The sequence below is a fragment of the Anaerotruncus sp. DFI.9.16 genome, from assembly GCF_024461615.1.
Classification (GTDB): Bacteria; Bacillota; Clostridia; order Oscillospirales; family Ruminococcaceae; genus Anaerotruncus; species Anaerotruncus massiliensis.
The window spans coordinates 1-55,379 of the sequence record NZ_JANFZX010000010.1 but is presented as its reverse complement, the minus strand read 5'-3'; the positions used below and the strand labels follow the sequence as shown (position 1 = coordinate 55,379).

Here is a 55,379-nt window from a genome sequence, read left to right as displayed (position 1 = left end):
TTGCCGCGTCTTCCATCAGGACGTAGATCGTGATCTCGCTGTTCGCATTGCTGACTGCCTCAACGTCCACAATATCCCAGGGTGCCGTCCGCGCCCAGTATTCATATCCCTCCTTGCATCCGCAGGTGGAGATCGCTTCCCAACTCAAACGAATCTGCTCCCGGTAGCTGTCGTCGTCCTGAACGTCGGCTCCTCCGGCACTGGCCGTTACGTTGGTCACGCTGTCGACGTACTCGATCGGATCCACAATGCTGCGGATCTGGTTTGGCAAAAAGCCGTTGTACAACGCTCCCGCCTCCTCGGCGATAGCATCCGCCCGGGCCGCGGTATCCCCGGCCGGGATTACCGCACCGTCCTGGACGATGAAATTCAGCTTGCCGTCCGGTGTCACCCGTGCACCGCGCGGGATCTGGACGTCAAAACTCAATGCGGCCATAAGCCGAAATTCCAGCGTTACCGTCGCATGACTTGCCGGCCGGCGCTCCACGTCGAACTGTTCCCCATAGGCGTCAAGGATTTCGCCCTCGGCATACCGCAGCAGGTTCTGGTTCGCGATTCGGTTGATCTCCTCACGCGCGGCCACCACCAGCTCTACCTGTTGGGCCAGAAAGATGTAGTGCTCGTCGCCCGGCATCAGGGACTCGCCCGAATACCCTTCATATCTGCTCACCGCCTCAGTCAGCAGCTGCTTGGGATCCGTCGTCAAAAAACTGATCAAGCCAGTATCACCTCCACCTGTATCTCTCCATCTTCGCCCGGGGTGCAGACGACGTCCTCTACCCTTGCCCGCGGCTCATAACGCGCGATCAACGCACGGACTTCGACGCCCAATTCCGCCATTGCCTCCGGAGTTGGTGCGTCGATAATCTCCGCCGGCAGCCCCATCGTTCGGTGGTAAGCGACCTCATAGCGGTAGGTATTGATCAGGTTCCGCACGTTCTGCGCGATGCGGTCGCGCCCCTTGACGCTCCAATCGATCCATCCCGCGCTGGAGACAACCACAATTCATCATCCTCCCATTCCCGGATTCACCCGCTTCATGTCGCCCTTCTCCTCTGAGGTCGGCATGTCATAGGCATTATTCACTGCGATGGATGACCCTGTTTTTTTACCGGACGCCGCGGTCTGTGCCCCGGGCGGCAGGTATTCCTCGAACTCCAATGACATTTTCGCGATCGCCATTTTTGCAGCCCCCTTGGATCTGACGATTGTAATGTCACTCGCACTGCACGATTTCAGCAGGAACTTGTTGGCGCTGACCGCCTGTCCGCAGATAATCAGCGGATTTGGCGTTCCAGCCTCAGCCAGCTGCATCCAGCTGTCGATCGCCGTCCGGACCTCGACGCCCAGCGAGGCGTTGAGCTGGAGGGTCAGCTTTACCTTACGCAGGCTCGGACCGCTGACTTTTGTCGCGCCTTTCTTTCCCTGAGCGGCGCTCTCGGTCGACGTTCCCGTGCCGGCGCTGATCGTAATGTCCCCGATCGGCAGGATCGTCGAGGAGCTGACCACAAACTGCTGGCTGCCAAACTTGCCGACTACCATAATCTATCCCTCCAAAATGCCGACGATCCAGCCGTCTACATACGCCTCTCCGGGAAAGATGCACAGAACGCGATCCCCAACCTGCGGGGACTTTTCCTCCCAACTCTTTGCCTCAAAGTCGATATCCAGCCGGTACGCGCTGCGCACGGCAGGAATCTTCGCCGAAAGCCGGCCGCCTACGATCACCTGATAGAGCCCGCCCGCTGCAGTGGATACCGTCCCAATGACTGTCATGTCAATACCTCTCAAAGCACCTGCGTATCTGCAGGGTCGTGACCTGCTCGGCAAAGCTATGCCGGGCGAGCTCCACGAAATACCGGCCGTCGCTGAGTCCCATCCCGGTCACCTCCACGACGCTACCCCCTGCGATCGTTGTATCAAGCAGCACGGAAATCTCCCCTCGCGTCTCTCGTTTGTTGGCGTCCCGCAGGAGGTATCGCGCAAACCGCTGCGCCTCGCCGATCGAGCTGACCGGGATATTGCTGACGATCCTTTCCGGGCCAAGGCAGCCGGGGTCCGTGTGCGTTGCGGAGAAATCTCCCCAGCTCACTGTACAGCTGCTATAGGTCTGCCCGGCCGAATCGTCAAAGTTTGGAGGCCCATAGAACTCGGACGCATCGATCCTGCGGGCCGCTGGCAGAGACTCCATATAGGCGTCCGAGTAGATGACGAGCTTCCCGTCACTGAGTTTCATCGTGCACCCCTCGAGTCTCGCTCGCTCCTGCAGGAATCCGAAGTCCTTGCGGGAAATCTGATCGACTCGTGCGTACGGATAGGACGGCACCCCATAAAACTCGGGCGTCAGCCCGTAGAGCGCCGTCTTCTCCGCGGCCAGCGTGAGAAGCGTTACATTTTCCCACACCTTCGTCCGGGGCGTCCGGCCGGCCGGAGGCAGACTGATCGCCCCCAGCGCCAGCTTGCCATCCTGTTGCCGGATCCGGTCGATCCACTTCTGGCCGGCCCGGTATCCGTCCTGCTCGACGTCCAGCGTCTCGCCTTTCTGCGGCTTCCAGCCGCTCCACTGTCCCCGACTGTCCGCGAACACGGCATCGATTGCATCGATCTGGTCTCCGCAGCTGTCGCTGACGTCGAGCACGCCGATCTCGACGTCAGCGGAAATGTCCTTGCCGTTATAAAGCACCTTTGCCATTTCGGTCACTTCTTCCAGGGCGGCAGTGATTCTGGCGGGGCCGCCTGCAGATAGGGAATGCGGAGGGTTGTGCCGGCGTCGAACACGACCACTCCAGCATACTTCGGGTTTGCCCGGATGAGTTCTACCGCCTGAAACTCATCATTATAGGCATCAAGCGCCAGCATGTCGAAGGTGTCCCCCTGCATCGTGACGTAGTCGAAGCCCTCTACTCCCATGCCAGCCGCCCCCTATCAGAGAAAAAGTCCTCGATCATCCGCCGCATCTCCGCCGCGCCGCGGCGCAGCATCTGCTCGACGGGGCTCGTGTCGCCCTCCGCGTAAATGACCGGCGCATAAGTAAAGTTGATTTCCTGCTTTTGGTCGTCGCCCTCATTGAGGGTCCCTATTCCAAGCAGCTGCGCGGTGCGCTGCAGAAGGCCAATGCTGCGCGGGTTGCCGGGCTTAATCGGGATCGCCGCCTCAAGTCCCGCTTCACCGAAAATCGCTGGCCGGGCAGAGAAGCCGCCAAGCGCATAGTTTTGCATCTCCAGGTCGGATGCAGATACATTCGATAGTTGCTCCTGCGCCTTACCTCCGCCCCCAAAGAAATTGACAATCCCATTGATAAAGTCAGTAATTGGCTTTGCAAAGGCCGCGATCAGGTCGCAGATCGCCTGAAAAATTGCTCCAACCACCTTGAGCACCGGGCCGAGCACGTTGCCCAGCAGATTTGCCAACGCCGTAAGGAGCGGAGAGATTGCCGTGAGCAACGTCTGCAGAGGCGGCAGAAGCACCTGGACAAATTGCATGACCGGAGTAATCAACGGCTCAAGCACCTGCATCAGGGTCTGCACCACCTGCACGATGATTGGAATAATTGCCTGACCGATCTGCAGCAGCGGCGGCATGATCATTCCGATCAGGTTGCCGAAGAGCGGCATCAGATCCATCACGAGCGGCATAAACGCCACAGCCATGTCTGCAAGGCTGCCGACAAACTGTCCGATCGCCGCCGTATCAAGGCTCTTGATAAAGCCATTGGCCTCCTTCATCGCACCGGCGAGCGCCGGCAGCATGTTTTGCATGATCTCGCCTGCCGTCTGCTGGATATTTGCCTTCAGCAGCTTTTGCTGATTGGCGAAGCTGTCGGAGGTATCCGCGAAATCCCCCTGCGCATCCGCTGTCGCAGAAAGAAGGTAGTTGTAGCGTAGCACGGCCTGATCCGCCTGCGACATCTTATTGTACGCCGTCGAAATGCCCTGACTGAGCGCGTAGGCTTCCAGATTGGCCACCGACATATTGATGCCGAGCTGCTTGAGCGGCTCCGTCTCTCCCGAGATCCCGGCGCGGATCTTCTCAAACGCCTCGTCGCCCGAGAGGTTGTAAAAGCTCGCAACATCCCCCGCGAGGGCCGTGAGGTTCTGGGACATGACCAGCGTTTCATCGCTGGTCAGCCCCATGGATTTGAGCATCGCGCCCACCGTCGAGCTGTACTTTTTCGCCTCAAGCGCGTTCAGGCCGTAGGCCTCGAGCGAACGGGCCGCAAAGTCGTCAATGATTGCGCTGTTTTCCGCGAAGGTCTTGTCGACGACGTTCTGGACCTCCTGCAGGTCGCTCGCGTACTCAAGGCCCGACCGGCCCATCTGTACGAACGCCGCCGACGCTGCGACGGTTCCGGCCAGCGCGGCGATTCCCACCCCTTTTAAGAGGGTGCCCATGAGCTTGAAGGGGGCCTTGAAAGCCGCACCCACCCCCCGCAGCAGTGTCCCCTTCATATTTGCCATCGCGTTGGTCAGCCCGGTCTTCAGGACGGTCTGCGTCGTCTTGACAAACATTTGGGGGCCCTGCTTGAGGGATTGCCACATGAGCGCGAAGCTGCCCTTCATGCTGACGGTGAGCTTGCTGGTCTCCTTGCTTGCTTTGAGCATCGCGCTCTGCAGAGAAGGATCGATTTTGCCGGCGAGTGTTATGACCGCTTTCAATTCTTTTTTTGTCACGCCTCCACCTCCCTTCCGGATCGCGGAATGATCCTTCCCCCCGCCTCACGGCGGGGGCTTCTTTTATTCACCCCGAGCCTCCTTGCCCTTCGCGAATTGTTCCAGTTCAAAGGCTACCGCCTCATAAAACTCAAAGAGATCTCCAAGAGGCATTTCGGCAAGCTCCCGGGCGGAATTTGCCGTGGTCATCGTGAGCTGAGCGATTACTCGTCGGATCCAAGCTCCCTCTGCCCGGGATCCAAATCGAGCAAAAAATCCCTCGTAAGACCTGTCGCTTTCATGGCGTCGGCGCTGGAAAGCCGCATGAGGTCATTGAGCGTAACCCGCGGCATCCGCTTTTTGACGGCCTTGCCAAAGACCGTCAACTGGTAATCCATATCGAGCGCAGGCACGCTCACGGGAATGCCCAGCTGCTTGAGATACTTGGAAGCTTCATGCAGATCCTTCGCGGTCAGCGCGTCAAAATCGTACTCAATCTTGTCGATTTCCTCACCGTCGACCTTAAGCGGGTGTTTTAGTTCCAGCACGTTCTCCGTTGCGGTCTCTTCCGTCTCTCCTCCAAGATCACCCATTGTACGGTTTTCGTCCATATAGATCCTCCTTATTTAATAATCCTGCTGATCCCACCCATGAGATCCTTTCCACCGACGACAAAACGGCCGGCGATCTGGTCGACCAGCAGCGTTTCCTCACCGTCCACGACCTCACGGTAGCGCACGACCGAGTAATCGTACGTCTCATCCCGCGTGCTCCCGGGCTCGGCCTTGCCGCTGCCGATCTTTGTCGTGTGTCCGCGCAGAAAAATCTTTGTGCCGGCGACATACAGAGTTCCGTCACTGGCGCGGCAGTCGAAAGCGAACCGGATTTCCAGGTCGACGTTGTTGCCCACCAGATACCGCTTGTCCGCGTTGGCCGCGCGCACCGCGACCGACGCCGTCATCGCGTTGACCTGCCCGGAGATCGGCATAGCAAAGGTCCCCATGATCCCCGCGCCCTTGATCTCCGTCGTCGGGCGCTCGATATCCGACAGCGTGACGCTCGTCGCGTCTCCAATCTCCCGGCCCCCGGCAAGTACGTTCATGGCGCCGACCGCGCCGGTAATCACCTTACTCATTCTCGTCACCTCCAAAGATCAGCAACAGGCCCTCGGAGGTCCAGCGCACCGACGTCGTCAGGTTCTTGCCCGGGACGGGGTTGCTGATCTCCGTGGTAAACACAAAGTTCCCTTCAACCATATCGTCGAGGCTGTTCCTGCTCTCCTCGAATTCGATCGTGCCGAGGAGCAGCGTGCCGTCCGAGATCATCGCATCCAGCTGGGCCTGGAAGTCATTAAGTATCGTGTCCTTTCGGCTGCGTTTCATCGGCTTGTCAACCTCGTCACCATACCGCCGCTGGAAGAGATTGGCGACGTACCGCACCATTCGCACGTTGACGTCGAAGATGTCCCGCCGGTCGTTCATGACTTTATCGTGAGAAAAGGCCGCCGTGTGGGATCCCCACATCCGCCAGGTTCCCTCCCAGTAGGTCATCGTATCGATACCCGCCGCGTTGAGGAGATTGGCATCCTCCTGATCGTACTGGATCGGGGTTCCATCCGCCAGGCACATCGAGTCAATATCGACCCGCTTATTGGAGGGCGTCTCATAGGGCACGTTGCCGTTCCCGTAGTCAACGCGCTGCATCGTAACCGTGTTGAGAACGCTCGCATGAAAAACCCGCGCGCCTTTTTTCCCACGCGGCCACAAAAGCGAGGCCGTCCCTGCCTCTGTCTCATACGCCGCCTTGGCATCGATCGCCGCAGAGATTGTCTTGGCCGTCCTGCAGTCCAGATCGGCGTTGACATAGGCGTACCAATGCCCATTGACCTTCTCTGCCGAGGCGACCAGCGCCTCATACACTACCTTTTTCTCACTCCACCCGGGGGCGCAGAGAATGGTCGGGACCTCACCCAGATCGTAGTAGACCCGCTTGAGGCCCAACACCAGCGCGTCGACGACATCCTCTTCGGTGACGCTCGCCGGATCCACCTCCGAGTAGGTGACCGTGACCGAGGACAGGCCGCCCTTGAGATCCGTCAGCTGCACGCTCATGCCATCGGCAGAGTAAACCGCAGTGTAGTCCACATCGGCGGTCTTGTCGGCGATCGCCAGGGTAGACAGAATCGCCGTGCTTGTCCGAATCGTCGCCCGGCGCTTGCTGAACTGTACTTCGTCGCTCTTGGTCTGCGCGCCCTTCCCGGTTTCCGGATCCATGGCATTGATCACGACGATCGGTCCTACGCTCTGGACGTTGTTCTTGAAGTGGGCGTACACTGCCTCGGAAAGCTCGTAATTCTCCCAGTCGTCGCTGTATCCGATTTGCTGGATCGCATCATTGTAGCTGTTGATCAGCAAGGGGACATCTTTCCTGCCGGCGTAATCCGCCAGCTGATGCACCGGCGCACGGCCAACGTACACCGGGATCGTCCCGATTCCGGGGGGCGATACATAGTCCCGCGAGGCCTCCGGATCGGCATATGCACCATGCCGGTATTCGCTCATGCTATCACTCCTATTCCAAAAATTTAGCGTATCTGGTTTTTGGGTATGCCCCATCGGAAAGCGTAAACTTTAGATACCCATACCAGTAGGGAAATGGTTGTTCATCATACATGCGTGTTTCCACTGACGATGCAAGTGAGTACCTACCCGCCAGCACCTGTTCCCGCAGCGTGGCCGCCTCCAATCTGTCCAGCAAATTGAGCAAAGTCACATAGCCATCCAAATTCGGGGTGTATTGGATCTGGTTATCCTTTCTCTCCTGATGACCGGGATCGTAAACCGCAGCCGTCACCCGCAATTCCAATCTGGTATCATCATCAGACGAAAGCCGGCGATCAAGGCCGACAACAATGCAGGGAACAATTGGGCGGTCGGGGCCAAGCACATCGCCAGGAGGGATCCACCCAATATAGGCCGACGGCTGGACAAGGCTGTATCCATCTATACGCTCCCCATCCGGAGGACACTTCAACTCCATGCCTTTCAACGCATGGGACAAATAAAAATCCCGAATGGATTGCAGGGCCGTAACGACTCTATCCATGACTACCTCCTAACATTTTGCTGCATCCCGACTACAGAGTTAATCAACTCAACTTCAACGCGCTTTGCCATTTGTTCTTCGATATAATTCCGGATTTTTTCTGAAACCACGGGGTTCATCATCATCTGAGGTACCGAAATAGATGCAAGCGGTTCTATCCCTTCTTTTTTAGAGTTTTTTGATGAGGGATATCCTGTACGGCGGGCAAAGAAGAACGGGATCTTATCTCTGGACGACCTTGACGTCGGCATGAGAAAGGCATTTTTCTTTTCCATAGGAGGCGTCGGGTTATCGCCGAATCTTTTACCCCACCTTCCTCCGATCTGCTGAAGGCCTCTTGATCTTGTAATTGAGACTTTTGACATTACGCCCAACCTGGAAGCACCATAAAGAGGCTTACTTGGCGTATGAATAAATCTCACCAAGTTGAGGGGGTTGCCAACTACCGTTATGGAAATCTGTTCATTTTCTTCCTGACCGACCCTCACAAAGCGTCGGCGCTCCCTTGTAATTGCAGACCTCACCATACTGGGACTAATTGCATATATTTTGGGGATCTGTCGAATTATTTCTGCTTTGGCGTTGTCTCTCACTCTAAACAAAATGCGTCCAACGGTTTTTTGTATTTCTGCTGGAGATCCTTCCAAGACCTCTACTACCCTGTTGAGCGAAGAAGCATCCACATAAATATAGCCTACCGTCTCTGACATCATATTCCTCCCTGAGCTGCCGTCAGCGTGATCTGCGTCACCCCGTCCTCATCGATGATTCCCGCGATCACGTATGGCCTGCCGTCGAAGTCCACCGCGCGGCCGGGTGTGAGCTGCAGGCCGGCGAGCTGCCCAGCCTTTGCAAAAATCAGAACATCCCCGTCGTAGAGGCCTCCGGGGGCCTGCAGGGCGTTCTTCTGCAGCTGGTCGTTATCAACGACCAGCTGCAGCACCCGGCCCGCGAAGCGGTGCACGGAGGCCATCTCGTCAAGATTGAAGATCGTCTTCAAATCTTCAAGCACCTGGTCCCGCAAGCTCATCAGATTCCTCCACGGCCGGGACGGCCCAGCCGTATTTCCAAGTCCTCCGATTCTTCCTGCAGCTCCCGTTCTTCCGATGTCTCGCCATCCGGCTCAGGTCCCGGGAGGGCCGCTCCCGCCTCGCTCGGGCCGACCTGCTCCGCGTTGCCGGCAGCGACGATCGCGCGCTCGAACTCTTCATACAGCGTGATCATTTCGCCGGCAGGGAAAACTCTTCCGTCGTGGATCAGCGGGTTTGTCAATCTAATCATCGCCGCACCTCACAGCTTGACGAGCGCCAGCGAGGCCGCGGTTGCTTTCGGCTCGATCGCAACCCCTGCGATGATCGCCCCGGAGGCAGGTTTCGTCGCCGTGAGGCGTTTATTGGTGGTGTCCCAATACACCGTCTGCCCGACCTCAAATGCCGCACTTGCCTCGGCAGGCATCTCATAGACGCCCTCCAGGCTGATGACACCGGTCTCTCCTGCGGAAATATCCACAGAGGCAACTCCGATCCGGTCGGAGATGACCACGACATCACCGTACGCGATCTTCTCCGATCCGTCATTCTTGTAATTGATGTTTTCGCCCTTCTGAACATACGTCGCCATCATTCTAATCCTCCCCTCTTATTCCTTTCCCGGATTTTTGACAAGGCCCCGATAACCAAGCAGCGTAATCCCGCGGTCGCCGTAGATGCGGTAGCGGAATCCGAGCCGGTCAAAGTCGGCCTGCATCTCAACCGCCGGCGTCTCGACGCCGTTGAGGTAATCAACCTCGACCGTATCTGCCATCCGGGGATCTGCCGCGAAGTAAAAGGGCTGCGCGCCCGAATCGACATCGAGTTCCGCGTCTACGACCATCTGCATTTTGTTGCGGAATACGTTGGCCACGCCCGAATTGCTGCCGCTCGGATCTGCCAGCGAAGCGAGCAGTGCCTCGATTGTGGTTTCGTCTGCCGAGCTTGTAAGCACGTACGCCGGCGAAATGTTCATCGTGACCTTGCCGCCGAGATCCTTCTGGCGGCGCATGAGCTTGCGGGCCTCTGCGAATGCGGCCGTGCCAGGCACCGCGCCCGTGCAAAGGTTCTTGTGCGCCGCGCTGAAAAGTGTGTTGCCGTCGTACATCGTCGGATTATCCTTGAGCAGTCCGTAAACCGCCTTATTGATGCCCCGCTGGAATGCCATCGTCAACGCCGTCAACGTGCGGGTGACCATGCCGATGTCGTCATTGATAAACATCTGTCGGGAGAAGGTCACCATTTTGCCGAAGGTAAGCAGTTTTTTCTGCGCGACTTTCTTGTCGGAAAGGCGCGCCTCCTTAAATTCGCCGGTCTGCTTGATCTCATCCAGTTCGCCCGACTCGCTGATCTCGTAGACGTCGGTCGGGCGGAAATCCGTCAGGCTTCCCTTCGTCGTCCAGTACTGAAAGGTGGTCGGGGCCGCCTCGTGCGCTGCCAGCACCACCCGATCAGCGACGCTGGCCGCGATTGCCGAGAACGCGCTGTCCGGAGTTAACGATCGTTTCCAGAGTTCGTCCCGGCTCATACGGTTCGCGCCGCTGACTCCGGAACGCATCAGGCATTCGGCCGCGATCGCCTGCAGGCTCATACCGCGGAACTCTTCCGCGCCCGGGGCCGGCTTCCTTACGGCAAGCCCCTCGCGCATCAGCAGCCCGTCGACAGCCGCCGCCCTGGTCTTATCCACTTCATCGGCGACGATTTCCACGCAACGCGCGCCGGTCGCAACCGGCTGGCCGCCGGGCCGCCTTGCCAGCGCCTCCAGTACGCTGGTCTGCACTCGCTCCAGCGATTCTCCGCTGCGGATATACTCCGTCGAATCGAGGCCGAAACGGCCACAGAGGGCCACGATACCCGCCGCGCGGGTGCGCTCCTCTGCGATCGGATCCGGATTGGGCGCATTGGGTTCTACGGATCTCGCAGCCCCTTCTGGCGCTGCCGGTACTGCGGGGGCAACTGCGGGCTGCTCTGCGGTGGGCTGGTTCGCCGGTGCCGCCGCTCCCCTGATGCCATTGTTCATCTCGTTTTCATCCATTTGATTGTCCTCCTCATGATCAAAATTTTTACCGAGCCCGACCGTAGGATCGGCCGGCACCGGCTCCAGACTGATTTCATGCGGCGTCCATTGCGCCGCCAGGTACATCGGGCCGGTAAACCGGCCGTCTACACTCCTCTGCCCCGGTTCGAGCCGCGTCCATGCCCTGACCGAGTAGCCCACGGACACCCCGTTGAGCATCCCCTGATCGAGTTTGGATTTGAGGCGCTTGCAGGATTCATCCTCCTCGTCAAATTCAATCTCCGCGCGACAGACGCGGTCGGTCTCGTCAAGCCATGCGCGCAAGACCCTGCCGATCGGCACCCGCCCGTAATTGGGGTCGTTCCCATGGGAGAAGAGCAGCGTTCCGACGTCTCCAAATCTGCTCAGGTCAACCGCGCCGGGTTCGTGTAGCAGGACCTCGACATCTCCCCATCTTGCATACGGCTCCTCGCTCGAAAAGGCAAGCTCGTACCGGTTTGTCTGCCCGTCCACGGCGCGGCACATCAGGTTTGCACTGCGGTACATCGAGGTATTGGCGGCGGGCAGGCGCTTTTTATTCGGCATCGCTTTCGTCCTCCTTTTTGGTTGGTATCTGTTTCCCATTATTCAGGACCTTTTTGGCCTGCTCTTCATCAAAGGGAAACGCCGCGGTCAGGATCGCCAGCGCGGACTCATACGGGAACGCTCCAGTGACCACCAGCTGAACGATCGCGATCAGGCTTTCGATCTGCGCTCCGTTGAGCGAGATGCTCTGAATAGAATCGCCCTGCGAGGCCACCTCCGCCGCCGTGGACTCGTCCGAAGCCTTCGTTTCCTTGCTGGACTCTTCCGGCGCGATATCCTCTTCTTCCGAAGTCTCCTCCTGTTTTCCATGCCACTCTAAAAGGGATTGTGTCAGCTCCAGTTCCACGGCCCGCTGGCGCAGGACATCGCGGTAATCCTTACCCTTGCTTGCACAGATCTCTTGCAGCGTCGTCTGGCAGCTGTCGAGAGCCTGCTTATTGGCGTTCGCCTCCTTGAGCGGATCGATCCAGTCCCACCCGCTGGCGATCCAGATGTGCCGCAAGTACCGATCCCGGTCTGAGAAGTAGCCGGGTATCTGCAACTGCCCGCTCAGGATCATCCAGTCAAGCCACTCTCCATAGACCTCGTCGCAAAAGTGATCGATCAGATATCGCTGCAGCATCCTGTATGTTTTCTGGTCCTCGAGCAGCCCTTGGCGTGCCGAGGAGTAGTTGACCTGCGACATGTCCCGGGAGACGGATTCATAGCTGAGCCCAACTCCGCCGCCGACGAGGCGCTGCGTTGTCTTGACCATTGGATCGACGGTGGAGCTCGTGCCGGCCGGCGCGATGGTTGATACCTTCTCCCCGGGTCGCAGGTAGGTGACCGTCCCCTGCTCGAGGATCTCCGGATCGGCTTCCTCGTTCCTCCCGGGCACCGGATCTCCCCCGCCGCGTCCAAGCGCGGAGATGCCGATCCCGCCGCCTCCGTCCGATTCGACGACCACAGAAAGATGCGCCAGCACGCGCTCTTTTTCGACCGCGGCGTCGACCAGCTCGTTCACGTCATCGATGCGTGGCAGCGACGCCGCGGCCGGTGTCATTTCCCGCGTCTGACTGGGCCGTGTGAGATAGGGCAGGTAGATGACGCGATCCGCGGGTACCCGGTCAGTCCGTACGCGCATCCCCCATGCATTAAAAACTCGGATATGATAGGCGACTGGGCGTCGATACTCATCCACTTCAATCCCGCCTATCACACGGTTCCCGTTGCACATCGGCAGAGTGCCGTCCAGATCATCCACTTCCAGCAGCTGCAGCTTAAACGCGCCTTTGTCAAACACTTTGAGTATCAGGATCCCACCGTCGACGAAGCGCCGGCGAACGATCATTGCCTCGATTTCGCCCATGCCAAACCGCCCTGTGATCTCGCAGTTGCCCGGCCGGCTCCACTCCCGCCAAAGCGTCTCGATTTGCGTGTTGAGATCCTCGTCCTCTTTTCCGTTGGATCCGAGTACCTTCGCCTGCAACACGATTCCCGTCCCGACAACGTTGCGCTCAAATGCCAGGATCTCCGCGCCCATAATGTCCGAGTTCCGCTCAAGGTCGCGGCTTCGTGTCCGGACGATGTCCCGCGATGCGCTGTTGGCCTGTTCACCCGTTGCGTTGACCGTGGTCCAGTTCGCACTGCGCGGGCCGCGGTCGGCGGCCGTGTAAAAGCCGCGCCCCAGCTGGCGGTAGACATCGCGGTGGTATGCCCATTTTGGCGCGACTCCATAAGCCATCCGTTTCAGCAGACCCATATCCTTTGCCAAATCATCACCTCCTCCGGCCCAAAACGGCCACTGTCGAGCGCGGGCGCTCCAACCGTGAGATCTCTTTACTCAGGTCGGACTCCTGCTTGTAGAGCGTAGCCAAATCCCCATACCGGACCGTCCTCTGTCCAATCCGATACTCCTGCGCCCCGTTTTCGATCTTATTGATCGCCTGCAGGACAGCCGTGTGGCGCGCCTTGAGTTCCTCCAGTATCATTACCATCCCCTCCATTTCCTGCGCCTGAACGTATTGCCGCTCCCCATCGGCCGGTGCTGCGCCGGTTCGGCGCGCTGATAATGCTGCGATTCCTGCTGCACGGCGGGCTGCCGCTCCTGCCGTGCCTGGTTAGCGCTGAGGGTGCGCAACCCATAGACGTCGGCGGCGCAGGCGGCATATACTTCGCAGTCCAGATAGTGGTTGTCCGCTCCGGTCACCTTTGGCCTCCAGCGGCTCACCAACCGGCCGCGGTCCCGCTCGATAACCTTATGCTCGGCGGTCACCATTTCCGCATACTCCGCGTCGCATTTGTCGTGCAGGTACCAGCCGCCATTCTCCTCATCCCGGAAGAAGCGGGCAAAGATCATATCCTTGTAAAAGTCCGTGTCCACCATAATCAGCGTCATGCCCCGGGAGATCCCGTCCCGGTCGATCGTCGTCGCCCGATATTTGGTCAGCATCCTGTTTGAGGAGCCTTTGATCGGCACCGCCCATTCGCGGTTGATCGCACAGAAATTGTACACGTCGTCCGTCTGGTCTCCTGAGTCCACGCAGCAAAGGTTGACCTGATACCGACCGCCTGCGGGATCACGGTACCATGCGTTCATGACCTGCTCGATCTCCATCCAGGTAAACGCCTGCCCGTGCGCAACGTTGAAGCTCGTCATGTTCGGCATCCAGGCGCGGACCGTCCAGTAAAAGCTCTTTCGCTGCACGTCCACTCCTCCCGTCAACATGGCTGCGCCTGTCGGGACCGTCATCGCGGGATACTGGCTCTGCCGTTGCAGCAGCTTCTCGGCATCCATCTGGCTTTCGACCTCGCGGTAGGGCTCCGCCAGCCAGGAGTTGATGAAGTTCTGCAGGAGCTCCGGATAATCCTTGCTCTTGAGGAACTCCGCCGCGATATCCCCAAATTTTATCCAGGGAGAATAGAAGGTATTGAAATGGAACGCAAGGCGCTTCCGGCTCCCATTGGATCGCGTGACCTCCCAGTGACAACTCCTGATCATGTCTGCCTTTTCGGTCTCGGTGATAACCGCGCCGCAATTCGGGCAGCAGTAGACCGCCTCCTTGCGTGCCCGTTCTTCGTCTGCGCCCTCCGGCCATTTGAGCTGCTTGAACTCAAAGCCCCAGCTCGTTCCGCAGTGAGGACAATCCACAAGGCACTCCATCTGCGTGTCGGCTTTCAGCCAGCTCTGCCAGATCGGCCCCTGCTCAAAGACGGGCGTCGACGCACGCATCGTTTTGCGGTTCGCCGGGTAGGTCTTTTGCCGCTCCATCGCCAGCGCGGCGGGCGAGGCCTCCTTGCCCGCCCGGGCGGGGAATTTATCCTCCTCGTCGAGGAAGACGTTCTTGACCGGGCGGCTCGCGAGGTCGCTCGGCGAATTCGCGCCGACAATCCCCACGTAGACTCCGCCTGTAAAGTTGAGGTCGAGCCGCTTGCTGTTCTCGTCGTAGCGCCGGCGAAGCTCGGGACACGCCCGGATCATCGGCTGGATCCGGTGATCGCTGACCGATTCGGCCAATTCCTTTTGCGGATAGACCACCAGCATCGGCGCGGGATCGTTGCAGATCGCGTATCCCATCATATTGAGCATCGCTTCCGTGCCGCCGACCTGCGTCGGCTTTACCAGGATGATTTCTTCAACGTCCGGCGCGGTAAAGGCGTCCATGATCTCACGCAGATACGGGGTAAAGTCGGTGCGCCAGCGCCCGGGCTTATTGGATTCCCCGCTAGTCAGGACACGGTTGGCGTCGGCCCACTCGCTTACCGTCAGCCGACCCGGAGGGCGCAGCGCCTGCAGCGCCTCCATAATCCAATTCGGGATGACCCTGCCTGGCATCAAATCGCCACCACGGTACTGGTCTTTGCGTCGTACACGCCCTCAACCGCCATCTGCTCGAGCATATCCTTGACGCGCTCGTCAATCGTCCTGTCAATCTGGCGGCCCCGGTCCGCGTCGACGTAGGGAGACGCCATCAGACTCAGTTCGTGCCCCAAGCCGAGCAGTGAGTGTTTGAGCACGATGAAGTACTTTGCAAGCTCATCCACAACCATCGCCCGCTCCAGGTACATGCCGCTGTTAAACCGATTGCGCAGCCGCGCAGCCTCCAGCTGTGCCTCTTTCAGCTGCGCCTCGTAGTGTACCTTCTGCTGAGCAGGCGTCAGCTTTGAGGGATCGCTTGCCGCAGCCGCCGCGAGCTTCTCCCCCTCCTGCTTGCCACGCCAGTCAGTGACCGCACGGATGTCCCAGTATCCATGCTTATAGCGCGGGCACCCGGCACGCATCCAGTTGGAGAGTGTCGCCGACGTCACACCGAAATACTCCGCCGTGAGCCGCGTACAGGCGATGATCGCCCCGCTCTCAAAATACAGCTCATCCTTTTCCGCCATTATTCCACTCCTCCCCTGTCCCCCCGTGACCATGCCTTCCGATTCCTCTTCCATCCCATCCAGCGCCAACCACCACAGGACAATTTTTCGTCACTTTGCCGATCCCAGCCGCCCCGGCCCCGGGCCGGTCCTGCCGCGTGGGCGTTCGGCATTCTTCACAAAATTCGGACGTAATCTGGTGGACAAACCCCGATCAAGATTTCAAACCACTTTTTTGGTTTTCAATGCGGGTGATTGCCGGGCCTCGCAAGACCCGCGTGCGGGGTACCCCCGGGGAAGTACCTTGACGCATACGGCAGGCTGGCAATATCGCGACGGCTCCTGCTCGGAGACGGTGGAAAACGCCCGCCCAGGGGCCTCAGCGTTGATGCCTGGTGGATAACTTTCGAGCGGCAATTTGAATCCATTCCGGAGACTTGAATCCGGCATGATTTGAATTTGGGCATCAAAAAAGAGACACACCCTTTCGAGCGCATCTCTCTAAGCATTATTATACGTCAAGAACGGTATGGATTTCAAGTGGACAAATGCGGACAAACCCGGACATTTCCGGACATTTGCGGACACCTACCCCATGAAATACCCGCTGAATCGATCGAGGTCTCGAATCGCGGTGCCCAGCCGCCGGCGCACGGTACGCTCGCACACACCGTACTCTGCCGAGAGCTGGGCGTTGCTCTTTCCCTCGAGGTACTTCCGTTCGAGCAGCTCCCGCCGCTCATCGTCGGAGACCTGGTCGAGCGCGGTTACCAGCTCCCGCCGCAGGTCGTTGGCCTCCGAGGCGAGCTGCTCGCACTCCTGCCGCACGGCGATCGCCGTCTCCTTGATCACGTCCGGCTCTCCCCGCCGACGCCCAGCCTGCACGATGCCGCCCGTGCCCTCGGCCATGCTATCCCAGCGGTCCGCCTCTCTGCACTTCCGCGCGAGTCTATCAATCGCTATGGCATATTTCCTCAGCTTATTCTTCTTTTCTTCGAGCGTCATAAAAGAGAGTCCTCCTATTGGATAGTATGGAAGGGATATGGAGCGGAGATTCAACACAAAAGCCTATGGATAGTGGATTTGTGGAGACGTTTCTAACGTTGGAGGCTACCAGACGAACTTTTCCTAGCGTTTTTCAATGCTAGGGGAAAGTTCCGGTGACATCCTCCAAGCTGGCATCGTCTCCATCAAGGGCAGGGGGAGTCGGGGGAAAGAAGGCAGAATTGCTGCCCGACCTCCGTAAAGCCGACGTCCATGTACTCGTTGAAGCGGGCGTTTTTTTGCTTGCGGAATCCGTAGTGATCCTGCAACTCCATTGAAAACTTGGTTGTGGAGAGCGGGTACCGTTCTCCATTCTGCTCGCACCAGCGCCGGTAGACCCCGTATAAAACCATCGCCTGCAGCGAGTTGCCCGGGGCGCGTGTCAGGCAGTCCTCAACAAACTGCTGCATCCTGTCCATGTCCTTGCGATACTCCTCGTTGGCGTAGTCCACCGCCGCGCACGGCGGCAGCCCCTCGTTATACCAGCCGATCGCGCCGGCGATCGCCCAGTTGAGGATGCCCGATTTTTCCTCGCGCAGTTTATCCCCCAGCCGCCGATCAATTTTGTTCGCCGGGATCTGCGCCGTGAAAGGAATCATCTTGACGCGCCTCCAGATGCCGTCGTCCGAGCCGGTGATCTTTGGCCGGACGTTGGTTCCCATCATGATCTTGAACTCGGGGCGATATTCGATCTCGGCCTTATAGAGCATCCGGGCCGTAATCTTTTCGCCGCCGGTCATCTGCTTTACGATCCCCTCGTCGAGGCGGCAGCCGTCGTTGGGCTCGCTCGTCGTAACGAGGCGCGCGCCTTTAAGCCGCGCGACATCCGAGCTCGCGCCCCTGCTCCCGCGGTCCTTTTGCATGACCGTTTCAGCTTGGCTGTTCTTGGCGTAGTCCCCCATGATCGAGCTGATCGTGTCAAGGAAGGTGCTTTTGCCGTTTTTGCCGTTGCCGAAGAGGAAAAACACACACTGTTCGATCGTCGAGCCGGTCAGGCAGTAACCGACCGTGCGCTGCAGGTACAGTTGAAGTTCCTGATCTCCCCTCGTGACGTCCTCGAGGAAGTGGATCCAGCGGGGGCACTTGGCGTCCGGATTGAAGTCTACGTCGGCCAGCATCGACAGCATGAGCTTGCGGCTATGCGGGCGCAGGCGGCCTGTCTTGAGATTGATCACACCGTTCTGCACATTGAGGGCATCCTTATAGCGGTCAAACTCGTTGGGCAGCATCGGTATGCCCTCGAGGTGCTGCGCCTCCTTGATCATGGCCTCCTTGCTCTTGGAGCTGCGTGTACGCCGCACGAGCTTGAGCAGCGGCGCGGCCTCGTCGTCTGGTTTGCGCTTTGCCTCCCCCTCCATCTCGTCGAGCAGTTCGTCGGCCCGCCGTTTGACCTCCCCGGTCTGATCCTCCTGCCATCGCTTCCCTGTCCAGCAATACCACACCTTATCAACGTGGTCATAGCGCAGGTCCTTGTAGTTGGCGTCGCGGAACCGATGCGCGTTGCCGGTGTCGTCGTGCGTATACTTCGTGGGATTTTGAGGGATGACCTGGTCTTCCTCCTCCGCAGGCAGGTCGGAGGCCGCCGCGGCCGATTTGCCCGGGGGCGGCGGGGGCGGCTCGTCCGGCATCGGCGGCTGCAGGGAATCACTTGGCCGGTCATAGGGAACAAACACGTCTTTATGCCCCCTGCAGGCGATTTCCACCGTCCTCTGGCCGTAAGTCTTGCCTCCGCCGACCGAACGGTCCCATTTGGGCCGAAAGAGCGCAGATCGACGGAACATACGGTCCACCCGGTCCGGGTCCGCGCCGTACCAAAATGCCAGATGATTGGCCAGCCGCATATCGATTGAGGATTGATCGGGCGTACCGTCCTTGCGCTGTGGCACCTCTGCAGCAGAATAGGTCCCGTCATAAAGCCGCCGGAATGCCTCTCCGTTTCTGGATTTGTAGGCGATCTCCAGGATCTCCTCGTCCGAGAGATCGCGGACCGCTTCCCTCTGAGCTGACGCCGCCCTCTTTTGAGTATCCGCAGGAGATACAGACTTTGTTTGCAACTTCGTCTGCTCGGGCGGAGTATCATCGAAGTACCGCTTATAAAATGCGTCGAGCTCCTCGGTGCAGTCGCGCAGAGGATATGCGTCGCCATCCGGATCAAGGTAGGCGTTGCCCGTAACGGTAAAATACCGGCCGCTGTCGTAGACCTCGAGGCCGAGCATCGGCAGCTTGCGGCCGGTCCCGGGCAGCTTGCCGCGAAAGAGGATGTGCACGCCGGTACCGGAAGGGGATATCTCCGTATAACTCCGAAACGTCTCGACGATCTCCCTGGCCAGCTCGGATAGCTCCCCGCCGTCGACGCAGTGATCGATGTCGATCCCCGCGATGCCATTGGCAAACTCGATCCCGATGCCTTTGGCCCAGCCGAGGGAAACGGCCTTGACCGCGGCCTCGAAACTCCCCCATGTCTCCGGCTTGTTGCAGGAGGCAAACGTCAAATCGCCGCGTTCGTCCGGGAAGGGGCAGAGCGGGGCCTTGTCGGGGAATCTGTGGCAGACCCACTGGCGCAGGCTTCGCAAGCCCTCTGGGACTCTATCGTACACAGTATCACATCCGATCGTCTATCGTTATGCGGGATGATATTGGGCGGGGTCTCCGCACCCCACGTAATTACCGACAAAGACCCGCTGTTTTCCCTCGTCGGTTTTGAGGGTCAGGCGCGCGATACGCCCAACCAGCTGGTCACGCACCTTGTCGACCTCCTCCGGGCCTCTCACCCGAAGGCCAAGCCGCAGAAAGTCGTCCATCAGCCTGCGTGGCAGCTGGTCTTCGTAGAAATACCGCGTTGCAAGGCTCTGACCGACCTGGTCCCCCGCGATGATCATCCAAGTCAGCTCGCATACAGTAAGACCGTCCGCTTTTCCGCGGCCGGCCTCACATTTTGCGGCAGTGACGATAGCGAGCTGATTGCCGTCCTGCAGCACTTATCTCACCTCCGATGCGTCCTGCTGTATCATATCCATCAGATCCAAGCCCCGCCTGTACCTGCCCAAAAAGCCTCCATGCTTCGGGCGCGCCGGCGTTTTCCGCCATCATCGTTCCCGCCTTGTCCAATGTCTCCTGTATGGCACTCAAGAGCTTCAAGTGCCGCTGAGTTGACGCTGGATCCTCAATAGAGCGGTCGGTATATGGGACGTGGGTTTTCCTTGCCTGTTTTTCCCCGACCTTCTTTTCGGTTTTTTTACCGGGCTTTATGTCGGTACTTTCCTTCGATGAAATCATGTGCTTCCCTCCCCATCCGTGAGGCTCCGGCTCAATTTTCGCGCGGAAACAGAGCCCCAGAGCCTGCGCTTTCGAGCGGATCGATATCTCTGATCGACCGAGGTCGGCTGCGATCTCCGCCGCCGATTTATGTAAGGCGACCATCTGCCGCAGTTTGACGACCTCGTCCGGGTCCCAGCCCTTACGCTCCGCGCTCATTTCCGACCTCATCTCCCAAACTATGCATCAGTTTGATCTTATATCGCGGCTTCTCCCGATGGAGCAATCCCGCCACCAGGTGAGTTGCCGCAAGCACAATCGCTATCCCACATGAAAGAGAAATACCCACGAGGAAATAGTACACCATGAAGTTCATAAATTTGTCACTCCTTTTGACGCGCTTCTGTGGTTTGTAGCCGGCAGGGCCCGCCTTCCTTTCTGGCGGAAGCGTATGAATCGTGCTGCAGCTAATCATCGTCTTCCTCCCCTGGCAGTTCGTAGTCGCCGGCGATTGCCAGATTGGCGGCACGGGCTTCCAGCTGGCTCAGCTCCGCCTGCAGCTCGTCCAGCCGCCTCCTGCAAGCCTTAATTCCCGTGGCCGCGCAATCCGGGGCAGAGAGCTCGATGATCGACTTATAGATTCGATAGGCGGATCCCACCGCGTCCAAGAAGTCCGCAGTCGCATCCCGGGTTACTTCCTCCGGCAGAGCCTCGACACTGTTTTTTTCCGCGTCCTCGAGTTGATTACGCAAGGACATATTTTCCCGTCGCAGTTCAAAAACTCTCTTGAGCTTGTCCGTCAGCTCCTGGTCGATTCGGTCGTACTCCTCCTTCATCTCATGCCGTGCAGCCTCGAACGCCTCCTGCCGAATTTTCTCGCGCTCTTCGTCGTCGACTTCAACGACGGCAACGTCGATTGGTTCAAGCTCAAGCTCCCGTACCCGGCTTTCAAGTTCTGAGATTTGGCGCGCCCGAGCTGCCGCGCGTTCCCGCTCGACCCTCAAGCTTTCCTCTACCTGACTGGCCCGAAGTCTTTCGTCGGCGAGCTGCTTGACGGCTTTGTTGCGCTCCTTCACCACTGCCTCAAACTCCCGCTTGCTCATCTCGTCGACGGTCTTTTCCTCGCCATTTACAACATGCTTCTTGGCAAGAAAATCTTCGCGCTCGGCGTCGGGAACCTGCAGAAGGGCCACCAACTTGGTATAGCTCAAATTCCCAACCGGTTGGGAATTTGAATACTGCATGGCGATGTTCATAAAGTTCGTAGCCGTCTGCTGGCTGAACTCCACGGTATCCCTCAGCCAGTTGGTCCATTGCCCATGTGGCAGTTTTTGCTTCGCCTCGATGAGGCGGCGGCCGATCTCGATGATATTCTGCGCGGTCTGCTGCTTATAGAAATTGATCTCAGCCGTAATCGTATCAATCGTGCGCGGCGCGGGCTGTCCAACATCCACAGGAACAGGGGGGGCGGCCGGTGCCGCCATCATGTCCCGAACACTGAATTTCGCCATGCTCAGTCCCTCCCCTCGAGATATTCGGCCACCAATCGAAGGTAGTCCTTTGAAGCCGTGCAATTGGGGGAGTAATCCAGCAGCGGCCGCCCTGCATAGGTGGTTTCGGTCACCTTGACGGTATTGCGGATCTGTGTCTCAAAGACGGGATAGGGCTGTTCCTGCCGCATCCAGTCGTCCCCCTCCCGGCTGACGCGATTACGCTGGTACATGGTGAAAAAGCAGCCCGCCAGCCGCAGACGGTCGTTGCTGGTGCGTATGTCGTCGATCTGCTCGACGAGCTCCTGCAGGCCGTCGAATGCAAACCGGTCGATCTTGACCGGGATCAGGACGTCATCGCTGGCCATGAGCGCGTTGATCACGCTGATATTGATATCGGGCGCGTTGTCGATGACGCACCAGTCGTATTGATCGGCGACGACCTCGAGGGAGCTGCGCATCCGATAATCCCTTGTGCGGCTCGTATCCACCAGCAGCGAGCTGTTGGCGGTGAGCAGACCCATGTTTGCGGGCACCAAATCGAGCCGGGCGTATTGGGAATGGCGCACCACCTCGGCGATCGGCATCGCGCGGCCGGTGAGAACGTCGGCCACGCTTGGCAGGTCGTAGCTGTGCAGCCCGAAAAACTTCGAGGCATTCCCCTGCTTGTCGTTGTCGATCAGCAGGACGCGGGCTTTGTAGTTCGCGGCCAGAATATGGGCAATGTTGATCGCGCTGACCGTCTTTCCCACTCCGCCCTTGAGGTTGATGATGCTGATGACTCTCATGTTGTCTCCTCCCGGATACGGCGTTGCCGCCGCACTTAAAATGGTAGATCGTCCGCGGGGGCGGACATCTCTGAAAAATCACCGCTCACGGGGGCGGGCGGCGTAGCTTGTCCGTTGGTTTCAGGCGGCGGATCCGGCAAGCCCCTTCCGTCGTCCGCCCTCTTGCTGTCGCCGCCAAATTCGACGTGATCGACGATCAGCTCGACCGCACGGCGGCGGGCTCCGTTGCGGTCGTCGTAGCTGCGGGTTTCAAAGCGACCTTCGACGATGATGAATTTGCCTTTTGTGAAGTACTTACAGACGAATTCCGCCGACTGCCGCCAGGCGATCACGTCGAAGAAATCCGCTGTGCGTTTCCCATCCACAAGGTAGGGCCTGTCCACTGCCAGGCGGAAGCGGCACACCGAGATGCCGTTGGGCGTATGCCTCAGCTCCGGAGTCTCAACCAGCCGCCCGGTCATGACTGCTTTGTTCATCCTTTTCTTCATCCTTTCCCCAGCTCATGATGCAATTCAGTGCAGCCGCGTTGATCCGCGCCCTGCGCTTTTCAAGCTCTTCGGGCGAGGCGTCTCGATAGCATGTGTCAAAAAAGCGCACCTGCGTCGATCCAACGGCCATTTCCTTGACCACTTTCCCCGAGTAGAGATACTCCAGCAGCTCCGGTCCAGAGCGCGGCCGCTTTTCCATGCCATCACCTCGCTTTATGTTATGACGTGGACTTCCTCAATCTTGCCTGTCCCGCTGTTTTTCGACCTCGTCAATTCTCTGCTGCGCATACAGTACAATGGATGTCAGGTTATTCAGAGCCTCCTGCGCCTCGCTCACCGCTTTGCGCATGGCGGGCAGTTCCTCCGGATCCAGTTCGCGGTCACGGTAGATCTCTTTGATTGCCGCGTAGGCCCCCGAAACGCCGTCCTCTGCGAGCGCAAGGGAAAACATCATGTCTCCCACCGACTCTGGCTCGAAAAAATCCGGAAGATATTGGCCGAGGCGTGTCTTGTTTTTGAGATGCCACAAGGCAAGGTATTTCGTGTCGTACGCCGTGCACATCCGGTCCACCACGTCATCCGGCACCGGGGCCTTGTCGTTTTCGTAGTCGCTCAGCTGCCGGACCGATACCCCCAGCGCGCCGGCCGCATACTCCTGCGTCAGGGAGGCGTTTTCCCTGCACATCTTGTAATAATTCTTGCAGCAGTCGCTCATGGCCTAAACCGCCTCCTTGTGCGATAATATGTACATGAGGGGATCGATCTGGAGTGCCCTGCAGACGGCTCGCTCAAATGCGTCCGAGGCGGCCTTGGTCGTGCCGCACATGTATTTGCGCACGGTGCTGCCGGCATATCCGGTCGCTCTCCCCAGATCTTCGGAATCCCAGCGGCGGATATCCATCTGCTTCCGGATCTCCCCGCGCAGCTCTGGAGACGAGATCATCCGTCATCCTCCTCCGTGCCGGCAGGCAGACGGTAGTAGTTCGCATCCGCCCGCTTGATCTTCCGGATGCCGATTTCACGCAAATACCTGCCGAACGTCGAGACGGTCTCCGAAGGTTCCGCCATATCGCCGCACCACTCGACGTAAGCGTCGTACAACTCCTGTGCGCGAACCTCTCCTTCGTTGCCTCCGGCCTCAACGTAGGACCGCAGAAACGTCCGAATATTCGTGGCGGTCAGCTGAGGCGCGTCACTGAAAAGCAAGTCGAGATCGACCTCCCCCACCAGAATCCCCTGCAGGACAACCCGATGCAGCTCTTCACGGCGCGCGGCGGACATCCGGATGCTGTTGGCGTAATAGATGATCATCTGGAGCTTCTCCATGTCTAGGGCCACTCTCATATGCTGTCGCTTCCTTTCGTGATTTTGGCCAATGCGCCAAGCCGATAAAAGGTAACAATTGTTGACTTTTTCGGCAAAAAAAAGTAAAATAGACCTGACGGACCGCGTTTGACAGAACATGGCGTTACAACGTATGGGAAGTACGTATTTTGGGTGCTGTTTCTGGCGAATCGGATGTGTGGAACGGCCCGTCAGGTCGCGCAACGAGGACAATTTGACCGCAGCTTTTGGCAGGGCGCTGGTCAGGTTGTTTTTTCGTCGCATATTTTACTGTGCAATTGCATTATATTCTTATATCAGAGTTTTGTCAATGCTTTTATTCTGATTAAAGAGTGTTTTATTGGGGGTGAAATTTATTGCTGATATAGGGTACCGCGTCCATGAGATACTGAAAGAGAAACACCTGACTGCAGCCGCACTAGGCAAATATGCCAACATCAGTACCGGAAACATCAGTGACTGGAAGAGAAAAGGAACCAACCCATCATCTGACAGGCTTGCTCTTATATCGGAATTTTTAGGCGTCTCTCTGGAGTATCTTATTACCGGAAAAGAAAAAAGCTCACCACCCCTCCGGGATGACGAGCGCGAACTGCTCAAGTACTACAATGCACTGACAGAACTGGAGCGCGGAAAGATCCTCGCAAGACTGGAGGACAAAGCTAAGGAGGCTGATGTCTTGCCGGGGCGTGTCGGATAAGGCGGCAAGGAAACATCATCTTTGTGGTCTTTGACTGACACCGGAGGCGCTGCTTTATTCGTCAAAGGACATTATAGTGTGACCAAACGATTGGGGGGCTGTATATTGGGGTGGGAGAAATGGATCGACGTCCACAACATAAGTGATCAAATGAAGCGGCAAGCCTCTGCTTCGAAGGCCGAATGTACACCCTTATTTCTTGACAGAGACACAATGTCAGCGCTCTTTAACGGTAGTAGCGTCTACACAACCACCACCGATTCTTGCACTTGCGTTGATTTTTCCCGCAGAAAACTTCCATGCAAACATATGTACCGTCTGGCTATGGAATTAAACCTATTGGACGGCGACTTTAAATCCGATGTGAAAAAGACCAAAGGATATATTAAATCAGTATCACTTCCCCTAAGCGAGGGTGTTGCCATTGTTGAAAAGGCAACCGAGGCGGCTCAAAAAACGTTAATGGAATTTATTGGATACTATTCAAATGCTGATGAACAACCGCAGATATTACCCAAAACAATATCACTGCAGCAATTATTACAATTAAATATCCTAGATAAAGTTTCTGAGTGCAACTTCGACTTGAGGCTTTTTAGCCGTGGCGAACTATACAAACGTCTCATGCCATATTTTGAAAACGGCACCTGCAAGAAAAAAATCGTGGAAAGAGCAGGTGGCGTGGATAGAATCCAATGCGCCTGGGATTATTGAGTGCATAGGCATACCCACTATCGAGTTAACATTAAATGAGAGATTTCGTAGCATACGACGCAAAATTTATTCATATTTACATAGGAAGTTTACTTTTAGTAATGATCCATTTTTTCAGGACTCCAGTACGATAACATATTCGGCGAGCATCCCTCTGCTTGGGGGCTCTCCCTCTTTGAATCGCGTTCCGCCCGAAGATGAAGTTACCGCTTTATTATTAAAATATAATTCGGATCCTCACAGGAAATAAAGAATGCCGCCCCCGATTGGGGCGGCATCACTTTTAAGGAGTCGGTTATGCCCTATCTGATGTACCTGAGAAAATCCCGTGCAGACGTCGAGGCCGAGGCCCATGGAGCGGGGGATACCCTCGCCCGCCACCAGGATGAGCTTCTGCGAGCGGCAAAGCGCCTGAATCTGCCCGTCTCAAAAATATACCGGGAGATCGTCTCCGGGGATAGCATTGCCGCCCGTCCCGTCATGCAGCAGCTGCTCGACGAGGTCGAGCGCGGCATGTGGGAGGGCGTCCTGGTCGTTGAGGTGGAACGTCTGGCGCGCGGGGATACGATCGATCAGGGCATCGTGGCGCAGGCATTCAAGCTGAGCCACACCAAGATCGTCACACCGGCGAAGATCTACGACCCCAACAACGAGTTCGACGAAGAGTATTTCGAGTTCGGCCTTTTCATGAGCCGCCGTGAATATAAAACGATCAACCGCCGCCTGCAGCGCGGGCGGGTTGCCTCCGTCATGGAGGGGAAGTACACCGGCAACATACCGCCCTATGGATATACGCGCGTAAAGCTGCAAAATGAAAAGGGATGGACGCTCGAGCCCGATCCCGACGAGGCTGAAACCGTTCGCCTCATTTTTGAGCTTTACACGCTCGGGACCACTGATCCTGACGGAACAACCACAAGACTGGGCTCAAAGAAGATCGCGAACCGGCTCAACGACCTGCACATACCGACCCGGAAGGGCGGTTTGTGGACCTACAACTCTGTTGTGGCAATTCTGGAAAACCCCGTTTACTGCGGGCAGCTACGGTGGAACCGCCGGCCGGGCGTCAAGTCGATCTCGGGCGGCGATGTGAAAATTTCGCGCCCTAAAAAACGTGACTATATCGTCACGCAAGGCCGCCACGAGCCGATCATCTCACGGGAGACATGGGATGCGGCCCAGGAGAACATTGCACACAACCCGCCTATCCGGTTTGACGCGCATAAGCAAATGCGAAATCCCCTCGCGGGGCTCCTCGTCTGCGGTGTTTGCGGCCACATGATGGTACGGAGGCCATATGCAAATCGCCAAGCATCTATGATCTGCCAATACCCCGGTTGCCCGAACGTCAGCGCCGATTTGCCGCTTATCCTCGCGAAGGTCCGGATGTCGCTCCAAGAATGGTTGGAGGAATATCGTTTGTCGATCGAAGGAGTCCATGACAAAAAGCCCGCGGGTATCGAAGCCGCAGAGAAGAGCGTCCGCCGCCTTGAAAAGGAGCTGGCGACGCTGGATCACCAGCTGAGCAAGGCACACGACCTGCTTGAGCAGGAAATATACAGCGTTGAGATCTTCCTGTCTCGAACCCAAAGCATCTCCAGCCGCAGGCAGGAACTCCAGAACCAGCTCGACGAGCTGCAGCGTGAAGCCGATACGTATCGGCAAGCCGTGGCCGGGCGTGAAAAGATTATACCCAAAGTAGAGAATCTACTAAATGTATTTGATTCAACCATGGATCCGGCGCAGCTGAACCAACTGTTGAAAGAGGTCATCGACAAGATCGTATACACCAAGGCGCGGGGCGGGCGGCACGGTGATCCCAGCGACTTCAAAGTCGACCTATTCATGCGTCTTCCATAGTCATATATATAATTCTTGCGCTAAAGAGCTTGCCCACATCGAGATGGTCTCCGCGATCATCTACCAGCTCACCCGCTGCATGACGCCCGAAGAGATCAAGCGCAGTGGCTTCGACACCTATTTTGTCGACCACACCGCGGGCGTTTACCCGCAGGCCGCCTCGGGCTACCCCTTCTCGGCCTCCGTGCTCCAGGTCGCCGGCGACACCCTTGCCGACCTCTACGAGGACCTCGCGGCCGAGCAGAAGGCCCGCAAGACCTACGACAACATCCTGCGCCTCGCCGACGATCCCGACGTGCGCGACCCGATCAAGTTCCTGCGGGAACGCGAAGTCGTGCATTTCCAGCGGTTCGGCGACGCGCTGCGCATTACCCAGGAGAACCTCGACGCGAAGAACTTCTACGCGTTCAACCCGAGCTTCGATAAAAAATGCAACCCGCCCCAGAAGCTCTTCTCGCCTCCCTGCACATCCGACGCCGCGGCTGCTCCCGCCTGCGGCTGCGGCTGCGCCCAGCAGGCGCAGCCCTGCCAGCCCTGCGCCCAGCCCCGCTCCTGCGCGCCGGTCAACAACGCCTGCGGGTGCGGATGCGCGGTTCCCGCCGCGGAACCTGCCTGCGGATGCGCGAACGCGGTCCCGGACACCGTCTGCGGATGCACGACCGTCGTGACGGAAACGACCTGCGGCTGTGCCGCCGTCGCTGCGGACGCCGCCTGCGGATGCGCCGCCGCGATGCCCGAGAAGCCGGCCTGCGGCTGTGTGGAGACCCCGCCGGTCTACAGCTCCTTTGTGCCCAATCCGATCGGCATGAACAACTGCGGCTGCGCACCCCAGCCCGCCCCCTACGCCAAGCGCAATAAGCGCGGCGGCTGCGGCTGCGGCTGACCAGCTTTCCCCGCGCGTCTGCTCTTTGCTTTGGCAAATCACGATATCCCCGAGGGTCCCCGTTTACCGGGGGCCCTCTTTTTGCGCCCGCTTTGGCGCAAAAGGGGAGGGGCCCGCCGGGCGGGCCCCTCCCCTTTCGACCGGATTATTCGCCGCCCAGCGTGATGCGGATGCCGTCGTGGGCGGCGACCGCGCCGGGGAATTCCGCCCGCGCGCGGCCGATCCACTCCTGCGGGTCGGCGAGCGCGGGGCTGTAGTGGGTCAGCCACAGCCGCCGGGCGTCCGCCCGCGCGGCCAGGCGCGCGCTCTGGGAAAAGAGGCTGTGCATCTTTTCCCGGAGCTTTTCCTCCATCGCGTCGTCGCCGTACATTCCCTCGGCGATCATCAGGTCCGCGTCCCGCGCGAATTCGGCGATCGCGGGGATGGGCAGCGTGTCGGTGCAGTAGCAGACGGAAAGCGGCCTGCGCGCGCCGTCGAGCACCTGCTCCGGCTCGATCCGCCGCCCGTCCGGCAGCGTCACCGCCTCCCCCGCGTGCAGCGTGCGGTAGAGCGGTTTGGGGATTCCGAGCGCCTCAGCCTTTTGCGGGTTGAAGACCGGCTTGCGGGCCACCCGCACCCGGTAGCCGAAGCAGGGGATGCGGTGCTTGAGGGGAAGGCTGGAGACGGTCAGTCCGTCCCAGCCGTCCAGCGCGTCCCCGGCGCCCAGCTCGACGAGCTCGACCGGATAGGGCACCGGCGCGATCATCATCAGGGCGGGCACGACGTACCGCAGGCCGGGCGGCCCCGCGATCGTAAGCGGGGAGGTCTTGCCGCTGTTGCCCGCCGAGAGCAGCAGCCCGGGCAGCCCGGCGACATGGTCGGCGTGGTAGTGGGTGATCAGCAGGGTGTCCAGCCGGCTCAGCCGGCACCCGGCCGCCCGCAGCGCGAGCTGGGTCCCCTCGCCGCAGTCAATGAGCAGCGCGCGGCCCTGGTATTCCATCCAGCAGCAGGTGAGCCAGCGGTTCCCCAGCGGCATGAAGCCGCCCGTTCCCGGCAGACAGACCGACAGCATCCAAATTCCCCCTTTATCCGCGGATATTCCTATTATAGCACGGCGGGGGACGGTCTTTCCTCCCGCGGTTGACTTTTCAGGCAAAATGATGCAGAATGTGATTAAAATATGTGGCTCGTCTGGAAAGATCGTGCATCAAAACGCGCCTTTCCGCACACTTATTAAAAAGAAGCGGCGCGGACAACGGCTTTGTGTTTCCGCCCGCCCGAAACGACACCACCGCAGCATGAAGAAAGAAAGGATTTCGATCAAAATGTCTGTCAAACGGATTACCGCAATCTGCCTGGCGCTCGTCATGATGCTTTCCCTGGCAGTCGGCGCGTCTGCGGCATCAAACTACAGCCTCAAGGTCCAGAATAAGTATGTCCAGTTTTACAGGGGGGGAAGCCTCACCGGGTCCTATCTCTCCAAGGACGGGGCGGTGTCCCTCACCTCGAGCAAGGGCGACCTGCTCGTCTGCTTCACCGACTCGACCGGGAAGTCCCGCCGGATCACGCTGGGCAGCCAGTCCGACCTGGGCGTCACCGGCTCGCTTCCCTCGCTTTCCCTCTCCAAGACGCTTGACAGCGACGTTCAGGTGACCATCGGCGGCACGGTCGGCACGCTGACCGTAGCGGGCGCCAACAAGGTCACCGTCTCGCGCGGCGCGACGGTCACGACCGCCAAGCTCACCAGCAGCAAGGCCAAGCTGACCGCTTCGAGCGGCTCCAGCGTCAAATCGGTGACCGCCGTGACCAAATCGTCCGTCTCGGGCACCGTCGGCTCCCTCAAGACGGGAAGCGGCAGCGATTCGGACAGCACGAGCGGTTCCTCCGCCCTCAAGCTGAGCACCCGGACGATCGACGCCGATTACGGCGACAGGCTCAGCTCGCTTCAGGACGACCTGGAGGAAAACGTCACCGCCTCCTATAACGGCCGCAAGGTGTCGGGCAGGGTGAGCTGGGTCTCCTCCGGCAGCACCGCGATCCGCCGCAGCGGCACCGTGCGCTTCCTTTTCACCCCCGACAGCAGCAGCTACAAAAAGACCTACGGCTCGATCTACATCGACGTGGACGGGGGCGACGACGATGAGGACAGCAGCACGAGCAACACCGGCGTCAAGCTGACCACCAAGACGATCCGCGCCGATTCGGGCGACCGCCTGCGCGACCTGGAGGACGACCTCGAGGACAACGTGAAGGCCACCTACGACGGCAAGACGATCTCGGGCGAGGTGAGCTGGGATTCCTCCCGCTCCACCGTCGTCAAGAAGAGCGGCAGCTACAAATTCGTCTTCGAGCCGGACAGCAGCCGGTATAAGACCACGACCGGCACCATCCGCATCACCGTGGACGGCGATGACGATGACGACGATGACGACGTCGAGCTGCGCATCGGCTCGATCAACGTCAAGAACACCTCCACCCGCCTGCGCAGCCTCGTGAGCGAGCTTGAGGACGAGGTCGACGCCTACGACGATGACGGAGACCGCATCAGAGGCGAGGTCAAATGGGTCTCCGACACCACCCGCGTGACCAAGACGGGCTACTATGAGTTTTACTTCATCCCCGACAGCAGCAAATACGACCGGGTGCGCGACGAGATCAAGATCACCGTCAACGGCAGCGGCTCGAGCTCGAGCAGCAGCAAGAAGCTGACCCTCAAAACCGACAGCTTCAAGGCCGACAAGGACGACCGCCTCTACTACTACGAGGACAAACTCGAGGACAACGTCACCGCCCGCAACAGGGACGGCGACAAGGTGAGCGGCAAGGTCAAGTGGGTCGATGAGAGCGCCCGAATCACCAAGACGGGCAACTACGACTTCTACTTCATCCCTGACAGCAGCAAGTACGAGAAGACCCGCGGGCAGATCAAGATCACCGTCAGCGGCAGCGGCAGCGGCGCGGTCCACTTCAGCACCTCCTCCTTCCGCGCGGACAAGAACGACCGGCTCTACGAATACGACGACGAGCTCGAGGACAACGTGCACGCCTACAATTCGGACAACGACCGGCTGGACGGCGATTTCGAGTGGGTCGACGAGGACACCAAGATCACCAAGAGCGGCTACTACAGCTTCTATTTCTATCCCGACAGCAGCAAATACGACCGGACCAAGGGACAGATCAAGATCAACGTCCGCTGACAAACGAACGAAAAAAGGCGGCCCGCGCTCGGCGGGCCGCCTTTTGGATTCCCGGGGACTATTTTACGTCGAAGCGGTAGATGGTCGTGTGGTCATAGAGCTCGCCCGCCCGCAGGATGGGGTTCGGCCACTCGGGGTGATTGACCGAGTCGGGCGCGAACTGCGTCTCGAGGCAGAGGCCCCCCCGTTTCTCATAGTAGCAGCCCTCCTTGCCGAGCTGGGTGCCGTCGATGAAGTTGCCCGAATAGAACTGCACGCCAGGCAGGGTCGTCAGGCAGGTCATATGCCTTCCGCTCGCCTCGTCCCACATTTCGGCGCAGGGGCCGAGCTCGCCCGCGGGGGAATTGAGCACCCAGTTGTGGTCGTAGCCGCCGCCGTAGTTGAGCGGGAGATAATCCGCGTCGATCCGCTCCCCCACCCTGTGGTAATCGCGGAAGTCCATCGGCGTGCCCTCCACCGGCAGGACCCTGCCGGTCGGGATGCTCTCGACGTCCGCCTCGGTGAAATGGTCGGCGTAAATTTTCAGCCGCTGGCCGAGGATCGTGCCTGAGTTGTGGCCCGCGAGGTTGAAGTAGGCGTGGTTGGTGAGGTTGCAGACGGTGTCCGCGTCGCTCGCCGCCTCGTAGTGCAGGACCAGCTCGTTCCGGTCGGTGAGGGTATAGGTCATCGTGACGCTCAGGGCGCCGGGGTAGTGTTCCTCCCCGTCGGGGCTCACCAGCCGCAGGCGCAGCGCCTGCCCCTCCTCGCAGGAGATCACCTTGCAGGCCCACAGCTTCTGGTCAAAGCCGACCGTGCCGCCGTGCAGGTGGTTGACGCCGTTGTCGTTGAGCGCGAGCTGGTACTCCTTCCCGTTGAGGGTGAACCGGCCCTTGCCGATACGGTTCGCGCAGCGGCCCACCGCCGCGCCAAGATAGTATTTATTCACCTTGTAGCCCGCGTAATCCCCGTAGCCGAGAATGACGTCGGCCAGCTTTCCATCGCGGTCGGGCGCGAGGATCGACACGAGGTGGCCGCCGAAGTCGGTCGCGGACACCTGCATGCCGTTTTTGTTCCGCATCGTATAAAGGGTCGACTGTCCCAAGTCGGTCATCAAATAGGGGGCCTGGGTGATCGTTGTCATCTCTACCGCTCCTTCTCCTCATCTCTGTCATAAATTGCGAACATGCTTCTATTATAGGCGCGTTTGCCCGGAAAGTAAAGCGGCCCGCCGTTTGGCGGGCCGCTTTTTATTCCGCCGTCCCGGCGGGGGCGGTTTCATTTTTCTCCGTGTCCCGGGCCTCCCGGCGCGACGCGATCACGATCAGGGTGCCGCGCGCGACCTCGATGCGCGCCGTATCGGCGGAAAACTCGTTGCTCACCCCGATCGGCATCGACGGGGAGAGCCGCGCCCCGGTGAGCGGGTATTCCACCCCGCGCAGCGTCACGCCCTCACATTCCCCGGCGGCGAAGACCGACAGATACCATCCCTCCATGCGGGGCAGCTCGAGCGCGCCGTCCCTGACCGCCCAGGCGCGGTTGTCCGCCGAGAGGATGACTCCCCGCGCGCCCTGCGTGCAGAGCCAGCAGAGGGCCTGCAAATTGGCGACCGTGTGGTCGAGCCTGCCGCCCAGCGCGCCGACGATCACGAACTCCCGGCAGCCGCGGCTGAGCCCCAGCCGCAGCCCCGTCATCGTGTCGGTGTCGTCCTTGCGCACGGGGGTGCGCACCACTTCGACGTCCGGGGCGATCTCCCCGCCGTAGGAGTCGAAGTCCCCGACCGCGAGGGCGGGCTTCAGCCCGAGCCGCAGCGCGGCGGGATAGCCCGCGTCGCACGCGATCACGAGGTCGCCCGGCGCGGCTTTCAGTTCCACGCCGGCGCGGTCCCCGGACGGCCCACCCGCGACCAGGAGACAGCGGCCCGTCCCCCTGGGGGCGGGCCGTCTCTTTACGCGCATGCAGTCGGGCGGGTTGGGGCGCGTCTTATGGAAGGTGATGCACGCTTCGCAGTCCCCGTGGCGGGGGCAGTCTCGCGGGCAGGCGCAGTCGGGATTCTTCGGCATCATTTTTTCTCCTGCGGGTCCTTCAGTTCCCATTCCTTCAGCTTCTTCGCGTCTTCATAGAGTGCGCGGTAGCTCGCGTGGCGCGACGGGTGGATCTTCCCCTCCCGCAGCGCCTCGAGCACGGCGCACCCCTTTTCCACCGTGTGGGAGCAGCCGGTAAACCGGCAGTTCCCTGAAAATTCAGCGAATTCCGGGAAGCAGCCGGCGAGCTCCTCCTTGCGGATAATCTCGTACCGTTCGAGGTCGACCGCCGAAAAGCCCGGCGTGTCGGCGATCCAGCCGTCCTCCCCGATGGGGTAGAGCTCGACGTGGCGGGTGGTGTGCCTGCCGCGGCCGAGCTTGCGGCTCGTCTCCCCCGTCGCGATCGACAGCCGCCCGTCGATGCGGTTGAGTAAGCTCGATTTGCCCACGCCCGTGTTGCCGGAAAAGGCGCTGATTCCGTGGGAGAGCGCCGCGCGGATTTCTTCGAGGCCCTCGTCGCTCTGCCGGGAGACGGCGAACACCGGGATGCCGACCGTCCGGTAGATCTCCTCGAGCGCGTCGGGTCCGCCGAGGTCGCTCTTGGTGATGACGAGCATCGGACGGATCTCCTTGTGGCAGGCGATCGCCATCAATTTATCGATGACGAGCGCGTTGGGCGCGGGGTCGGAGACCGAGGCCACGATCACAAAGGTGTCGACGTTGGCCAGCGGCGGGCGCACGAGGGCGTTTTTGCGGGGCAGGATCGCCGTGACGTATCCGGACGCCTCCCCCGTCGGCTCGAGCTCGACGCGGTCCCCGACCAGCGGGCTCACCCCCTCCTTGCGGAAGAGACCGCGCGCGCGGCACTCATGGAGGACGCCGTCCGCCTGCACGTAATAAAAGCCTCCCGTCGCCTTGACGATCAGTCCTGTGCGCTTGTCCATCGCCGTTACTCAGCGAAGTCGGACGAGTAGTCGTCCAGCAGGTAGTAGCCGTTCTCGTCGAAATCGAGGTCGTAGACCTGGTAGAGCTCGCCGTCGAAGTAGATCTTGACCGACGCGTAGCCCTCGCCAGTGAAGTAGGCGGGCCATCTGCCCAGCTCGGCCGGGTTGACCGTCTCCTTCTGCACCTCGGTGCCGTCCTGCGTCGCCGTCATCTCGACCATCCGGTCGACCCCCGCGGGCAGCGGGATGATGAGGCGCAGGCGCTTGTTCGACTCCGCCGTGCCCGCGATCGTGATGTCGACCGGCGTGCGCGGCGACACCTGGGAGTCCTCCGCCGGACTCTGGCTGACGACGAGGCCGTTCATCGCCTCGTCCTCGTAGTCCTCGTCGTAGGTGATCTTGCCCACCAGCAGGCTGCGCTGCTGGAGCAGGAGCTTGGCGTCGTCGAGGCTGATCCCCTCGAGCGGGGGCACCGTCACCAGCTTCTCCTCGCGGCCCATGCTCTTATAGACGGTGACGATGTCGCCCGCCGCCACCTGATCCCCCTCGGAGGGGATCGTCTGCACGACGCTGCCCGCCGGGACGGTGTCGCTGTACATCTGCTTGGGGTCGGCCGTCAGCCCCCACTCGGTCAGCTTGGCGACGACCTGCTCGTAGTCCTGGCCCGAAAAGTCGGGCAGCGTGACCATCTGCTTGCCCTTGCTGATCTTGACGCGGATTTCCGAGCCGACCTTGACCGTCGTGCCCTCCTTGGGGCTCTGCTCGTAAATGACGCCCTTGTCATAGTCGGTGTTGTAGACCGGGTCGTCCTCCGGGACGATCTCGAACTCCTCGTATTTGGGGGAGACGCGCACCACGTCGTATTTTTCTCCCACGAGGTTGGGGACCTTCTTGTCCTCGACGCTCGCGAAGGGGTTGTTGAGGTAGATCATCCAGCCGATGAAGGCGGCCGACACGATGACGAAGGCGGCCGTCACCCCCGCGAGCACCGGGATGACCGGGGCGCGGCAGGGCTTGTCCTTTTTCTTTTTTTCCTTCTTGCCGCGGCGGGCGTTCTGGATGGCGTCGGAATATTTGCTGTCGTCGTGCGCGAGGGGCGCGCTGAGGTACTTGTACTCGAAGGAGATGGAGGGGTCTCGCTTAAACTCGTCGATGTCGCGGAGCATCTGCGCCGCCGACTGGTAGCGCTTGCCCGCGTCCTTCTCCATCGCGTGCATCGTAATCTCCTGGAGGCCCTCGGGGATCGAGGGGTTCACTTCGCGGGGGAGCACCGCCTTGGACTGGATCTGCTTGAGCGCCACCGACACCGGCGTGTCCGCCTCGAAGGGCACCTTGCCGGTGAGCATCTCATAGAGCATCACGCCCACCGAATAGATGTCGGTGCGCGCGTCGATCGTGTCGCCCGCCGCCTGCTCGGGGGAGATGTAGTGCACCGAGCCGATCGCCTTGTCGGTGAGGGTGCGCGTTTCGCTGCGCGCGAACCGCGCGATGCCGAAGTCGGTGATCTTGATCGTGCCGTCCGAGAGGAGCATGATGTTCTGCGGCTTGATGTCCCGGTGAACGATCCCCTTGTCGTGCGCGTGCTGGAGGGCCCGCAGGATCTGGACGGTGAAATGCACCGCCTCCTTCCACTTGAGCACCTTCTCCTGCTCGATGTATTCCTTGAGGGTGATGCCGTCGATGAACTCCATCACGATCGACTGGAGCCGGTCGGAAAAGCTCACGTCGTACACCCGCATGATGTTGGGGTGGTTCAGCACCGCCATCGCCTTCGATTCGTTCTTGAACCGGCGGCGCATGTCGGCGTTGTCCATATATTCCTCGCGCAGAATCTTGACGGCCACGATTCGGTCCTCGATGGTGTCGTACGCCTTGTAGACGTTTGCCATCCCGCCGATGCCGATGATCTCCATGATCTCATATCTGCCGTCGAGCTTCTTGCCCAGATATTTATCCATCAAAATTGTCCTCCCGCTTATTTCGCGACAACGACGGCCGTGATGTTGTCCGGCCCGCCCGCCTTGTTCGCTTCGTCGATCAGCAGGAAGATGTCCTGCTCGCTTGCGCACGTGGTAATGAGCTCCATATGTTCCTCCGGCGGCGCGTAGTTATAGAGCCCGTCGGTGCAGAGCAGCAGCCTCCCCGACGGGAAGGGCTGTTCCATGTACTCCACTTCCACCGTCCGCTCCACGCCCAGCGCGCGGGTGATATAGTTGCGTTTCGGGTGGCTGCGCGCCTCCCGTTCGGTGATCTCGCCGCTCTCGATGAGCAGCTGCACCACGCTGTGGTCCCGCGTGATCCGCCTCAGGGGCCCGCCCTCCGCCGCCAGGTAGGCGCGGCTGTCGCCCGCGTGCGCGATATAGAGCATGTCTCCCAGCAGCACCGCCGCGACCACCGTGGTCCCCATGCCGCGCAGAGCCTCGTCCGCCGCGCCCATGTCGTAGATCACCGCGTTGGCCGCCGTGACCGCCGAGAGCAGCAGCGGCTTTATCGAAGCCGGGAGGGGATGCGCCGCCAGCCCGCGCGAAAGCGCCTGACCGATGATCTCCACCGCCCGTGAGGAGGCGATGTGGCCGCCGTTTTCGCCGCCCATCCCGTCGCACAGCACGACATAGGCCGTGGACGCGTCGACGATCTCATGGACATAGGCGTCCTGGTTCGTCGCACGCACACAGCCCTTGTCGGTGCCGCCAAATATCCGTATCAATTGAAATCCCCCTTTTCCGCGCGCGGCGTCCTGCCTCGAATCGCCCGCCGCGGCTCATGTCCGCCCCGCGGACCCGGCCCTATTCCAGCGCGGCGTCCTGCCGCCGCAGCTGCCCGCAGGCCGCGCTGATGTCCGCGCCCAGCTCCCGGCGGATGGTCGCGTTGACCCCCAGCCGCTGCAGCTCGTGCTGGAAACGCTCGATCGCGGCACGGTCCCCCCGCCGGTAGCCCGTCTCCGCGACGGGGTTCACCGGGATGAGGTTGACGTGCGCGCCCATGCCGCGCAGCCGCGCGGCAAGCTCCGCCGCGTGCTCCGGCGCGTCGTTCACGCCGGCGATCAGTGCATATTCAAACGAAATCCGCCGCCCGGTGGCTTCAAAATAGTCGCGGCAGGCCTCCAGCAGGCGGTCGATATGATACTTTTTGTTGATTGGCATGGAAAGATTCCGAATCGTATCATTCGGCGCGTGCAGCGACACCGAGAGGGTAAGCTGCAATTTCCGCTTTGCGAGCTCGTAGATCCGGTCGACCAGCCCGCAGGTGGAGAGGGAGACGTGCCGCAGGCTGAGGTTCAGTCCCCGCGCGTCCGAAAGAATCTCCAGAAACGCCATCACGTTGTCGAAGTTGTCGAGCGGCTCGCCGATGCCCATGAGCACGACGCCGTCCACCCGCTCGCCGCTGTCCGCCTGCGCGGTGTAGACCTCGTCGAGCATCTCGGAGGCGGTCAGGTCGCGCACGCGGCCCGCCAGCGTCGACGCGCAGAATTTGCAGCCCATCCGGCAGCCCACCTGCGTCGAGATGCACAGCGAGTTGCCGTGGCGGTAGCGCATCAGCACCGCCTCGACGCAGTTGCCGTCCCGCAGCTCATACAGGTATTTTACCGTACCGTCTATGTTGGAAACAAGTCTTTTTTTGATACGGATGGCGTTTATGTAGAACTTTTCGTCAAGCTGACCGCGCAGAGAGGCCGGGAGATTGCTCATTTCGGCAAATGTGGACACCCTTTTTTCGTGCAGCCAGCCGAAAATCTGCCCCGCGCGAAAGCGCGGCAGCCCCAGCTCCGCGACCGCCGTTTCCAGTTCCGGGAATGTATAGGATTTCAGGTCCAGCCCGCCCATTCGTTCACCGCCCCGCAGTCAAAATGTTTGGCCCGATCACCGCCGCTCGAGGCAGGCGGTGAAAAAGCCGTCGGTATCCTCCCGCTCCCCCGTGTGGGTCTCCTGCGAGATCAGGCCAAAGCCCCCGTTCTCCGCGAGGAACCGCTCGACGACCCGCTCGTTTTCCGCCGGAAGCAGCGTGCAGGTGGAATAGACCAGCCGCCCGCCGCTCCTAAGGTATTGTGAGGAGGTTTGCAGGATTTTATACTGGATTTCCGGCAGATTCTGGATGCTCTCGGGGGACTTGTACTTGATCTCCGGCTTGCGGCGGATGACCCCGAACCCCGAGCAGGGCACGTCGCAGAGCACCCGGTCGAATTCCCCGAGCGCCGGGTCGTACACCCCAGCGTCCCCCGCCGAGGCGGTGACGATCGACACGCCCAGGCGGCGCGCGCCCTTTGCCACCAGATCGGCGCGCTTTTGGTGCAGGTCGCGCGCGACCACCTCTCCGCGGTTTTCCATCCGCTCGGCGATCGTGAAGGTCTTGCCGCCCGGCGCGGCGCACGCGTCGAGCACCCGCTCGCCCGGCAGCGCGCCGAGCGCCTCGGCGCAGAGCTGGGAGGCGCGGTCCTGCACGTGGAAGAGCCCCTCCGTAAAAGCGGGCAGCGTCTCGACGGCGAGCCTGCCCCGCACCGCCACGCAGCCGTCGGGCGGAGCGGCCGGGACGGCTTCCGCCCCCTCCGCCGCGAGCCGCTCGCAGAGCGCCTCCGGCGTGGTCCGCAGGGTGTTGGCGCGCAGGTAGACGGGCGCCTTGCCGAGCGAGCCCGCGAGCATCCGCAGGGCGGCCTCCTCCCCGTAGGAGGCGAGCCACTCCTCCACCAGCCAGGTGGGACAGGAATAGTCGACCGCGAGCTGTCCGGCGCGGGAGCTCCCCGCGGGCGGGACGGCCTTGCCGTCCCGCAGGAAGGCGCGCAGCACCCCGTTCACGAACCCCGAGGCGCGCGCGCAGCCGAGCGATTTTACAAGGTTGACGCTCTCGCTCACGGCGGCGTAGTCGTCCACGCCGTCCATGTAGAGGAGCTGGCAGACCCCCATCCGCAGGGAAGCGCGCACCGCCGGGGTGAGCGCGGAAAGCGGCTTGGCGGAGTAGCGCGCGAGGATGTGGTCGATCGTGAGCATCCGCTCGAGCGTACCGTAAAAGAGCGCGGCGGCAAATGCGCCGTCGCGCGGGGAAAGTCCGTTTTTGGCGGACAGCGCGTCGATCACGAGGTTGGAGTAGGCGCCCGCCCCCTCCATCCGCATCAGCGCCTGCGCCGCCGCCGTACGTGCATCCTTCATGGCGCGGCCCCGGTCAGTCGCGCCGGCGGTTGCCGAAGAGAAGGATCAGCCGCATCAGCTGCGCCACCGAGACGAGCAGCGCCGCCACATAGGTCAGCGCCGCCGCGCGGAGCACCTTGCGGGCCCCCTCCAGCTCCCGGCGGTCGAGGAAATTTCCGTTCTCGAGCGTCGCGAGCGCGCGGGAGGAGGCGTTGAACTCGACCGGCAGCGTCACGAGCTGGAAGACGGCGACGAGGGAAAAGAGCAGCAGCCCGATATCCACAAGCGTCCCCGAGAGGAAGAGCCCGACGATGATGAGCGGGATCGACAGCTTGGAGCCGAAATTGGTGATCGGGATGATCGCGTTGCGGAAGGTGAGCGGCGCGTAGTGGGTCGCGTGCTGCACCGCGTGGCCGCACTCGTGGGCCGCCACGCCGAGCGAGGCGACCGAGTCGCTGTCGTACACCCCGGCCGAGAGGCGCACCACCCGTTCGCCGGGGTCGTAGTGGTCGCTGAGCTTGCCGGCGACGCGCTCGACGCGCACGCCCGTGAGGCCGTTGTCGTCGAGGATGCGGCGGGCGGCCATCGCGCCCGTCATCCCGCGGGAGACGCGCACCCGCGAATAGCGGTTGTACGCGCCCGAGACCTGCGCCTGCGCCCACGCCGCGAAGAGCAGCGCGGGCACGACGAGGATCAGATAGTAGTGGTCAAACGGATAAAACATCAGTTACTCCCTTTCGTTGGGGGATTCCCCCAGCCTGGTCCCCGCGGCGACGGGATGCCCCCGCAGGTAGTCGGCGGCGTTCATCCGGCGGCCGCCCTCGGCCTGGATTTCCACCAGTTCGACCGCCCCCTCGCCGCACGCCACGGTGAAGGACTTTCCGCCCAGCAGCTCGCCCGGCGCGCCCTTTCCCTGCGCGGCGCGGGTGCGGTAGACCTTGAGCAGCTTCCCGCCGAGCGTCGTGTGCGCGACCGGCCAGGAATTCATGCCGCGCACGAGGTTGTGCACCTCCCGCGCGGGCTTTGAAAAGTCGATCTCCGCCAGCTCCTTGGAGAGCATCGGCGCGTAGCAGGAGGCCGCGTCGTCCTGCGGTTCGCGCGGGGCACGCCCCTCGGCGATGAGCGTTACCGTCTCGGAGAGGGCCTGCGCGCCGAGGGCCGCCAGCCGCCCGTAGAGCTCGTCCGACGTCTCGTCGGGGCCGATGGGGGTCGCGCGGCGCAGGATCATATCCCCCGTGTCGAGCCCCTCGGCCATATACATCGTCGTGACGCCCCCTTCGGCGTCCCCGGCGATCACGCTCCACTGGATGGGCGCCGCGCCCCGCCAGCGGGGCAGCAGCGAGCCGTGCACGTTGACACAGCCGTACTTCGGCAGCTCCAGGATCTCCTTCGGCAGGATTTTGCCGTAGGCGACGACGACGACCAGCTCGGGAGAAAGCTCCCGCAGGATCGAGAGCGCCTCGTCGTCCCGCATTTTGGCGGGCTGGTAAACCGGCAGCCCGCGTTCGAGCGCCAGCTCCTTGACGGGCGGCGGCATCAGCTTGTAGCCGCGGCCCCTGGGCTTATCCGGCTGGGTGAACACCCCGGCCACCTCGTGCCCGTCGTCCAGCAGGCGCGCCAGGCAGGGCACCGCGAAATCGGGGGTCCCCATGAAAACGACTCTCATCGCGATCCCTCCGTCATTCGGTCTCCTCGAGCTCCTCGGGGTCGAGCATCCGGTCGGCCTTGTCGATGAAGAGGACGCCGTCGAGGTGGTCGGTCTCGTGGCAGACCGCCACCGCGAGGTACCCCTCGGCCTCCAGCTCGAACGGCTTGCCGTAGCGGTCCTGCGCCCGCACCCTGAGCTTCTGGGGGCGGTGGACCATGCCGTACTGGCCGGGCACCGAAAGGCAGCCCTCGCCGCCGTACTGGTCCCCCTCCTGCTCGACGATCTCGGGATTGACGAGTTCATGCCGGCCCTCGCCCACATCGATGACGACCGCGCGGCGCAGGATGCCCACCTGCGGGGCGGCGATGCCCACGCCGTCCCCCTTCATCGTCTCATACATATCGTCGAGCAGCGTCCACAGCCGCTCGTTGAACTCGGTGACCGGGCGGCTCTTTTTGCGCAGCCGCTCGTCCCCCTCCTTGATAATCGTCCGTAGCGCCATGATTCTATCCCCTTCGTAATCTGTGCAGAAATAATATTTCCTTATTGTTTATTCGATCGTGACATCCGGCTGGTTCCACGCGGTGAGCGTCGTTTCCGTTTCGGAGAAGAGCTGGTCGGTTTTCCCGTCCACCGTCACCCTCGCACGCGAGGTCACCCGCTGGCCGACGAGCAGCCCTTCGGGATTGACGAGGTAGGTCGCGCTGCTCTCAAGCACCTGCTGCCCCTCGGGGGCCTGCTTATTGAGATCGGCAAGGGCCTTTTCGTTCATCTCGAACGTGTATTCGGTGCCGGTGTCCCACTCGGTCGTGGTGACGACCGCGATCCCGTTTTTCAGGCGGCCGCCGAAGGGCGCGAAGCTGCCGCCCGCGTCCCCCTGCTCCTGCCACGCGCCCTCGACGAGGGAGTAGACCTTTCCGCCCTGCATCTTCATCTCGGTGACGACGGTCTCATCCCCCATCGCGGTCTCCGAGCGGTAGAGCGCGTCGGTTTGCCTGCCGTCGCGCACGAAGGTGAGCGTCTCCTTCGTCACGGCGTCGAATCCCTCGACGATCCCCTGCTCGCTCGAGAGGGTCACCGTCACCGTGAGCTCTCCGTTCTGTAGCGCGTCGAACCGCTTCATCGCGTCGTTGACGAGGTCGGCCTCGGTCTTCCGGCCGCAGGCGGCCAGGGATAGCGCCATCAGGATGGCGAGGATTCCCGCTAAAACCTTTTTCATCTTGTCCTCCAGTCGCATGTCAGATCGAGCTTTCATATTTCGGGTCGACGGTGAGCGTCACGCCGCGCAGGGCCGGCTGGGAGAAATACCAGTCCGCCGTGCCGCACAGCAGCGCGCGGGTGCGTTTGTCGTATCGGCATTTGACCGCCATGCGGAAGCGGTACTTGCCCGCGAGCTTGACGATCTGGCTTTCGCAGGGGCCGAGCACCCGCAGCGGGAGCCCGGCGTAGTCCGCCTTCGCCCGGCGGGCAAATTCCGCGAGGAACTGCCGGGCGGCCTCCTTCGTCCTCGCGTATTCGAGGCCGGAGAAGCCGATCCCCACCATGTCGCAGAAGGGCGGGTAGAGGTGGATGCGGCGGCTGTCGATCTCCTCCGCGTAGAACCCGTCGTAGTCCTGCGCGGCGGCCAGCGCGATCACCGGGTTTTCCGGCGTGAAGGTCTGGATATAGGCGCGGCCCGCCTTTTCGGCGCGTCCCGACCGCCCGACCACCTGCGTGAAGAGGGAAAACGCCCGTTCAAAGCTGCGGTAGTCCTGCGCGTAGAGGGCCGAATCGGCCGACAGCACCCCCACGAGGGTGACGTTCGGAAAATCGAGGCCCTTGGCGACCATCTGCGTCCCGATTATTATATCATATTTTCCGGCTAAAATATCGGAAAAATGCTTTTCATGGGAAAAACGCGCCATCGTCGTATCCATATCCATCCGCAGGACGCGCGCGTCGGGGAAAAGCTCGCAAAGCTCCTGCTCCACCTTCTGGGTCCCGGCGCCCGAAAACCGCCGGAACTTGTTGCCGCAGGTGGGGCAGCTCTCGTCCGGGCGGGCGGTGTAGCCGCAGTAGTGGCACATGAGGTGCCCGTTGGCGCTGTGGTAGGTGAGCGCCACCGAGCAGTTTGGACAGGTGGCGACGGTCGAGCAGACGGCGCATTTGACGAGGGTGTTGTAGCCGCGCCGGTTGAGCAGCAGGATGCTCTGCTCCCCCGCGTCAAGGTTCCTTTGCAGCTCGGCGATGAGCTGCTCCGAGAGGGACGCGCTCTGCGCGCCGAGCGGCTGCGCCGCCATGTCGAGGATCGCCACGTCGGGCAGCCTGGCCGCGCCGTAGCGGTTTTTCAGCGTGAGCAGCTCATAGCGCCCCTCCCGGGCGCGGTAAAAGCTCTCGACGCTCGGGGTAGCCGAGGCAAGCAGCAGCAGCGCCCCCTCCTGCGCCGCGCGGAAGCGCGCCACGTCCCGCGCGTGGTAGCGCGGGGACATCTCCGACTTATAGGTGCCCTCCTGCTCCTCGTCGATGACGATGAGCCCGATGTTCTCCATCGGCGCGAACACCGCGCTGCGGGTCCCCACGACGATCGAGGCGCCGCCGTTTTTAATCCGCTTCCACTCGTCGAGCCGTTCGGTCATCGAAAGCCCGCTGTGCAGAACCGCGACCCGCCCGCCGAAATACCGGCGGAACCGGTCGATCATCTGGGGGGTGAGGGAAATTTCCGGAACCATCATGATCACCCCGCGCCCGCCGTCGAGCACGTGGCGGATGGTGCGCAGGAAGACCTCCGTCTTGCCCGAGCCGGTCACGCCGTAGAGGAGCGCGGTGCGCGCCTCCCGGCTGTCCGCCAGCCCGCACAGCCGCTCAAAGGCGGCGTTCTGCTCCTCCGTCAGCACGATCGCCGCCGCGTCCTCCCGCGCCGGGCCCTCCGCGTAGGGGCTGCGGTAGATCTCCCGCGTGAAAAGCCGCGCCGCCCCCGCCGAAACCAGCCGGTCCACGACCGATTTCCCGACGGCGGCGAAATAGCAGACCTCCTTGAGGGACGCCTCGCCCACCTGCAGCAGCAGCTCGACGACCGCCTTCTGCTTGGGCGTGAGCTTTACCCGCACGTCGGAGAGCTCCCCGATCTCTCCGCCGAGCCGCACCATGACGAGCTTCCCGTCGAGCACCCGGCGGCGCACCTCCTGCGCCTTCTGAAGCATCCCCCGCGCGCAGAGCTCCCGCAGAACGGACGCGTCCCGCTCGAATCCGAGTGCGGCGAGGAGCGCCTCCTCCCGCACCGGCTTTCCGCGCCCCGCGAGGTAGTCGAACACCCGGCGTTCCTCCGGATCTTCGGGCGCGGGCGCGTCCTTGGAAAGCTCGTAGGTATATTCCAGCTCCACCCCGATGCCGGGGGGCAGCAGGGCTTTCACCGCGTCGAAATAGGTGCAGAAGGTGTTGTCCCGCAGCCAGAAGACGAGCGACAGCAGCTTGTCCGACAGGAGCGGTTCGGGGTCGACGAGGGTCGCCAGCGGCTTGAGCCCCGCCGCGTCCGGCTCCTCCTCCACCGCGACGGCCAGGCCGAACCGGGTGCGGTTGCCCGCGCCGAAAGGCGCGGTCACCCGGCAGCCGGGACGGACGGGCATCCCCTCCGGCACGCGGTAGCTGTAGATTTTATCAAAGCTCTGCGCCGCGTTCTCCACGACGACGCGCGCCACCAGCGGCATGGGGGTTCCTCCCTTCGCACGGATGGATGTCCGGATTTAGAGCGCGTCCAGCATCCGCTGGAGCGCGTCGAAAAACCGCCCCACATGGATGCCGTCGCAGAAGGCGTGGTGCGCCGTCACCGAAAGCGGCATCGTCACCCGCCCGCCCTCGCGGGCATATTTCCCCCAGGTGATGTGGGGGACCGCGTCATCGCGGTCGAAGCTGCCCGCCTGCGAAACCGACGTGAAGTCGACCCACGGCAGGCAGGAGAGGTAGAGGTAGTCGTCCCGCGCCTCCTCCGAGTCGAGCAGGAAGCGGTCCCCCTGCCGCGCCGACGCCTCGCCGCAGCGGCGCAGAAACTCGCCGAGGTCCTCGCACCACTCGACCCCGACGCACTTGAAGAGCTCGCCGTCCGCGCGCGGCTCGGTGAAGGAGGGGTTGACCCGCTCGTGCAGCAGCGGACGCCCCTCCCGGATGCGCATCCGGAAGGCGGGGACCCCGTTTGCGGCGCGGACGACGAAATATCCCATCGCGTGGTAGGAGGACCCGCCCCGCGCCTTCATGAACGCGCAAAAGCGGGTCACGTCGAGCCGCGCGCAGAGGTCGTACTGCGGGCGGTCGAGCGAACGGAAATACCGGTACTGCTCCCGCCGGGGCCATGTCTCCAGATCGATCCACTCCATGCCGTCACGCCTCCCCTCTCTCCTCCTGGGCGCGATAGAGGTCGCGCAGGCGGTCGAGAATCTTTTCCGCCACCGCGTCCTTGCCCATGAGCGGCAGACACTCGGCCCCCTCCCGCGTGAGGATGGTCACGAGGTTGGTGGCGGTGCCGAAGCCCGCGCCGTGGGTGCCCAGATCGTTGGCGACGATCATGTCCACATTCTTTTTGGAGAGCTTGGCGCGCGAATTTTCCATAAGGTCGCGCGTCTCCATCGAAAAGCCGCAGATCACCTGCCCCGGCGTCCGGTTGTGGCCGAGGTGGGAGAGGATGTCCTGCGTGCGCTCGAGCGCGAGCGTGAGGCCGCCCTCCGCCTTCTTGATCTTGTGGCTGGCGACTTCGGCCGGGCGGTAGTCGGCCACCGCGGCGCATTTGATGATGATGTCCTGTCCGGACGCGCGGGAGACGACCGCGTCGTACATCTCCGCCGCCGAGACAATGGGCACCACCGCCACCCCGAGCGGCGGCGCGAGCGAGACCGGGCCGGAGACGAGGGTGACGGCCGCGCCGCGCCTGCGCGCGGCGGCGGCGAGCTCGTACCCCATCCGCCCGGTCGAGTGGTTGGTGACGAACCGCACCGGGTCGATCGCCTCCCGGGTCGGGCCGGCGGTGACGAGCAGGCGCACCCCCTCCAGATCCCGCTCGGTAAGCGCCGAGCGCACCGCCTCAAAGAGCACGGCGGGGTCGGGCAGCCGCCCGCGGCCGGTGTCGCCGCAGGCGAGCAGGCCGCTGTCCGGCTCGAGCACCGTGAAGCCGAAGCCGCGCAGCGTCTCCAGGTTGCGCTGGGTGACGGGATTGTCGTACATGCCGGTGTTCATCGCCGGGGCGACGATCTTGGGGCAGCGCGCCGCCAGCACCGTCGTCGTGAGCATGTCGTCCGCGACGCCCGCCGCGAATTTGGCAATCACGTTGGCGGTCGCGGGCGCGATCAGCATAACGTCCGCCTTTTTTGCGAGCGCCACGTGCTCGACGTCGTATTCGTAATTGCGGTCGAAGGTGTCCGCCGCGACGCGGTTTTTGGAGAGCGTCTCAAAGGTGAGCGCCGACACGAACTCGGCCGCGTTTTTCGTCATCAGCACATGCACGTCGGCATCCGTCTTGGCAAGGTCGCTCACAAGCTGCGCGGCCTTGTAGGCCGCGATGCCGCCCGATACGCCGACGACGATCGTTTTTCCCTCAAACATTCCGATTCCTCCTCATTCCAGCGGGACCACCCGCCAGGGCGGTCCGCCGCCTTCGATCGCGTGGGTCCCCTGCGGGTTGATCCCCCAGATTGACGCGCCGTCCAGGCGGTCGAGCCTGCGCGGGGCGTCCTCCCGCGTGTCGTAGAGCCAGCATTCCCGCTTTTCCATCAGGTCCCCGTCCGCCGTCTCTGCAACGTCGGAGACGACGTAGACAAACTGCACGCCGCCATCGACCGCGCGGGTGCAGTAAAGCCCGAACCCGTAGCCGCCGTCATAGAGCTTGCGCCCGTCGTAGTCGCGCGGGGAAAAGGAGATCTCCTCCCCCGTCGAGAGGTCGTGGCGGCGGAAGCTCGGCCACGCCTCTCCGTCCCGCTTATCCATCCAGATGTAGTCGTAATGGGACGCGTCGAGGGGAAGCGCGTCCCCGGAGGCGGTGTTGTCCTTCGCGACGAGCCGCCATTCGCCCCCGTCGGGGAGGAACCACGCCTCGATCCCCCACTCGTAGCCCTCGTCGGTAAAGATCCCGTTGTTCCACTCCCGAAAGCCGTAGAGGCCCCCCTCCACCGGCTTGTAGCGGAAAAAGCCCGTGTCGTCGCAGAAAAGCTCCCGCTCCCCCGTCGTGTCGAGGCGGTAGAGCACCCGGCGGGGCTCGCCGGGCGGCGGGTCGACGCTCGCCATGTAGTAGAGGCTCTCCCCGAACGGCCAGCACTGGTAGATCCCGTAGGCGCCCGCGTCGTAGACGGTGAAGCCCTGCCAGCGCACGTCGCGGTAGTCGTCCACAAGGGAAAGGGCGTCGGCCGCGATGTCATAGAGCAGCAGCATTGCGCCCGTCTCGAGCGCGATGTGCCCGCTGCCGAGCGGGTAGGCGTTCACATAGGCGGATTGCTTTTCATAGTCGCCTGTGGCGGCCTCCACCTCCTCCGGTGAGGCGTCGGGGAAGGCGCGCAGCAGCGTTCCGTCCAGGTCGTAGAGCGCGGCGTTCAGAAGCGTCCACTTCCCCTCCCGCAGCGCCGCGCGGGTGCCGGGGACGGTGCGCAGCACCCAGCCCTCGCCGATCGTGAGGGTGATGTCCTCCGGCGAAAGGCCGGGGCCGGCCGCCGGGTCCCCGAAGGCGGCGGTGCGCAGGACTTCATTGTCGAGCCCCACCCAGGTGAGGGCCGCGCCGTTTTTGATCGCCGTCCCGGTGCCCGCCGCGTTCCACTCGGGACGGGCGTAGAAATCCGCGTCGTAGTAGACCGGCTCCGCCGGTTCTTCCGCGCCGGACCCGCTCAGGGCGGGCGGCTCTTCCGGAGAGGAAGGGGGCACGGGCGGCGTTTCCCCGCCGCGCGGCGCGCATCCGGGCAGCAGCAGCGCCAGCGCCGCCGCCAGCGCGAGCAGCCGTATCTTCATCTTTTTCACAGCATCGCCTCCCGGGCGTGAAAAACAAAACAGGCCCTGACAGAGCAGGGCCGCTTTGCCGTTATTCCTTCGGATGGTTCCCCATCTTATACTTCCCGGCGGCAAACTCCTCAACCGCCTTCTGCACCGGCTTTTCCTCGGTGATCGCGTGCTCCTCCTCCTGCTCCAGCGCGATGTCGCGGGCGCGTTTGGCAACCGCGACCACAAAGGCATAGTAGCTGTCGCCCGGCTTGATGATGGAGGTGATCGACGGCCTAAGCATACTCATGAAACTCACACACCTTATCGATAAATTTTTTCATATTGCGGGTGCGGCACTTGGCCGCCGTGATGATCGCGCCCAGCTGTTCGCGCGCCTTTTCCACATCGTCGTTGACAATCACATAGTCGTATTCCGCGGCGTGGGAGAGCTCAAACCGCGCCGTGCGCAGCCGGGCTTCCATCGCCTCCGGCGTCTCGGTGCCCCTTCCGGCGAGCCGCTCGTGGAGCGTCCCGTAGGAGGGAGGCAGGATGAAGACGAAGACCGCCTCGGGAAAGCTCTCCCGGATCTTCATCGCGCCCTGCACCTCGATTTCGAGCACCACGTCCCGCCCCTCGGCGATGTGGCGCTCCACCGCGGCGCGCGGCGTGCCGTAGCAGTTGCCGCTGTACTCCGCGTGCTCCAGCAGGCCGTCGCTTTTGGCCAGCCGGTCGAATTCCTCACGCGTGATGAAATGGTATTCCACCCCGTCCGTCTCTCCGGGCCGTGGGGCGCGCGTCGTCACCGACACCGAAAGCACCGCCTCCGGGTGGCTTTCAAGATAGGGCCGCAGGATCGTGCCCTTGCCGACGCCCGACGGCCCCGAATAGACGATCAGCGTACCCTCACTCATCGTCCTCGACCTCGTCGTCCTCATCCACCATGCGGTTGGCGACCGTCTCCGGCTGCACCGCCGAGAGGATCACATGGTCGGAGTCGGTGATGATGACCGCGCGGGTCCGGCGGCCGTAGGTCGCGTCGACCAGCGTGCCGCGGTCGCGCGCGTCCTGGATGATCCGCTTGATCGGGGCGCTTTCGGGGCTGACAATCGCCACCAGGCGGTTGGCACACACCATGTTGCCAAAACCGATGTTGATGAGCTTCATCTTGCGTTCTCCTTATTCGATATTCTGTATCTGTTCACGGATTTTTTCCACGTCGCTCTTGATGTCGACCACCACCTGCGCGACCGCCACGTCCTGTGCCTTGGAGCCGATCGTGTTGGCCTCGCGGTTGATCTCCTGCACCAAAAAGTCGAGCTTCCGCCCGATCGGATAATCGGACCCGAGGATCTCGCGGAACTGGACGAGGTGGCTTTCGAGCCGCACCGTCTCCTCGTCCACCGCGACCCGGTCGGCAAAGATCGCCGCCTCGGTCACGATGCGGGTCTCGTCGATCTGGCGGTCGGCGAGCACCTCGCGGATCTTCGCGGCCAGCCGCTCGCGGTAGGCCTCCACCGTGCGGGGGGACTGCTCTTTGACGAGCGCCACGCCCCGCCCGATGCTCTCGAGCCGGCCCAGCAGGTCGGCCCTCAAGCGTTCGCCCTCGGCGGCACGCATGGCGACAAAGCGGTTCACTGCCTCGTCCGCGACCGTCCTGACCGCCGCCCAGATCTCCTCCTCGTCCTCCGCCTCGCGGCGCACGGTGAAGATGTCGGAGAACCGCGTGAGGGTGGACAGGGTGAGGTCGTCCTTGAGCCCCGCCTCTTCGCCGATCTTACGCAGCGCGTCCACATAGGCGCCCGCCAGCTCCCGGTTGGCCTCGACAACCGCGTTCTGCCCCTCGACCGTCAGGATGGTGACGCCGACCTCCACCTTGCCGCGGGAGATCTGCCCCTGCACGTAGCTTTTGAGGCGCTCCTCCAAATATCCGTATGCCCGGGGCACCCGCGCCGAAAATTCAAAAAACCTGTGGTTGACCGACTTGATCTCCACCGTAATGTCCCGGCCGCCCAGCATCTGCTGCGCGCGTCCGTAGCCCGTCATGCTTTTGACCATCCGCGTCCCATCCTCCACGTCGTTTTGGCGTGCGCCGCCGCACATTTCTGTATCTTGATATTTTACCCCATATCGTCCCCTTTGTCAATTTCCGGCGGGCTTTGGGATAGCTTTTGGATTTGATCCGATCCGCTTTTGACAGCCTGCCCGGAATTCGATTTCACGCGAGCGGACGCCCTCGAAAAAAAGCGGAAAGAGCGTCTTTGGACGCTCTTTCCGCTGGTATTTCAAAATGCCGCTATTTCACATAGGAGGGCAGCAACGGTTTCGCGGACACCGGGTCCTCCTCAGCGGAGAGAGTCTCCTCGCCGGCAGGTTCTTCCGTCTCCACAGCCTCCGCAGGTTTCTGTGCAATGATGTAGGTGCCCAGCTCGCGTGTCTTCATTACAAAGACCCATTCGCCGTCTTCCGTCTCACAAATTTTTCCCGACGCGGTGATGTCAACCAGTTCGCCGTCTATGGTCCGGTAGATCACGATCTCCTCCGGGGCGACCGCCAGCTCACCGTCCTCATCCAAATAGGGGATGCGCAGCTTAAGCGCTGCACGGCTGGTCGAGGCAAGCTTGGGGTTATAAAGGAAGTCGTAAAGATATGCGTCCTGGTCTGCAAACTTTTCCGCGTACTCCTGGTCGTCCCATTTGGTACTCATCTTCGGATAAAAGACTTTTCCGTCATCATCACCCGAGAAGTCGAGCCACGCGAGGGTATGATTGTTGTTCTCCCAAGTAATTGAATTATCCTCATTCTTAGCGGGTTTCAGCACCTCGCCGCGATGACCCGCCGCGAAATCTGCGTCCGCGTTTACGCTGCGGTTGGTGACCCAGAAGGGTTCGGTATAGATGGTACACTTGGTCCCCGCTGGGATATATTTATTCCACTCAGGATAGTCAGAATCGTAAAGGAACATCCTGATAGGAATATCTTTTTTAGCTGTCGCTGTCAATTTAAAAGAAACTTTGTATTCATCGTCAGTTGAAAACTCTTTTAGTTTTGCTTCCACTCTCCAATAATGATAGTTCGGATCCCCCCCTGTCCAGCATTATCTGTCAAGAAAACTTCTCCATCTAACTTTTTTTCAACAATCTTAACAGACGTAACATACTTCGCTCCCTCATTTTTTGATACCTTAATTTTCCAATACTCATTTTCTCCCCAGTCAAGTGGAAAGTCCTCTTGGAGCATGTCCATAAAGAAATATATAGTGGAGCCGGATAACACTGAATCATTTGGAGTGCCACTCACATTACCCTCCCAATCAGTCGTCTCTCCGGGTTGTAACTTGTCGGCAGAATTCAAGATAGCAATACTATTCCATAATTTTTCGCCATCTTTTGTATAAAACAGCCGATCCCCTAACTCATCAGCGGGATTGTCAATCGGTTCCAGGTCTTCCGCGAATGCAGTCACTCCCACTGACAATATCATTGCCAATGCCAAAAAGGCCCCCAACAGTTTTTTCATTCGTTCTCCTCCTCAAACGCCTTTATATTATACATTTTGTAAAATATACAATATATTTACATTTTATTGTTATATTTTACAAAATTAATATACACTTAATCCAAATAGCATGTCAAGGTGATCCATTTAAGATTATGATATTAGCACATATTTTTCACACAATTCTTAGGTATAAAATTCCAATAAAAAAGAAGGCCGCCGAAGAACTCGGCAGCCTTCTTTTCGTTTACAATCAGACGGGATGAACCTTGCTGGCCTTGTCGGCGTGCTTGCCGTCAACTCCGTACTTCTTGTTCTTGCGGGACTCGAAGAATTTGGGCGCGACCTGTGGGAACATCGCCATCGTGAGGATATCCTCCTCCTGCTCGAGGTACTCGGCAGGGAACTCGGCGCGCATCTTCTCCATCTCCGGCTCGAGCAGGTCGGCCGGACGGCAGTCGATCGGCTTTTCGTCGCCGATGATCTTCTTGCGGAAGGCGGGGTCGATCTCGACCGGGGTCTTGCCGTACTCGCCCTTCACGAGGCCCTTGAACTCCTTGGTGACCATCTTGTACCGCTCGCCCATGATGACGTTGAACACCGCCTGGGTGCCGACGATCTGGGAGGTCGGGGTGACCAGCGGCGGGTAGCCCGCGTCCTTGCGGACGTTCGGGACCTCGCGGAGCACATCCTCGAACTGGTCCTCCTTCCCGGCCTGCTTGAGCTGGGAAACGAGGTTAGAGAGCATGCCGCCCGGCACCTGGTAGATCAGCGTGTTCGCGTCGACGCCCATGACCTTCGGGTTGAGCAGGCCCGCGTCGAGGTATTTCTGGCGCAGCTTGGCGAAGTGGGCGCGCACGACGTCCAGCTTCTTGAGGTCGAGGCCTGTGTCGTACGGGGTGCCCTGCAGCGCGGCGACCATCGACTCGGTGGCGGCGTGGGAGGTGCCCATCGCCAGCGGGGACATCGCCGTGTCGATGATGTCCACACCCGCCTCGATGCTCTTGAGCAGTGCCATCGAAGCGAGGCCGGAGGTGTAGTGGGTGTGCAGGTTGATCGGGATACTGACAGCCTTTTTGAGGGCGGAGGTCAGTTCAAAGGCCGCGGACGGCGTGATGAGCGCCGCCATGTCCTTGATGCAGATGGAATCCGCGCCCGCGCTCTCAAGCTGCTTGGCGTAGTCCACGAAATAGTCGATGTTGTGCACCGGGCTGAGGGTATAGGACATCGCCGCCTGGAGGTGGCAGCCCGACTTCTTGGCCGCGCGGATCGACGCTTCGAGGTTGCGGATGTCGTTGAGCGCGTCGAACACGCGGATGATGTCGATGCCGTTGTCGACCGACTTCTGGACGAAATACTCGACCATGTCGTCGGCGTAATGGCGGTAGCCCAGCATGTTCTGGCCGCGATAGAGCATCTGCAGCTTGGTGTTGGGCATTTCGCGGCGGATCGTCCGCAGACGCTCCCACGGGTCCTCGTCGAGGAACCGGATGCACGCATCGAAGGTTGCGCCGCCCCAGCACTCGCAGGAGTAGAAGCCGACCTCGTCCATCGCGGGCAGGATGGGGAGCATCTCATCCAGGCGCATGCGCGTCGCGATCAGCGACTGGTGCGCATCGCGCAGGATGGTCTCGCAAATTTTAACCTTTTGAGCCATGGATCATTCCCCCTTAACCGATGGAGATGAGCAGATCGTCCGAGTTGACCGAATCGCCCTTCTTGACATGGACGCCCACAACCGTACCGGCAACAGGGGTGAAAATCTCGTTTTCCATCTTCATCGCCTCGAGCATGAGCACGAGCTGGTTGGCCTCGACATGGTCGCCGACGTTGACCTTCACATCGAGGATGTTGCCGGGCATCGGCGCGTTGATCTTGGTCGAGCCGGCGGCGGGAGCGGCGGCAGGCGCGGGAGCCGGGGCGGCCGCGGGAGCCGGAGCGGGCGCCGGAGCCGGGGCGGGCGCCGGAGCCGGAGCGGCGACCGGCGCAGCCACGGGAGACGGAATCGGGGAGGGCACGGCGTAAGGCATCGCGGCCGGAGCCGGGGCGGCGTAGACGGGAGCCGGAGCCGGAGCCGGAGCGGCGGGGGCCGCGCCCGGAGCCAGCTCATCCACCTGTACGTCGTAAGCCCTGCCGTTGACAACTATGTTAAATCTTTTCATGACTGTATCCTCCTGTAAAATATGATTTGTTTTTGATTCATATGGTCTGCCGAGCCGCACTGGTTCCGGGCGGCCGGCCTGCATCGGTAGGTATCCGCCGCATCCCTGCGGCAATGGCGGGCCGGCGCCGGGTTACATCGAGATGTTGCCGTGCTTCTTGGGAAGGGTGCTCACACGCTTGCCGGCGAGCATGTCGAGCGCGGAGATGACCGCGGCGCGGGTATCGGCGGGGTCGACCACGTCGTCGATGTGGCCCCTGGCGGCGGCCGCGAGGGCGCTCGCCTCGTTGGCGAGATACTCCGCCTCAACCTCGGCGCGGGACTTCTCAAGGGTGATCTTGTCGCCCTCAAGGAAGGCCACGGCGGTCTCGGGGGCCAGCGCGGAGATGACCGCGTTCGGCCAGGCGATCGCGTAATCGGCATTGGCGCCGCGTCCCGCGAGGGCGACGCAGGCCGAGCCGTACGCCTTGCCGACGATGACCGCGACCTTCGGGGTGGTCGCCTCGGCGTAGACGTGGGCGAGCTTGGCGGCCTCACGCACGCCGCCCTGGAAGACATGGCCGTCGGCGGCCGCGAACTTTTCGCAGTTGACGAGGGTCACGACGGGAATCTGGAAGGAGTCGCAGATCGCGACGAAGCGGGCGATCTTGCTGCATCCGCCCGAGCAGACGGCGCCGCTGTCCGACGCGGCGACGAAGCCGACGGTCGTGCCGGCGACGGTGCCCAGCGCGACCTTCGCGCCGGTGCCGGAAAACGCCTTCTGGAGCTCGATCAGGCTGTCCGCGTCCGCGATCTGCTCCGCGATGCCGAGGATGTCGGCCTGGTCCGCGACGCTCGCCGCAAGCGCGTCGAGCGCGGCGCCCGCGCCGGGAGCCTCGGTGAAGTCGCAGTAGGGGGCTGCGGAGAGGTTGTTGGAGGGGAGCAGGGAAACCAGCCTGCGCGCCGCGGCCACCGCAGCGTCGGCGTCCTTCTCCACGATATGTGCAACGCCCGACTTGGCCGCGTTGGCCGCGTCGGTCGCGGAATCCGCGTCGGCGGGGGTCAGAAAGAGCTCGGCGCCCTCGCTCATGACGACGAAGTCGGCGGAGGCGGCGATCAGCGCCGCGCTGCCCGCGCAGGCGCCCGCCACGACGGAGATCTGCGGCACGACGCCCGAGAGGTTGTTGGTCCAGAGGAGCATCTCCCCATAAGCGGCGAGCGCGTCGAGGCCCTCGTCCACGGCGGCGCCGTTGGAATCGTAGATGCCGACGACCGGCGCGCCGGTCTTGACCGCGAGGTCGTAGATCTTCTTGATCTTGGAGCCGTGGGCCGCTCCGACCGCCCCGTTGCGCACGGTGGAGTCCTGGGAAAACGCATACACGGGGCTGCCTTCCACCAGGCCGTAGCCGGTGATCACCCCGGTGCCGTCACAGCCGTTCTTCACGAGCGCGCCGACCTCGACAAAACTGTCGGGGTCAAAGAGCGCCGTCAGCCTTTCGCGGGCCGCCGTCGCCTTTTGGGCCTCGTTACGTGCATCGGCCAGTGACATCGCCTTGTCACTCATGTTTTTTTCCTCCTATCTTAAACTGACGCCCGTCGTCCCGACGGGCGGGGGGGGGGGGGGGGGGGGGGGGG

The 55,379-nt window shown here is 61.4% G+C and carries 62 protein-coding genes (1 of these 62 running past the window's edge); 5 read left to right on the top strand and 57 right to left on the bottom strand.

Annotated features, from left to right (window positions below; translation table 11 throughout):
- The 32 genes from NE609_RS06535 to NE609_RS06380 all read right to left on the bottom strand — a co-directional run.
- On the bottom strand, positions 1-718 hold the 5' portion of the coding sequence (locus NE609_RS06535) for a baseplate J/gp47 family protein (protein ID WP_256152067.1). The gene continues 374 nt to the left of window position 1, outside the view; 718 of the gene's 1,092 nt are visible here — the first part of the coding sequence; its start codon is at positions 716-718; its stop codon lies off the left edge, out of view.
- A complete protein-coding gene (locus tag NE609_RS06530; protein WP_172439144.1) occupies positions 715-1,002 on the bottom strand; it encodes a GPW/gp25 family protein in 288 nt (95 codons plus the stop codon). The genes NE609_RS06535 and NE609_RS06530 overlap by 4 nt, the downstream gene beginning before the upstream one ends.
- Before the next feature lie 6 nt (positions 1,003-1,008).
- On the bottom strand, positions 1,009-1,542 hold the full coding sequence (locus NE609_RS06525) for a hypothetical protein (RefSeq protein ID WP_256152066.1): 534 nt from the start codon (positions 1,540-1,542) through the stop codon (positions 1,009-1,011).
- 3 nt (positions 1,543-1,545) lie between these two features.
- A complete protein-coding gene (locus NE609_RS06520) occupies positions 1,546-1,776 on the bottom strand; it encodes a hypothetical protein (RefSeq protein WP_101549017.1) in 231 nt (76 codons plus the stop codon).
- Position 1,777: 1 nt separating this feature from the next.
- Positions 1,778-2,692 carry a phage late control D family protein gene (locus NE609_RS06515; RefSeq protein WP_256152065.1) on the bottom strand — a complete coding sequence of 305 codons (915 nt, stop codon included), beginning with the start codon at positions 2,690-2,692 and terminating at the stop codon, positions 1,778-1,780.
- A 5-nt stretch (positions 2,693-2,697) separates the two neighbouring features.
- Entirely contained in the window at positions 2,698-2,910 is a 213-nt protein-coding gene (locus NE609_RS06510) for a tail protein X (RefSeq protein ID WP_256152064.1), read from the bottom strand.
- Entirely contained in the window at positions 2,901-4,670 is a 1,770-nt protein-coding gene (locus tag NE609_RS06505; protein ID WP_256152063.1) for a hypothetical protein, read from the bottom strand. The genes NE609_RS06510 and NE609_RS06505 overlap by 10 nt, the downstream gene beginning before the upstream one ends.
- Positions 4,671-4,873: 203 nt before the next feature.
- A complete protein-coding gene (locus NE609_RS06500) occupies positions 4,874-5,260 on the bottom strand; it encodes a hypothetical protein (RefSeq protein WP_256152062.1) in 387 nt (128 codons plus the stop codon).
- An 11-nt stretch (positions 5,261-5,271) separates the two neighbouring features.
- Positions 5,272-5,784, bottom strand: a complete 513-nt coding sequence (locus tag NE609_RS06495) for a phage major tail tube protein (RefSeq protein WP_256152061.1) — start codon at positions 5,782-5,784, stop codon at positions 5,272-5,274.
- On the bottom strand, positions 5,777-7,210 hold the full coding sequence (locus tag NE609_RS06490) for a phage tail sheath protein (RefSeq protein ID WP_256152060.1): 1,434 nt from the start codon (positions 7,208-7,210) through the stop codon (positions 5,777-5,779). Before NE609_RS06490 ends, NE609_RS06495 begins: the two co-directional genes overlap by 8 nt.
- Positions 7,211-7,220: 10 nt before the next feature.
- On the bottom strand, positions 7,221-7,754 hold the full coding sequence (locus NE609_RS06485) for a hypothetical protein (protein ID WP_256152059.1): 534 nt from the start codon (positions 7,752-7,754) through the stop codon (positions 7,221-7,223).
- A 2-nt stretch (positions 7,755-7,756) separates the two neighbouring features.
- Positions 7,757-8,464 carry a hypothetical protein gene (locus NE609_RS06480; RefSeq protein WP_256152058.1) on the bottom strand — a complete coding sequence of 236 codons (708 nt, stop codon included), beginning with the start codon at positions 8,462-8,464 and terminating at the stop codon, positions 7,757-7,759.
- Positions 8,464-8,784 carry a hypothetical protein gene (locus NE609_RS06475; RefSeq protein ID WP_256152057.1) on the bottom strand — a complete coding sequence of 107 codons (321 nt, stop codon included), beginning with the start codon at positions 8,782-8,784 and terminating at the stop codon, positions 8,464-8,466. The genes NE609_RS06480 and NE609_RS06475 overlap by 1 nt, the downstream gene beginning before the upstream one ends.
- The gene (locus NE609_RS06470; RefSeq protein WP_256152056.1) at positions 8,784-9,035 is read right to left on the bottom strand and encodes a hypothetical protein; all 252 of its coding nucleotides are present in this window, start codon (positions 9,033-9,035) and stop codon (positions 8,784-8,786) included. Before NE609_RS06470 ends, NE609_RS06475 begins: the two co-directional genes overlap by 1 nt.
- A gap of 9 nt (positions 9,036-9,044) precedes the next feature.
- Positions 9,045-9,377, bottom strand: coding sequence for a DUF2190 family protein (locus NE609_RS06465; protein WP_256152055.1), 333 nt, complete (start codon positions 9,375-9,377; stop codon positions 9,045-9,047).
- Between the two features lie 15 nt (positions 9,378-9,392).
- The gene (locus NE609_RS06460; protein ID WP_256152054.1) at positions 9,393-11,384 is read right to left on the bottom strand and encodes a prohead protease/major capsid protein fusion protein; all 1,992 of its coding nucleotides are present in this window, start codon (positions 11,382-11,384) and stop codon (positions 9,393-9,395) included.
- A complete protein-coding gene (locus tag NE609_RS06455; protein ID WP_256152053.1) occupies positions 11,374-13,137 on the bottom strand; it encodes a phage portal protein in 1,764 nt (587 codons plus the stop codon). The genes NE609_RS06460 and NE609_RS06455 overlap by 11 nt, the downstream gene beginning before the upstream one ends.
- 4 nt (positions 13,138-13,141) lie before the next feature.
- Positions 13,142-13,354, bottom strand: a complete 213-nt coding sequence (locus NE609_RS06450; protein WP_256152052.1) for a hypothetical protein — start codon at positions 13,352-13,354, stop codon at positions 13,142-13,144.
- Positions 13,354-15,198: a terminase gpA endonuclease subunit gene (locus NE609_RS06445; RefSeq protein ID WP_256152051.1), complete on the bottom strand. Its 1,845-nt coding sequence runs from the start codon at positions 15,196-15,198 to the stop codon at positions 13,354-13,356. The genes NE609_RS06450 and NE609_RS06445 overlap by 1 nt, the downstream gene beginning before the upstream one ends.
- A complete protein-coding gene (locus NE609_RS06440) occupies positions 15,198-15,749 on the bottom strand; it encodes a terminase small subunit (protein WP_256152050.1) in 552 nt (183 codons plus the stop codon). The genes NE609_RS06445 and NE609_RS06440 overlap by 1 nt, the downstream gene beginning before the upstream one ends.
- A 567-nt stretch (positions 15,750-16,316) precedes the next feature.
- Positions 16,317-16,733: a DUF1492 domain-containing protein gene (locus NE609_RS06435; protein WP_256152049.1), complete on the bottom strand. Its 417-nt coding sequence runs from the start codon at positions 16,731-16,733 to the stop codon at positions 16,317-16,319.
- 185 nt (positions 16,734-16,918) lie between these two features.
- Positions 16,919-19,369, bottom strand: coding sequence for a phage/plasmid primase, P4 family (locus NE609_RS17785; protein WP_256152048.1), 2,451 nt, complete (start codon positions 19,367-19,369; stop codon positions 16,919-16,921).
- Positions 19,370-19,393: 24 nt separating this feature from the next.
- The gene (locus NE609_RS06425; RefSeq protein ID WP_256152047.1) at positions 19,394-19,651 is read right to left on the bottom strand and encodes a hypothetical protein; all 258 of its coding nucleotides are present in this window, start codon (positions 19,649-19,651) and stop codon (positions 19,394-19,396) included.
- Between the two features lie 49 nt (positions 19,652-19,700).
- Positions 19,701-20,246, bottom strand: coding sequence for a hypothetical protein (locus tag NE609_RS06420; protein ID WP_256152046.1), 546 nt, complete (start codon positions 20,244-20,246; stop codon positions 19,701-19,703).
- Positions 20,230-20,403 carry a hypothetical protein gene (locus tag NE609_RS06415; protein WP_256152045.1) on the bottom strand — a complete coding sequence of 58 codons (174 nt, stop codon included), beginning with the start codon at positions 20,401-20,403 and terminating at the stop codon, positions 20,230-20,232. The genes NE609_RS06420 and NE609_RS06415 overlap by 17 nt, the downstream gene beginning before the upstream one ends.
- Before the next feature lie 91 nt (positions 20,404-20,494).
- The gene (locus NE609_RS06410; protein WP_256152044.1) at positions 20,495-21,538 is read right to left on the bottom strand and encodes a DUF3102 domain-containing protein; all 1,044 of its coding nucleotides are present in this window, start codon (positions 21,536-21,538) and stop codon (positions 20,495-20,497) included.
- A gap of 2 nt (positions 21,539-21,540) precedes the next feature.
- A complete protein-coding gene (locus NE609_RS06405; protein WP_256152043.1) occupies positions 21,541-22,305 on the bottom strand; it encodes a ParA family protein in 765 nt (254 codons plus the stop codon).
- Positions 22,306-22,340: 35 nt separating this feature from the next.
- Entirely contained in the window at positions 22,341-22,781 is a 441-nt protein-coding gene (locus NE609_RS06400; RefSeq protein WP_101548970.1) for a single-stranded DNA-binding protein, read from the bottom strand.
- Complete coding sequence (locus NE609_RS06395) at positions 22,747-22,992, bottom strand: hypothetical protein (protein WP_256152042.1); 246 nt, start codon at positions 22,990-22,992, stop codon at positions 22,747-22,749. The genes NE609_RS06400 and NE609_RS06395 overlap by 35 nt, the downstream gene beginning before the upstream one ends.
- A 36-nt stretch (positions 22,993-23,028) precedes the next feature.
- Positions 23,029-23,508 carry a helix-turn-helix transcriptional regulator gene (locus NE609_RS06390; protein ID WP_256152041.1) on the bottom strand — a complete coding sequence of 160 codons (480 nt, stop codon included), beginning with the start codon at positions 23,506-23,508 and terminating at the stop codon, positions 23,029-23,031.
- A 3-nt stretch (positions 23,509-23,511) separates the two neighbouring features.
- Positions 23,512-23,736, bottom strand: coding sequence for a hypothetical protein (locus tag NE609_RS06385; RefSeq protein WP_256152040.1), 225 nt, complete (start codon positions 23,734-23,736; stop codon positions 23,512-23,514).
- Positions 23,733-24,137 (bottom strand): hypothetical protein, encoded by a 405-nt coding sequence (locus NE609_RS06380; RefSeq protein WP_256152039.1) that lies wholly within the window; start codon positions 24,135-24,137, stop codon positions 23,733-23,735. The genes NE609_RS06385 and NE609_RS06380 overlap by 4 nt, the downstream gene beginning before the upstream one ends.
- Positions 24,138-24,483: 346 nt before the next feature.
- On the opposite strand from NE609_RS06380, the gene NE609_RS06375 reads away from it, so the two are divergent.
- From NE609_RS06375 to NE609_RS17780, 4 genes are all read left to right on the top strand, one after another.
- Positions 24,484-24,837 carry a helix-turn-helix domain-containing protein gene (locus tag NE609_RS06375; RefSeq protein ID WP_256152090.1) on the top strand — a complete coding sequence of 118 codons (354 nt, stop codon included), beginning with the start codon at positions 24,484-24,486 and terminating at the stop codon, positions 24,835-24,837.
- A 78-nt stretch (positions 24,838-24,915) separates the two neighbouring features.
- The gene (locus NE609_RS06370) at positions 24,916-25,551 is read left to right on the top strand and encodes an SWIM zinc finger family protein (RefSeq protein WP_256152038.1); all 636 of its coding nucleotides are present in this window, start codon (positions 24,916-24,918) and stop codon (positions 25,549-25,551) included.
- A gap of 297 nt (positions 25,552-25,848) precedes the next feature.
- Positions 25,849-27,411, top strand: a complete 1,563-nt coding sequence (locus NE609_RS06365; protein WP_256152037.1) for a recombinase family protein — start codon at positions 25,849-25,851, stop codon at positions 27,409-27,411.
- Entirely contained in the window at positions 27,365-28,294 is a 930-nt protein-coding gene (locus NE609_RS17780; protein WP_370867147.1) for a manganese catalase family protein, read from the top strand. The genes NE609_RS06365 and NE609_RS17780 overlap by 47 nt, the downstream gene beginning before the upstream one ends.
- A 145-nt stretch (positions 28,295-28,439) precedes the next feature.
- Here NE609_RS17780 and NE609_RS06355 read toward each other — a convergent pair whose 3' ends face one another.
- Positions 28,440-29,345, bottom strand: coding sequence for a ribonuclease Z (locus NE609_RS06355; protein ID WP_256152036.1), 906 nt, complete (start codon positions 29,343-29,345; stop codon positions 28,440-28,442).
- Positions 29,346-29,598: 253 nt separating this feature from the next.
- On the opposite strand from NE609_RS06355, the gene NE609_RS06350 reads away from it, so the two are divergent.
- Positions 29,599-31,473 carry a hypothetical protein gene (locus tag NE609_RS06350; protein WP_256152035.1) on the top strand — a complete coding sequence of 625 codons (1,875 nt, stop codon included), beginning with the start codon at positions 29,599-29,601 and terminating at the stop codon, positions 31,471-31,473.
- Between the two features lie 58 nt (positions 31,474-31,531).
- Here NE609_RS06350 and NE609_RS06345 read toward each other — a convergent pair whose 3' ends face one another.
- The 24 genes from NE609_RS06345 to NE609_RS06230 form a co-directional block, all read right to left on the bottom strand.
- Positions 31,532-32,593 (bottom strand): aldose epimerase family protein, encoded by a 1,062-nt coding sequence (locus NE609_RS06345; protein ID WP_256152034.1) that lies wholly within the window; start codon positions 32,591-32,593, stop codon positions 31,532-31,534.
- A 106-nt stretch (positions 32,594-32,699) separates the two neighbouring features.
- Entirely contained in the window at positions 32,700-33,512 is an 813-nt protein-coding gene (locus NE609_RS06340; protein ID WP_256152033.1) for a thiamine diphosphokinase, read from the bottom strand.
- Complete coding sequence (gene rsgA, locus NE609_RS06335; RefSeq protein WP_121586902.1) at positions 33,512-34,417, bottom strand: ribosome small subunit-dependent GTPase A; 906 nt, start codon at positions 34,415-34,417, stop codon at positions 33,512-33,514. Before rsgA ends, NE609_RS06340 begins: the two co-directional genes overlap by 1 nt.
- Positions 34,418-34,422: 5 nt before the next feature.
- Positions 34,423-36,375, bottom strand: a complete 1,953-nt coding sequence (gene pknB / locus NE609_RS06330) for a Stk1 family PASTA domain-containing Ser/Thr kinase (RefSeq protein WP_256152032.1) — start codon at positions 36,373-36,375, stop codon at positions 34,423-34,425.
- Positions 36,376-36,392: 17 nt separating this feature from the next.
- On the bottom strand, positions 36,393-37,124 hold the full coding sequence (locus tag NE609_RS06325) for a Stp1/IreP family PP2C-type Ser/Thr phosphatase (protein WP_121586904.1): 732 nt from the start codon (positions 37,122-37,124) through the stop codon (positions 36,393-36,395).
- Between the two features lie 79 nt (positions 37,125-37,203).
- The gene (rlmN, locus tag NE609_RS06320) at positions 37,204-38,241 is read right to left on the bottom strand and encodes a 23S rRNA (adenine(2503)-C(2))-methyltransferase RlmN (protein ID WP_121586905.1); all 1,038 of its coding nucleotides are present in this window, start codon (positions 38,239-38,241) and stop codon (positions 37,204-37,206) included.
- 36 nt (positions 38,242-38,277) lie between these two features.
- Positions 38,278-39,558 (bottom strand): 16S rRNA (cytosine(967)-C(5))-methyltransferase RsmB, encoded by a 1,281-nt coding sequence (gene rsmB / locus NE609_RS06315; RefSeq protein WP_256152031.1) that lies wholly within the window; start codon positions 39,556-39,558, stop codon positions 38,278-38,280.
- Between the two features lie 13 nt (positions 39,559-39,571).
- Entirely contained in the window at positions 39,572-40,261 is a 690-nt protein-coding gene (locus NE609_RS06310; protein WP_121586907.1) for a zinc metallopeptidase, read from the bottom strand.
- Positions 40,262-40,264: 3 nt separating this feature from the next.
- Positions 40,265-41,203: a methionyl-tRNA formyltransferase gene (gene fmt / locus NE609_RS06305; RefSeq protein ID WP_256152030.1), complete on the bottom strand. Its 939-nt coding sequence runs from the start codon at positions 41,201-41,203 to the stop codon at positions 40,265-40,267.
- A 13-nt stretch (positions 41,204-41,216) separates the two neighbouring features.
- Entirely contained in the window at positions 41,217-41,687 is a 471-nt protein-coding gene (def, locus tag NE609_RS06300) for a peptide deformylase (protein WP_101548930.1), read from the bottom strand.
- Between the two features lie 48 nt (positions 41,688-41,735).
- Positions 41,736-42,404 (bottom strand): hypothetical protein, encoded by a 669-nt coding sequence (locus NE609_RS06295; protein ID WP_256152029.1) that lies wholly within the window; start codon positions 42,402-42,404, stop codon positions 41,736-41,738.
- 19 nt (positions 42,405-42,423) lie between these two features.
- Entirely contained in the window at positions 42,424-44,868 is a 2,445-nt protein-coding gene (priA, locus tag NE609_RS06290; RefSeq protein ID WP_256152028.1) for a primosomal protein N', read from the bottom strand.
- 36 nt (positions 44,869-44,904) lie between these two features.
- Entirely contained in the window at positions 44,905-45,531 is a 627-nt protein-coding gene (locus tag NE609_RS06285) for a chloramphenicol acetyltransferase (RefSeq protein ID WP_101548924.1), read from the bottom strand.
- A 4-nt stretch (positions 45,532-45,535) separates the two neighbouring features.
- On the bottom strand, positions 45,536-46,750 hold the full coding sequence (gene coaBC, locus NE609_RS06280; protein WP_256152027.1) for a bifunctional phosphopantothenoylcysteine decarboxylase/phosphopantothenate--cysteine ligase CoaBC: 1,215 nt from the start codon (positions 46,748-46,750) through the stop codon (positions 45,536-45,538).
- 12 nt (positions 46,751-46,762) lie between these two features.
- Complete coding sequence (locus NE609_RS06275; protein WP_256152026.1) at positions 46,763-48,148, bottom strand: hypothetical protein; 1,386 nt, start codon at positions 48,146-48,148, stop codon at positions 46,763-46,765.
- A 61-nt stretch (positions 48,149-48,209) separates the two neighbouring features.
- Positions 48,210-48,416 carry a DNA-directed RNA polymerase subunit omega gene (rpoZ, locus tag NE609_RS06270; protein ID WP_370867146.1) on the bottom strand — a complete coding sequence of 69 codons (207 nt, stop codon included), beginning with the start codon at positions 48,414-48,416 and terminating at the stop codon, positions 48,210-48,212.
- The gene (gene gmk, locus NE609_RS06265) at positions 48,403-49,020 is read right to left on the bottom strand and encodes a guanylate kinase (RefSeq protein WP_121586915.1); all 618 of its coding nucleotides are present in this window, start codon (positions 49,018-49,020) and stop codon (positions 48,403-48,405) included. Before gmk ends, rpoZ begins: the two co-directional genes overlap by 14 nt.
- Positions 49,013-49,273, bottom strand: coding sequence for an extracellular matrix/biofilm regulator RemA (gene remA, locus NE609_RS06260; protein ID WP_101548914.1), 261 nt, complete (start codon positions 49,271-49,273; stop codon positions 49,013-49,015). Before remA ends, gmk begins: the two co-directional genes overlap by 8 nt.
- Before the next feature lie 12 nt (positions 49,274-49,285).
- Positions 49,286-50,164 carry a YicC/YloC family endoribonuclease gene (locus NE609_RS06255; RefSeq protein WP_121586916.1) on the bottom strand — a complete coding sequence of 293 codons (879 nt, stop codon included), beginning with the start codon at positions 50,162-50,164 and terminating at the stop codon, positions 49,286-49,288.
- Between the two features lie 238 nt (positions 50,165-50,402).
- Positions 50,403-51,164, bottom strand: coding sequence for a hypothetical protein (locus tag NE609_RS06250; RefSeq protein WP_256152025.1), 762 nt, complete (start codon positions 51,162-51,164; stop codon positions 50,403-50,405).
- On the bottom strand, positions 51,149-51,625 hold the full coding sequence (locus tag NE609_RS06245; protein WP_256152024.1) for a hypothetical protein: 477 nt from the start codon (positions 51,623-51,625) through the stop codon (positions 51,149-51,151). The genes NE609_RS06250 and NE609_RS06245 overlap by 16 nt, the downstream gene beginning before the upstream one ends.
- 232 nt (positions 51,626-51,857) lie before the next feature.
- On the bottom strand, positions 51,858-53,261 hold the full coding sequence (locus tag NE609_RS06240) for an oxaloacetate decarboxylase subunit alpha (RefSeq protein ID WP_256152023.1): 1,404 nt from the start codon (positions 53,259-53,261) through the stop codon (positions 51,858-51,860).
- Between the two features lie 13 nt (positions 53,262-53,274).
- A complete protein-coding gene (locus NE609_RS06235; protein WP_256152022.1) occupies positions 53,275-53,766 on the bottom strand; it encodes a biotin/lipoyl-containing protein in 492 nt (163 codons plus the stop codon).
- 132 nt (positions 53,767-53,898) lie between these two features.
- Positions 53,899-55,308: a carboxyl transferase domain-containing protein gene (locus NE609_RS06230; protein WP_256152021.1), complete on the bottom strand. Its 1,410-nt coding sequence runs from the start codon at positions 55,306-55,308 to the stop codon at positions 53,899-53,901.
- Positions 55,309-55,379: the final 71 nt, after the last annotated feature.

Excerpts from the sequence above, each read along its gene's own strand:
- NE609_RS06285 (WP_101548924.1), bottom strand. The coding sequence starts at position 45,531 with ATGGAGTGGATCGATCTGGAGACATGGCCCCGGCGGGAGCAGTACCGG.
- NE609_RS06385 (WP_256152040.1), bottom strand. The coding sequence starts at position 23,736 with ATGATCTCGTCTCCAGAGCTGCGCGGGGAGATCCGGAAGCAGATGGAT.
- NE609_RS06230 (WP_256152021.1), bottom strand. The coding sequence starts at position 55,308 with ATGAGTGACAAGGCGATGTCACTGGCCGATGCACGTAACGAGGCCCAA.
- NE609_RS06395 (WP_256152042.1), bottom strand. The coding sequence starts at position 22,992 with ATGGAAAAGCGGCCGCGCTCTGGACCGGAGCTGCTGGAGTATCTCTAC.
- coaBC (WP_256152027.1), bottom strand. The coding sequence starts at position 46,750 with ATGTTTGAGGGAAAAACGATCGTCGTCGGCGTATCGGGCGGCATCGCG.
- remA (WP_101548914.1), bottom strand. The coding sequence starts at position 49,273 with ATGAAGCTCATCAACATCGGTTTTGGCAACATGGTGTGTGCCAACCGC.
- NE609_RS06255 (WP_121586916.1), bottom strand. The coding sequence starts at position 50,164 with ATGGTCAAAAGCATGACGGGCTACGGACGCGCGCAGCAGATGCTGGGC.
- rsgA (WP_121586902.1), bottom strand. The coding sequence starts at position 34,417 with ATGGACAAGCGCACAGGACTGATCGTCAAGGCGACGGGAGGCTTTTAT.
- NE609_RS06470 (WP_256152056.1), bottom strand. The coding sequence starts at position 9,035 with ATGATTAGATTGACAAACCCGCTGATCCACGACGGAAGAGTTTTCCCT.
- def (WP_101548930.1), bottom strand. The coding sequence starts at position 41,687 with ATGGCGCTACGGACGATTATCAAGGAGGGGGACGAGCGGCTGCGCAAA.
- NE609_RS06425 (WP_256152047.1), bottom strand. The coding sequence starts at position 19,651 with ATGATCATCGCGGGGGACCAGGTCGGTCAGAGCCTTGCAACGCGGTAT.
- NE609_RS06490 (WP_256152060.1), bottom strand. The coding sequence starts at position 7,210 with ATGAGCGAATACCGGCATGGTGCATATGCCGATCCGGAGGCCTCGCGG.
- rlmN (WP_121586905.1), bottom strand. The coding sequence starts at position 38,241 with ATGGGCGGGCTGGACCTGAAATCCTATACATTCCCGGAACTGGAAACG.
- NE609_RS06365 (WP_256152037.1), top strand. The coding sequence starts at position 25,849 with ATGCCCTATCTGATGTACCTGAGAAAATCCCGTGCAGACGTCGAGGCC.
- NE609_RS06500 (WP_256152062.1), bottom strand. The coding sequence starts at position 5,260 with ATGGACGAAAACCGTACAATGGGTGATCTTGGAGGAGAGACGGAAGAG.
- NE609_RS06420 (WP_256152046.1), bottom strand. The coding sequence starts at position 20,246 with ATGAGCGCGGAGCGTAAGGGCTGGGACCCGGACGAGGTCGTCAAACTG.
- pknB (WP_256152032.1), bottom strand. The coding sequence starts at position 36,375 with ATGGATAAATATCTGGGCAAGAAGCTCGACGGCAGATATGAGATCATG.
- NE609_RS06435 (WP_256152049.1), bottom strand. The coding sequence starts at position 16,733 with ATGACGCTCGAAGAAAAGAAGAATAAGCTGAGGAAATATGCCATAGCG.
- NE609_RS06295 (WP_256152029.1), bottom strand. The coding sequence starts at position 42,404 with ATGAAAAAGGTTTTAGCGGGAATCCTCGCCATCCTGATGGCGCTATCC.
- NE609_RS06245 (WP_256152024.1), bottom strand. The coding sequence starts at position 51,625 with ATGAAAAAACTGTTGGGGGCCTTTTTGGCATTGGCAATGATATTGTCA.
- NE609_RS06445 (WP_256152051.1), bottom strand. The coding sequence starts at position 15,198 with ATGCCAGGCAGGGTCATCCCGAATTGGATTATGGAGGCGCTGCAGGCG.
- NE609_RS06415 (WP_256152045.1), bottom strand. The coding sequence starts at position 20,403 with ATGAACTTCATGGTGTACTATTTCCTCGTGGGTATTTCTCTTTCATGT.
- NE609_RS06350 (WP_256152035.1), top strand. The coding sequence starts at position 29,599 with ATGTCTGTCAAACGGATTACCGCAATCTGCCTGGCGCTCGTCATGATG.
- NE609_RS06240 (WP_256152023.1), bottom strand. The coding sequence starts at position 53,261 with ATGGCTCAAAAGGTTAAAATTTGCGAGACCATCCTGCGCGATGCGCAC.
- NE609_RS06390 (WP_256152041.1), bottom strand. The coding sequence starts at position 23,508 with ATGAGCGACTGCTGCAAGAATTATTACAAGATGTGCAGGGAAAACGCC.
- NE609_RS06480 (WP_256152058.1), bottom strand. The coding sequence starts at position 8,464 with ATGTCAGAGACGGTAGGCTATATTTATGTGGATGCTTCTTCGCTCAAC.
- NE609_RS06485 (WP_256152059.1), bottom strand. The coding sequence starts at position 7,754 with ATGGATAGAGTCGTTACGGCCCTGCAATCCATTCGGGATTTTTATTTG.
- NE609_RS06400 (WP_101548970.1), bottom strand. The coding sequence starts at position 22,781 with ATGAACAAAGCAGTCATGACCGGGCGGCTGGTTGAGACTCCGGAGCTG.
- NE609_RS06475 (WP_256152057.1), bottom strand. The coding sequence starts at position 8,784 with ATGAGCTTGCGGGACCAGGTGCTTGAAGATTTGAAGACGATCTTCAAT.
- NE609_RS06525 (WP_256152066.1), bottom strand. The coding sequence starts at position 1,542 with ATGGTAGTCGGCAAGTTTGGCAGCCAGCAGTTTGTGGTCAGCTCCTCG.
- NE609_RS06345 (WP_256152034.1), bottom strand. The coding sequence starts at position 32,593 with ATGACAACGATCACCCAGGCCCCCTATTTGATGACCGACTTGGGACAG.
- NE609_RS06405 (WP_256152043.1), bottom strand. The coding sequence starts at position 22,305 with ATGAGAGTCATCAGCATCATCAACCTCAAGGGCGGAGTGGGAAAGACG.
- NE609_RS06460 (WP_256152054.1), bottom strand. The coding sequence starts at position 11,384 with ATGCCGAATAAAAAGCGCCTGCCCGCCGCCAATACCTCGATGTACCGC.
- NE609_RS06510 (WP_256152064.1), bottom strand. The coding sequence starts at position 2,910 with ATGGGAGTAGAGGGCTTCGACTACGTCACGATGCAGGGGGACACCTTC.
- NE609_RS06515 (WP_256152065.1), bottom strand. The coding sequence starts at position 2,692 with ATGGCAAAGGTGCTTTATAACGGCAAGGACATTTCCGCTGACGTCGAG.
- gmk (WP_121586915.1), bottom strand. The coding sequence starts at position 49,020 with ATGAGTGAGGGTACGCTGATCGTCTATTCGGGGCCGTCGGGCGTCGGC.
- NE609_RS06495 (WP_256152061.1), bottom strand. The coding sequence starts at position 5,784 with ATGAGTAAGGTGATTACCGGCGCGGTCGGCGCCATGAACGTACTTGCC.
- NE609_RS06355 (WP_256152036.1), bottom strand. The coding sequence starts at position 29,345 with ATGCTGTCGGTCTGTCTGCCGGGAACGGGCGGCTTCATGCCGCTGGGG.
- NE609_RS06450 (WP_256152052.1), bottom strand. The coding sequence starts at position 13,354 with ATGATACTGGAGGAACTCAAGGCGCGCCACACGGCTGTCCTGCAGGCG.
- NE609_RS06380 (WP_256152039.1), bottom strand. The coding sequence starts at position 24,137 with ATGAGAGTGGCCCTAGACATGGAGAAGCTCCAGATGATCATCTATTAC.
- NE609_RS06520 (WP_101549017.1), bottom strand. The coding sequence starts at position 1,776 with ATGACAGTCATTGGGACGGTATCCACTGCAGCGGGCGGGCTCTATCAG.
- NE609_RS06340 (WP_256152033.1), bottom strand. The coding sequence starts at position 33,512 with ATGCCGAAGAATCCCGACTGCGCCTGCCCGCGAGACTGCCCCCGCCAC.
- NE609_RS06410 (WP_256152044.1), bottom strand. The coding sequence starts at position 21,538 with ATGGCGAAATTCAGTGTTCGGGACATGATGGCGGCACCGGCCGCCCCC.
- rsmB (WP_256152031.1), bottom strand. The coding sequence starts at position 39,558 with ATGAAGGATGCACGTACGGCGGCGGCGCAGGCGCTGATGCGGATGGAG.
- NE609_RS06235 (WP_256152022.1), bottom strand. The coding sequence starts at position 53,766 with ATGAAAAGATTTAACATAGTTGTCAACGGCAGGGCTTACGACGTACAG.
- NE609_RS06310 (WP_121586907.1), bottom strand. The coding sequence starts at position 40,261 with ATGTTTTATCCGTTTGACCACTACTATCTGATCCTCGTCGTGCCCGCG.
- NE609_RS06465 (WP_256152055.1), bottom strand. The coding sequence starts at position 9,377 with ATGATGGCGACGTATGTTCAGAAGGGCGAAAACATCAATTACAAGAAT.
- NE609_RS06440 (WP_256152050.1), bottom strand. The coding sequence starts at position 15,749 with ATGGCGGAAAAGGATGAGCTGTATTTTGAGAGCGGGGCGATCATCGCC.
- fmt (WP_256152030.1), bottom strand. The coding sequence starts at position 41,203 with ATGAGAGTCGTTTTCATGGGGACCCCCGATTTCGCGGTGCCCTGCCTG.
- rpoZ (WP_370867146.1), bottom strand. The coding sequence starts at position 48,416 with ATGAGTATGCTTAGGCCGTCGATCACCTCCATCATCAAGCCGGGCGAC.
- priA (WP_256152028.1), bottom strand. The coding sequence starts at position 44,868 with ATGCCGCTGGTGGCGCGCGTCGTCGTGGAGAACGCGGCGCAGAGCTTT.